Origin of the sequence: Brucella intermedia LMG 3301 (assembly GCF_000182645.1) — a bacterium.
In the GTDB taxonomy this organism is placed as follows: domain Bacteria; phylum Pseudomonadota; class Alphaproteobacteria; order Rhizobiales; family Rhizobiaceae; genus Brucella; species Brucella intermedia.
In genome coordinates, this window is record NZ_ACQA01000001.1 from 1,546,029 (window position 1) to 1,603,699 (window position 57,671).

The following is a 57,671-nucleotide window of genomic DNA, read 5'->3' on the forward strand; positions in this document are numbered from 1 at the left end:
AAGGAATCCATGACCTCTGTAAGATCAAAACGTTCGGTCAATTCCTTGATCCGGCGTTCGGTCAGGTCGTCCGCCATCTCGAACAGCTTGGCGTGAAGCTCCAGATTCTGGCGAACGGTCAATTCCGAGTAAAGTGAAAACGCCTGGGACATATATCCGACATGGCGGCGTATATCGATATCCTTCGGGTCGACCTCACGCCCGAACAGCAGCGCTGTGCCCTCACTGGCGGGCAACAGCCCCGTCAGGACTTTCATGGTCGTGGTCTTGCCACAACCGTTGGAGCCCAGAAAGCCGAAAATCTCGCCACGCGGGATTCGAAAACTCACGTCATTCACTGCCGTGAAATTGCCGAAGCGAACAGTGACGTTTTGCGCCTCGATTGCGATTTCGGCATCGTCGCCGAATTCACGCTTTGGGATTTCGATGTCGTGATGCCCTTTCCGCAATTCTTCCGGCAAAAGCGCGATAAAGGCAGCATCGAGATTGGGAGTATTGGTACGCTGCAGCAATTCCTGCGGCGTGCCCGTCGCCAGTATCTGCCCGTCATTCATCGCGACAAGCCAGTCGAAGCGTTCGGCTTCTTCCATATAGGCCGTGGCAACGATGACGCTCATTCCCGGACGATCCTTGCGGATATCGTCGATCAATTCCCAGAACTGACGCCGGGATAGTGGATCGACACCGGTCGTCGGCTCATCAAGTATGAGCAGGTCCGGATCATGGATCAGCGAGCAGCAGAGGCTTGTCTTCTGCTTCATGCCGCCGGAAAGTTTGCCCGCCGGACGGTCCGCGAAGGGCGACATGCCGGTTCGTGCCAGAAGATCGGCAATACGCCGCTCACGCTCTTTCCGGTTATGTCCAAACAACCGTCCGAAAAAATCGATATTTTCGAATACCGAAAGCGTCGGATAAAGGTTCTTTCCAAGCCCTTGCGGCATATAGGCGATGCGCGGATAGGCGGACTGAAGATGCCGCTTATCGGAAATATCACCGTTCAGGACCTCGATATGGCCCTGCTGCACCGTCCGGGCCCCGGCGATCAGCGATAACAGGCTCGACTTGCCCACCCCGTCAGGCCCGATCAGCCCGACCATGCAACCTGCCGGAACATCGAGGTTGATCTCCCGCAGCGCGCGGGTTTTTCCGTAGGACAATCCTACGTCTTGCGCCCGGACGACAAAGCTGTCGTCGCTAGCGCCAGCTTTGACCGGAACATCATTCATTTCACGGTTTCCGCAAGATGCTGCGGCCACTCGGCATTGGGATCAAGCTTGACATAGGCCATGCCCGGAAGTCCCGTTTTTACCTGCTGAATATATTTTTGAAGCAGTTCCTGCGAGATCTTCGCCTTAACGCGGAACATCAGTTTCTGGCGCTCCTCCTCCGTTTCCACGGTCTTGGGCGTGAACTGGGCAACATCGGCCACAAAGCTAATATTCGCAGGAATGACATATTGCGGCGCGGCGTCGAGAACGATCCGGGCCTCGGCACCAATGGCGACCCGCCCTGCTTGAGCAGTCGGCAGGAAAAAGGTCATATAAACATCGCTGACATCGACAAGGTTGAGCACCCGTCCGCCGGCGGAAAGCACCTCGCCCGGCTGGGCGACGCGATACTGGACGCGCCCCGGTTTCGGGGCCCTCAGGGTAGCGTCATTGATATCTGCCTGAATACTGGCGATTGCCGCCCTGGCGGCCTCTACCGATGCCTCGGCATCGATGACCTGCGCCTTTGCGGCGCCGATGGCGGCTTCCGTGGCGGCAAGCTGTGCTCTGGCTGCACCGACCGCTGCCTCTGCTCCCTGCGCAGTCGCGCGATCGTCGTCAAGAACCTGCTGAGAAATCGTGCGTGTTTGCGTCAATTGCTGGGAGCGGGCCAGACGTCGTTGCGCGGCATCGAGCTGCGCTTCCCGCTGCGCCACTGTCGCTTCCGCAGCCGTGTGTTCGGCTTCGCGCTGTGTGACCAGGCTCCGTGCCGTCTCGATACCGATCTCGGCTCGGCGCAGTTGCGCTTCGGCCTGTTTGAGCTGGCTTTCAAGCTGGTCCGTATCCATGCGTGCAAGGATGTCATTTGCCTGTACGAAATCGCCTTCGTCGACGAGGATTTCGCGGATGCGCCCCGGACTCTTCGTTGAAATATCGATTTCAACTGCCTCGATGCGGCCGTTACCCCGGGCGATGCCTTCCGGCAGCCCGTCTCCGTTCAGCGATTTCCAGGCGTAATAGGCGCCTGCGGCAAGGACGATAATCGCTCCAGCCAGTATCCATTGCTTGCGGTTGAAAGCCATAATGAACCACCCTCATTGCCATCGTCGTCACGATACCGTCTTCAAACGAAGCATCGGCAAGCGGTCGCTGTCTGCGAGGGTTTTCGTCATCCCCACCGCCCCGCCTCCGGCATGGACCGGAACCTTCTTTGGGGGATATGGAACTACCTTCTCATTTAGCAACCGGTGAATTGGGGGAAGCGATCCAGAATCGCAAACTCCCGGCTGGATCTGCTCTAGCCATCGCCGAAACCGTTCGCCTTGATTAGGATCAAGAACAGCTAAAACATCGATGTCGTTGGAGACGCGGGTGCTGATTTGATGAAACAGAGGGGAGCAACGCCGACAGCACCCGCTGGCTGCCGACAGGCGACGTTGCAGAAAGATCGCGCTCATGCGCTCGACAGATTGATTTAGCCGGGGTGCCTTTCGAGTAGGGCCTCGGCACCCCGGGTCACCGGCTCTGGTGGAACCCGGCAACGATGGCTAGTTAGCACCCGCTCAAACGAAGCTCTTTGATTTCAATCAAACAGGAGACAATTCCGCGAACTATGGTCGTTTTTCCCAGTCAGTTTTTCGTGGCCTGCATTTGCCCCATGTCTTCTTCAGATAGTTCGAGACAGCTCCGAGCTTCGGATCGGAGAGAAACCCCTGACGGAATAGAATGCTTCCCTTCACTTCCGGCAATGCATCATTGAGTTCGAGCTGGCGCTTGATTTCTGTCACGCCATCGCCAGCCTGCCATCCGGGCTCCAGTGTAGTCCCGGCGCCGGCTCGATAAAGCGCCAGACCGATATAAAGGTCAGTCTTCGTCCCCCGAACCGTCTCCGCCCACCATCTGGCAATCGTCCCGTAGGACGCTTCCTTCCTTCCGAAGGACCAGTAAATCTGCGGCGCAATATAATCGATCATCCCCTCCTTCACCCAGCGCCGGGTGTCGGCGAAATCTCCATCGTAATTGGTTTTCCCGGCGCGGGTTGCAGAACCGCGCGGATCGTCAGCGGCATTGCGCCAGACGCCGCTCGGACTGATGCCGAAACGAACATTCGGTTTGATTGATTTTATCTTGTCTGAAATCTGCCGCACCAGCGTATGGGTATTGTAGCGACGCCATTCATATTTGCTCGAAAAACGCGTCCCGAACTGTGCATAGGATTTATCGTCATCGAGTCTCGACGATGCAGTTTCATAGTAGAAATAATCATCGAACTGAATGCCATCGACATCATATTTCTGAACAACCTCAGCGGTAACATTCGTCACCCATTCGCGAACGGCCGGAATGCCGGGATCGAGAACATAACGATCCGCCGATACGCCAACCCAGGCCGGGTGGGTTTTATAAACGCTGGCTGGCGACTCCTTCGACGAATTTCGCAACTCCTTGCGGGTCGACGGCTTTGTATCCATCGAAACGCGATAGGGGTTCAACCACGCGTGCAGCTCGATGCCCCGCTTATGCGCTTCCTGAACCGCAAATTTCAGCGGATCGAAGCCCGGATCTTTGCCTAGCGTTCCCGTCAGATAGGACGACCACGGCAAATAGGCTGACTGGTAAAACGCATCGGCAGTGGGCGAAACCTGATAAATGACGGCGTTGATACCGTGCTCGGCCGCTTCGTCAAAAAGCCTGACAAGTTCTTCTTTCTGGCGCTTTACACGTTCGGCATCGTCCTCGATCCGAGAGGAACTGCGCGACGGCCAATCGAGATTGAGGACCGTCGCTATCCAGCTGGCATGAAATGCATCGCAATCGAGGGGCATGAATTCGTTCCATCTAAACAACTTGTCAGGCAAGGGGTTTGATATGGCTGTTTAAAACATTAGGTTAAAGATTGAAAACCGACAGCGAGGGCAACATGTACAAGAATATTCTCGTCACGACCGATGGGTCGGAGTTTGCAGAGCGCGGGCTTGTCCACGCATTTAAGCTGGCGCATAGCGTTGGTGCGAAGGTTACAGTGTTGACGGTGACCGCGCCCTATTCGGTTTCGGGGCTTCCCGGCGGCTGGACCGATAGCCCTGCTTTCATCGAGCGTTTCGAGCAGGAATGGAACGAATATGCCGATAAATCCCTCGCCCGTGCGCGCGAACTGGCGAAGGAAGCGGAAGTTGAAGTTCATACGCTGCATGAGGTTGCCCCGCATCCGGCGACATCCATCATTGAGACAGCCAAGGAACTGCGCAACGATCTCATCGTCATGGCTTCCCATGGTCGTCGCGGACTGAAGGGCATGCTTCTAGGCAGTCAGACCCATGAAGTCCTGACCCGCGGCAACACACCGGTTCTGGTCGTAAAGTAACACGAAGTCGAGCCCGGCCTGAAATGCCGGCCCTTATTTCAGCTGGCCTGATGACCTGTTGCGCTTTCGATATCAACGCGAAAAAAGACCGGTGCGAGTTTGCGTTCGTGACCGTCTTTGGCAACCGTTTTTGTGTAGGCGGGTTCCCACCAGGTTGGCTCCGAAGCCATGAGCGCGACGATCGAGTTTTTCTCGTCTTCGCGTTCGATCTCCCGATATCGGCCGTTCAGCACTACGGTGCGCCAGCTGGTCCGGGATTCAATCTGATCGAAAAGGATGCAAACCGCATCGTTCTTGCGCAAGGCGTCGGTTTTATGGCCCTCGGTCGTAAAACAATAGAGTGAACCGCCGCTAAACCGGAAACTCAGTGGTAGGATATACGGGCGATTGTCGAGAACGTAAGCCAGCCGCCCCAGCTGGGTGTGCTGTATCATGTTCCGGATATCGTAATCCGACATTTCCCTGATCATCATGGCTCAGCTCCGCCGTTCGCTTGTCTGCCGACAGGTTAACATAGGGCAGCGTTCCAGCTTTGACCGTAATCAAAGCGCAGGGGCGGTAATTTTATCAGATGAAGAGACGTCCTTCCGCGATCTTGACTGCGGTTCCGCCGATCCGGGCACCTGTAAGCTGCTGTTTGGCAACGTCCAGTTCAAGGCGAATCCGCGAAGGCCGCCCCATCTCCATACCTTGCTCGATCCACCACTGCGAACTACCATCAACAGGCTTGTCGTTTTTCTGGATCATGCCTGCAAAGGCCGCCGCTGCAGAACCGGTAGCCGGATCTTCATAGACATTGGCGCCCGTTACAAACATGCGTGCATGGAAATTGCTGTCGAACAGAATTGTTTCGCGGCAATAGACATAAATCGGCAAGGGACGGCCATCGACGTGCGGCAGGCTTTCATTGACATAGACCGGATCAATAGACACTTTCGCTGCCGCTATCAGATTATGGACCGGCACCAGCAAATAGGGTGTACCCGCACTCCAGACGGCGGGCACATGGTTCTCGAATCCGATCTCGTGTGTGCCGAGACCGATTGCAGCGGCGGCCTCTTCCTTTTCGATCTTGACCTCGAGCCGTTCCGGAAGGCGGGGCAGATCGAACTCGGCGAAAGCGCTGTTCTCGCCAAGTATCACGCCACAGCGAACAATGCCGACCTTCTCTTCCAGAGCGACGAGCCTGTCCGTCTCATCCCCCGTCTTGCGGCGTCGGGCGAGCGAAACCGCCGCGCCCACTGTAGGGTGGCCAGCGAAGGGCAGCTCATAATCTGGCGTGAAGATACGCACCGCCGCCTCGTGCGCCGGATTGCTCGGCGGGAAAATGAACACCGTTTCGGAAAGGTTGAACTCGCGTGCGATGGACTGCATGCGCGTATCGTTCAAACCTTCGCTGTCATGAACCACAGCCAGCGGATTTCCAGCCAGAGCCTTGTCGGCGAAAACGTCGAAAACCTCGTAAAATCTGCCGGAAACAGCGGCTTCACTCATCCCTCATTCTCCCCACGACATGCTCACAAGACAAATTGCAAAGGCGATTTCACTCCGATGCTTGATGCTGCGCGTTATCTGCGAGCATAGACAATTTCGTGGCGCTGTCATCTGCAAGTCTGACCAAGTTTTAGAGATTGTTAAAATGCCAGTCCGCGAAGGCTCGCACATAACTCGGCGTGGCCTCGCCCATCGCCCGTGCTGCCTTCACCGGAATGATCTCTGACAGCTCGGGCTCGGCCTCATCAGCCAAGTACTGCTCGATCCGCGACACCAGCTCCGTCGATGGCGCGTCAAAATAATAACGGCGGAAAAGCGCAACGCTGCGATTGCCAGTCACGAGATTGATTTGCTGCTCCGCTCTGGCGTCATGAAGATCGAGACCGGTTTCTTCCTGAACCTCTCGCCTGCGATTGGCATCATAGTCGACATATCCGTCGACAATATCGTTATCGTCGATCGAGCCAGCCGGAAAATAAACCCTTCCGGCTCCCGCATTCTGCACTCCCATGCGGCCTGCGATCAGATGACCCTCGCTGGAGACAATCACACCGACGCCGAAAATGTGCCATGGACGTTCCTGCGATACATCACGTCGCCAGTGCATCAACGTCGCAAAACTTGTACGCTTGAAACCGGCTTTAAATAGACCGCCCGTCAATTCCGCTTGCGGAGCGAGATAAAACTCACCATCGAACAAGGTCGGGTTCGCAGCCCGCTCTTTCGTCCAGTTCGAAGCAATCGCTTCGCTGTTCTCCACCGTATATGGCAAAGGACCGGGCAGGACCCGCACATCCGCACGGTCGATTATATGGACGGTGTTTTCGCGGACCTGTTCCATCATTCAAACCATATTCAGCGTCACTGCGACCGGGCAATGATCGCTTGCCTTCGGACGATCCCATCCGGTTCGGGGATAGCGGTCGATCTGCTGGCCAGGCGGAAAAATCGTGCGCCACGGCTGCCCGCGCCGAACGATGTTCGGAACCGCCCTTTCATTCTTCTTCGCAAATGAAGGCGACGCCATGATGTAGTCGAGCTGGCAGAGATGGCGCTCTTGCGGCCCGCGCGTGTGATAGAGCGTCCAGCGGTCCATCACGGGGCGGCGTTCGACCAGGTTGACCGCAAACCCGTCTCCCAGAAGCACGTCGAGCGCACTTTCTTCCTCGACCATTGGCGTGAATTCGTAACCGTTCCATTCATCGCCTCCGATGATGATCCGCTCGCGATAATCATTGAAGTCACCGCAAATCAGCCAGCGGCGATCAGCAACATTGGAGGGACCGAACTTGTCTTCGATGATACGGCGTATCGCTCGCGCTTCCGCGCGACGTACCGGCAAGGAGGAAGTTCGTCCATCAAAGCCGTTGCGCGCGCCCGTCATCGATTTGAGATGTGTCACGAAAAGCGACAGCGGCTTACCGGCAATACGGATATCCACATTAAGGCAATCACGCTTGAAAATGCGGTCATGGGCTTCAAGTCCGAGTTCGCCGAGCGCAGGCTCGTACAGGCCGAAATCATTATAGGTTACGTAGGCGTAGCTTGTGACCTCATCAACCTCAATGGGCTGGCCGTCCCGTGTGGTGTCGCGCATCATAACGGCGACATCGATGCCACGGCTGTCGTTTCCGTCAATCAGGTATTTATGCCGGAAGCCATGGCCTATCATCTTGAAAAGATAGCCATACTCGAATGCATTCAGCGCAGCGAGGTTGTCCACTTCCTGCAGGCAAAGAATGTCGGCGCGTGTTTCGGCGATAGCAAGGGCCGTCATCTGACGCGTATCGTCGGCATGCGCAATGGCCCGTGCCTGCTCGAGAAGGCGATATTGCGCCTCATCGCTGATTTCAAAGAGTTGCAAGGTGCGATCCTGATGCAATTCATTGCGAAAGCCGGAAAAATCGAACCGGCGCATCAGGTTTTCGACATTGAAGGTAGCTATTGTAAACATGCATGCGCAATCTCTCCGCTTGCCGGGCGATTGGCAAGAGGATGAATTCCGAAACCAATAAATTTCTGCTGAAACCGTGACTTGGGTTTCAAAAATACCCATATACCGGGAGAAACGTCATTGAAGCGAGCCGAGACGATGCGAAACCTACTGCACCTGACGATACTGACCGGACTTTTCGTTGCCGGTATTGCGAGTGCGGGGTCAACCGTCGAACTTCGCAACAGCCAGTATCTTCCCTCGTTGAAACCGAGCGGCCCTTTGATTATCGGCGGTCAGGCGGGAGCCAATCGCACCGACCCGAGCGCCCGTAACTGCTACGGTTCGACCCTTTGCCGGGAAAGCGGAACCTATATTACCGAACACGGCGTATTAAATTACAAGAACGGCGATGCCCTGCAATATCGGCGCACGATGCAGCCACCGACCGCCGGCGCGCGTCCAAGCAGCAACCATATCCAGTGGTGCTCGAACCGCTATCGCAGCTATCGAACATCCGACAACACCTACCAGCCGATAGCCGGTCCGAGAACGGGCTGCAATTCACCCTTCCAGTAAGAAAAAAAGCCGGGGCAGAACCCGGCTTTTACATCTGCGGCTTAGGCAGCGGCAGATTTTGTGTGAACGCGTATCAGGCGACCAAGCCGCTTGATGCCTTCATCGATCATCTCGTCATTGGCGCAGGAATAGCTGAGGCGCAGTGTATTGGCTCCGCTGCCGTCAGCAAAGAAGGCGCGGCCCGGAACGAACGCGACTTTTTCGCTATCGATGGACGCGGCAAGCAGTGCAGCTCCATCCATGCCTTCCGGCACCGTGACCCAGACGAACATGCCGCCCTCAGGCTTCGTCCAGCTCGTGGTCTCCGGCATATATTTCGCCAGCGCTTCGAGCATCTTGTCGCGACGGTGCTTATAAACCCTGTGCAGCTTCGCTACCTGAGCATCGAAGCCACTGCTGGCAACGCGCTGAATAGCGATCTGGTTGATCGTGGAAGAGTGAAGGTCCGCTGCCTGCTTCATCAGAACAAGCTTGCGAATAACCGGCTTCGACGCCACCACATAGCCGACGCGCAGGCCCGGAGCCAGCGTCTTGGAGAAGGAACCGCAATAGATGGTGCGGGTCTTCTCGATATCGCCGCCGTTACGGGCAATGTCGAGTGCCAGGATCGGCGAAATCGCATCGCCATTGTAGCGAAGATACTGATAAGCCGCGTCCTCGATCACCGGAATGTCGAGTTCATCCGCCTGTGCGAGCAGTTTCTCGCGGCCAGCAAGATCGACGGTTTCGCCGGTCGGATTGCTGAAATCGGCAGACAGATAAGCGAACTTCACCTGGCCGCCAGCTTTTTCCGCTGCCTGCGCATAGGATTCCGGCGTGCGATTGCCCTTGATCGCCAGTATATCGTAATTGGGCTCGTAAGCGTTGAAGGCCTGGAGCGCGCCGAGATAGGTCGGTGCGGTCACGAGCGCCGTGTCGGCAGGCGACAGGAACAGCTTGCCGAGATAGTCGAGAGCCTGCTGCGAACCCGATGTGATGAACACATTGTCTTCCGTGCAGGGAATGCCGATCTTGGCAAGCTCCCCCACGAGCCAGGTGCGCAGCGGCTTGTAGCCTTCCGAAATGGAATATTGCAGCGCTGCATTGGCTTCGGGGCCGGTAAGAATATCCTTATAGGCCGCCTGGAATTCGTCATGCGGGAAAAGCGCCGGATCAGGAATTCCGCCCGCAAACGAAATAATATCGGGACGTTCCAGAAGCTTCAGCAGTTCGCGGATTTCTGATGCGCGCATACGTTTCGAGCGCGTTGCAAATACATTTTCCCAGTCCAACACGGGAAATCTCCTCAATTAGACTATCCGTAGATTTTACGGAACTTGTAATAGCGAAGTCTCCTCAGAACTTGGCTATTGGATGTGAAGCTCTAGCGCACTTTTCGGCAGACGAGAACAGCTTTTCCCATGCTTCTATGGAATAAAGATATTCGGAATTGTTTTGGGCCTTTAAGTGCATGAAACGAAAAACTGGCGCAGAATTTGAGTTCTTTTCGTTCGCAACGAACGCATAAGCCTTCTGGGACGCCAACTATTAAGGGGGCGCATGAAACGCCCCCTTGATCGAACAATGGAAGCTGAAGTCTCTTAGTTGCGAGCCTTGTCCACGAGCTTGTTCTTTTCAATCCACGGCATCATTGCACGCAGCTTGCCGCCGACTTCTTCGATCTGGTGAGCATCGTTCATGCGGCGGATACCCTTGAAGCGGGCAGCGCCGGCCTTCCACTCCTGCATCCAATCCGACGTGAACTTGCCCGTCTGGATGTCTTTCAGGACGCGCTTCATTTCAGCCTTGGTTTCGGCAGTGATGATGCGCGGGCCGGTCACGTATTCGCCCCACTCGGCCGTATTCGAGATCGAGTAGTTCATGTTGGCGATGCCGCCTTCGTAGATCAGGTCCACGATCAGCTTCATTTCGTGCAGGCACTCGAAATACGCCATTTCCGGCGCATAGCCAGCTTCGACCAGAACTTCAAAGCCGGTACGGATCAGTTCGACCACGCCGCCGCAAAGAACAGCCTGTTCGCCGAACAGATCGGTTTCGCACTCTTCCTTGAAGGTGGTTTCGATGACGCCCGAACGACCGCCGCCGACGCCCGAAGCGTAGGAGAGCGCCAGATCGTGTGCGTTGCCCGAGGCATCCTGGTGAATGGCGATGAGGCAAGGAACACCACCGCCCTTCTGGTATTCGCCGCGAACCGTATGGCCTGGACCCTTTGGCGCGATCATCACGACGTCAACCGACTTCTTCGGCTCGATGAGGCCGAAATGGACGTTGAGGCCATGGGCGAAGGCGATAGCAGCGCCATCACGAAGATTGTCGTGAATGTGCTCCTTGTAGATGTCGGCCTGCAACTCATCAGGCGTTGCCATCATCATGAGGTCGGCCCACTTGGCGGCATCGGCAACATTCATCACTTCAAAGCCGTCAGCCTGTGCCTTCTTCGCAGTCGCAGAACCTTCACGAAGGGCCACGCGCACGTTAGCGGCACCGGAATCCTTGAGGTTCAGCGCATGGGCACGGCCCTGGCTGCCGTAACCGACGATAACCACCTTCTTCGACTTGATCAGGTTAACGTCTGCATCCCGATCGTAGTAAACGCGCATTTCCTTATTCCCTTCGTTCAGATTGTTCTTCGGCTTTCTCGCGTCCGCCGATGTGATTAGGCCCCGTAGAGGGCAAAAAACTGCTTGGTGGCGCGCCGGGCGTCCCGGATGACCACGTCGTCAGTCAGTTCCAGATGGTCGCCAAGCAGCAACCGTATTTGCATGTCCCGGACGACGAGCCCGAAAAACGTGCGAAATGCCTCATCAACATCGTCGAAGGCCAGTAAACCGGCCTCCTGCCCCATATGCAGAATGGGCTTGAGACGCTTGGCCATGGCCACAGGGCCGTTGGCCAGGACGATATCGCCCAATGCGGATTTAGCGGACGCTGCGTGGCTCACCGCAAGGCGGTTCAGAGCAATCGAGGTCTTCCCCGACAGCACCAGAAGCCAGTCGCGCGCGAAATGCTCCAGACTCGAAAACAGGGACTCCGCATCGAGCTTCTCACGCGTCAGCGGCACAACGCGAACCTTCGAGGCCTGCCAGCGAACCATCGCGGTCAATAGGCCATCGCGGTCACCAAACCATTTGTAGAGGCTTTCCTTCGAGCAGTTGGCAGCACGTGCAATACTTGCGGTCGTCAAAGCGCGGTCCCCGCCTTCCACTAGAAGGCGCAACGCCTGCTCCAGAACATCGTTCTGACGCGGCGAAAGAGCCTGCTGCTTTTGAGCCTGCAATTCGTCGGTGGTATCAGTCACGGGTCTTTCCTCCACCTTGTACCGTACGGTACGGTTCCCCAATTCATAATTATTGTTCCCGCCACGGTCAAGCGTGTTTTCGAAAATTACAGTTCGCTACTGCAGAATTCAGTTTGCCGCGCATAGAACGCAAAAAGCGCCCTCCCGAAGCCGGGAAAGCGCCCTGTAAAATTGTCGGTTCAAGCAGATTTAAAGGTTTACCTGCGTTCCAATTTCCACCACTCGACCTGTCGGGATCTGGAAATATTCGGTTGCGTCTGATGCCGTGCGCGCAAGCAGGATGAACAGCTTGTCCTGCCAGAGCGGCAGGCCGGAATGAGCGGATGCCTTGAGGGACCGGCGCGACAGGAAGAAAGACGTGGTCATGATGTCGAATTTCCAGCCGAGTTTGCGACAGATGCCGAGCGCCCGCGGGATGTTAGGCTGTTGCATATAGCCGAAAGTGAGCGTCACCTGCATGAAGCGCTCGTTATATTGGGACACCCGTGCCCGGTCGGCACTCGAAACCCATGGCTTCGAGGCGGTGACAACCGTCAATATGACATTGTTTTCGTGCAGGACCTTGTAGTGTTTCAGGCTATGCATGAGGGCGGTCGGAGCGCTTTTTGGGTCGCCCGTCAGAAAAACAGCCGTACCCGGCACGATGGTAGGCGGACGCTTGGTCATTTGCTGGACGATCAGGTCCAGCGGAACTTCAGCCTTGCGGGTCTTGTGAAAGAGGTGGCGCGTTCCACGCACCCAGGTCCACATGATGAGGACCAGCACCACTGCGATACCGATCGACGCCCATCCGCCTTCGTGAACCTTGATGATGTTCGCACTGAAAAACATAATGTCGATGATAAGGAAGCCAAGAATAAATGGCAGGGCGCGGCTTACACGCCAGTTCCAGATACGGGTCATGACGATATAAAGCAGAACCGTCGTAACCAGCATGTTGCCGGTAACGGCAATCCCATATGCCGCCGCAAGATTGCTGGATTTCTCGAAACCGAGCACCAGAATGACCACTGCCAGCCCCAGAAGCAGGTTGACGCGAGGGATATAAATCTGGCCGTGCAGCTTTTCCGAGGTGTGCTGGATTTCCAGGCGCGGAAGAATGTTGAGCTGAACGGCCTGACGCGCCACGGAGTAGGCGCCGGTAATAACCGCCTGGCTCGCTATCACGGTCGCAGCGGTGGCAAGCAACACCATGGGCAGGAGTGCGAAACTTGGCATCATTTGGAAGAACGGCAGCGCAGCCGCTTCACCGTGAGAAAGAATGAACGCAGCCTGCCCGAAATAGTTGAGCAGCAGGCATGGAAAAACGATCCAGAGCCATGCCCGGACAATTGGCCTGCGCCCAAAATGGCCGAGATCGGCGTAAAGGGCTTCAGCGCCCGTCATTGCGAGAAACACGGCGCCGACCGTAATGAATGCGATGCCGGGGCTGACCGCCAGAAAGCGCACCGCATAATAGGGATTGAGCGCCACCATCACGGTAGGATCATCGAAAATATGCCATAGACCCGACGCGCCCAGCGCCAGGAACCACAATGCCATGATCGGTCCGAAGACGATGGCAACCTTTCCCGTTCCCAATTTCTGTACGGAGAACAGCGTCACAAGAATAACGACGGTTATGGGAACCACGAAAGGCGTAAGATCGGGAGCGACAATCTCCAGCCCTTCCATTGCCGAAAGGACCGATATGGCAGGCGTGATGACTGCATCGCCGAAGAACAGCGCCGCGCCGCAGATGCCTACCCCCAGGATCAGGTCCGGCCTGCCTTTCAACGCACTTCTGACAAGGGCCATCAGCGAAAGAATGCCACCCTCGCCATTATTGTCTGCACGCAGAACAAACAGCACATATTTGATTGTGACAACCAGTGTCAGCGCCCAGAAGATCAGCGAAACGACGCCCAGAATATCGCTGCGGGCGAGAATGCCGTCACTTGCCGCCGCATGAAGCGCTTCACGAAAAGCGTAGATAGGGCTGGTGCCGATGTCGCCATAGACGACACCCAATGCTCCCAGCACCAGCGTCTTCATGCTCTCATTGTGCTGCCCGGCATCTTCAGCAAACGCAACGCTTTCAGGAACACCGACTGCAGGCACACCAGCCTGCATCGGCGTGTCATTGCCATTTAGCTCGCCGCTCATATGCAGGCACCTCGCAACTTCCTGAAAACGTTCTGGCTGGAGTTACTGGGATCGAATTGAGATAATGAGCGTATTCGCAAAAAGTTGCGAATTGCGGCATCGCTGCCAAGCCTTGCCGGAACCAGTTTCAATCATGGTCATGGCGTCGACTGAACGTAGCAATCTGCACGAATGCAACAGCATTGCAAATGCCGCAGCGCGCAAAGCAGACGTCGGAGAACTGCTTCAATGCTTCCCTCATACGATCCTGCGCGCCCCCAAACGCATCTGAATAGTGGCGGACGCCTATAGCTTGTCGCATCCGAATGCAAATGCGCTTTTTGCAAAGCTCCAATCCCAGCCATGCATCAAGCGCATTGAATAACATCTATCGCAAGGCCGCGATATAGCGGCTTACCGCCGTCGGCATCCCATACATGAGGGCATCGGCTGTCAATCCATGCCCGATGGAAACTTCGTTCAGTTGAGGAACACGTTTAACAAGCGCGGGTAGGTTGTCTACTGTCAGATCATGCCCGGCATTGATGGCCAATCCCAACGCCGTGGCAACATTTGCAGCCTTTTCCAGACGATCCAGTTCGTGCACCGCGGCAGCCGGATCATCATAGGTAGCGCCGTAGGGGCCGGTATAGAGTTCCACCCGGTCCGCCCCGATAGCCTTTGCGCGTTCGTATCCCAACGGATCGGGGTCGGCGAACAACGACACCCTCATTCCACCTGCTTTCAGGCGAGCGACTATCGGTGCGAGGAAATCAGACTTCGATACGAAATCCCAGCCGTGATCAGAGGTCGCCTGTGTCGGATCATCAGGCACAAGCGTCACCTGCTCAGGCTGATGCTTCTCCACGAGATCTAGAAATGCCTCGCTTGGAAAGCCCTCGATGTTGAACTCCGCCTGCGGAAACTCGTCATCGATCAAAGCGCGTATTTCGCCGAGGTCGGAAAACCGGATGTGACGCTGGTCTGGACGCGGATGCACTGTCAATCCGGCGGCCCCTGCAGCGAGTGCGGCGCGGCCCAGACCGGTAACGCTTGGCCATGGCAAATCGCGCCGGTTTCGCAGCATCGCAACAGCGTTGAGATTGACCGATAATTTCGCAGGCATTGGAGACTCCCGGATGAATATTCCGCTTTATAACGCCTGCCATGGAAAAATGTGAGTGTTTTGCCGTCGCACCACGTCTGCAATCCCCAACCGCGCAAATTGGTTGTAACAAACTGGGTTTGCAGAGCTTTTCCAGTTCGTATCAATTTGGCGCTCGACGCAACCTTTGACCCCGCTTCGGCGTTTGAATCTGATCAATGATGGAGGTCTATGATGCGAAATGAGGACATACCCGTCATTCGCCGTATTCCAACAAACCGGGATGACGTTTTTGCCTTTGCAATCGAGGGACATCTTGACGACGCATCGCTGGAGAACCTCTACGGACTTCTCGATGCCGCTTACGAAACCCACGACGAAATCGATCTACTGGTCCGTCTCACCGGCTATGAGGGGTTCGACTGGACCGCTGCGTTTTCGGAGAGTATGTTGTCCATGCGCGCCAAATCGCTCAAAAAGCTTCGCCGCTATGCTATCGTGGGCGGTCCACTGTGGATACAGGCCAGCATAACCCTCATGCAGCCGTTCCTCTCGATAGAACTCCGTGCCTTTGAGGCGGACGAAGAAAACGAGGCCTGGGAATGGCTCGGCGCAAGACCGACGGAAGAATGATTATTTTACGATAGTCAGGCGTTCGGCGGCGCGGGTAATGGCCGTATAAAGCCAGCGCTCACGCGTATCGCGGAACGCAAAACTTTCGTCAAAAAGCACCACTTCGTCCCATTGGGAGCCCTGCGCTTTATGAACCGTCAAGGCATAGCCATAATCGAAATCATCATAACGCTTTTTGGTCTGCCACGGAATTTCACTGTCCGGATCTTCGAACTGCGCCTTCAACAGCTTGATCTTCGCAACGCCGCGATCGTCGTCCTCGGGCGTAACAAGCAGGTTGATGCCCGGCTTCACGGTTTCCTTGGAAGAGGTCATCACCTTCCATAATGATCCGTTGAGAAGCCCCTTGGCAGGATCGTTGCGAAGGCAAACCAGCTTGTCGCCGGCCTGCGGATAATCCGCAGTGAAGCCCTTCAATTCCCGCAGGCGCTGATTGTAGCGGCGTCGCGTTCGGTTTGTCCCGACCAGCACCTGATCGGCAGCCAGAACCATTTCCTGATTGACATCGCCTTTACCGATAACCTTCGCAGCGCCGTGGTCGCCATAGGGAAGTTCCCTTCCCTCTCGCACGTCGAGCGCCATACGGATGATCGGATTGTCCTGTGCCTGACGATGAATTTCGGTCAGCAGGTAATCCGGCTCGTGCTCCGTGAAAAACCCACCACCGGAAATCGGAGGCAACTGTCCCGGATCGCCAAGGACAAGGATAGGCGTGCCGAAACTCATCAAATCCCGCCCCAGCGCTTCATCGACCATGGAACATTCGTCCACAACGATCATCGCTGCTTTGGCGACAGGGCTTTGCCGGTTGAGCGAGAAGGTCGGCGCAATGGAGGTCTTGCCGGTTGTTTCGTCCTCGATCGCTTCTTCACCGCGCGGGCGATAGATGAGCGAATGAAGCGTGCGGGCGTTGCTAGCACCTTTCGAACGCAGCACCTGAGCTGCCTTCCCCGTAAACGCAGCAAACTGCACATCGCCATCCACATGCTCGGCGAAATAACGGGCGAGTGTCGTCTTGCCCGTACCCGCATAGCCGAACAATCTGAAAATGGGGCTGCGACCGTCCTTGAGCCAATGCCCGACGGCTTTCAGCGCCTGATCCTGTTCCGGTGAAAACTGCATGATCCTTTCAGACAGGATTCGCCGCCTGAAAACAAGATCAAACCGTGATCAAACGTTTTTGCTCATCAAAGCTGCAAATCTGTCGAGATCAACGTTACCGCCGCTGACGATGACGCCGACGCGCTTGCCTTGCAGCTTCGACGCTATCTGTCGCGCTCCGGCAAAAGCAAGACAGCCGGTGGGCTCGACGATCATCTTCATCCGGCTGGCGAAGAATTTCATGTCTTGCACGAGTTCATCGTCGCCAACCGCCAGAATATCGCGAACGGTGTTGCGAATGATGGCAAAGGTCATGTCCCCCAGCGCCTGCGTCTGCGCACCGTCCGCCAACGTCTTTGGAACATCTATATGGACTATCTTGCCGGAGCGGAACGATTGCTGGCCGTCATTTCCAGCCTCCGGTTCCACCCCGTAGACATCGCAAGCGGGCGACAAGGCTTTCGCGGCCAGCGCCGAACCCGCAAGCAGGCCACCGCCGCCGAGACAGACGAACAATGCATCGAGCGAGCCGGTTTCCTCGATCAACTCCTTGGCAGCAGTCCCCTGCCCGGCGATGATATCGGGATGATTGAACGGCGGAATGAGGGTCAGCCCGCCCTCCTCCGCCAGCCGACTTGAAATCGCATCGCGATCTTCTTCGTAGCGGTTATAGGTTACAACCTTCGCACCATAGCCTCGCGTTGCTTCCAGCTTGGCGCGCGGCGCGTCTTCCGGCATGATGATGGTCGCCCCAATACCGAGTAATTTTGCTGCAAGCGCTATCGCCTGGGCATGATTGCCGGACGAAAAAGCCAGCACACCCCGCGCCTTTTGCTCATCCGTAAACCGTGACAAAGCGTTGAACGCACCTCGAAACTTGAATGCACCGATGCGCTGAAAATTCTCACACTTGAAAAAGAACTGCGAGCCGGTTTCACGGTCGATTGTGGACGATGTGAATACGGGCGTGTGGTGAGCGTGGCCTTCGATCTGCTTTGCGGCCGAGATCACGTCATCGTAAGTTGGAAGCTTGTTCATCATCTGCCTCTTCATCCTTATTTCAGCATTGGCCACAGGCTCAGCACGAGCAGCAAAGCCATGACAAGATTGAACCATTTCAACCGAACAGGATCGGAAAGCCAGTTGCGCAGCAAGGTTCCGAACCCCGCCCAGACCGACACGCTCGGCAAGTTCACGATCGCGAAGGCAGTGCTCACCAGAAGCACGGCAACATAATAATTGTCATGGGTGGCATAGGTGGCAATGCCGGTGACGGCCATCACCCACGCTTTCGGATTTACCCACTGGAACGCTGCCGCCTGAAGGAAAGTCATCGGCACGCTCTTATCGCGATGTCTGGCTTCTCCGATGGAGCGCGACATGGCGATTTTCCATGCGAGATAAAGCATATAGGCGCCACCGGCGAATTTCAGCGCCGTATAGAATGACGGCACCGTTTCGATCAAGGCGCCGAGGCCGAAGCCGACCGCCAGGAGCAATACGAAGAAGCCGACGCCAATCCCCAGCATATGCGGAATGGTGCGGCGGAAACCGAAATTTACACCCGATGCCAGCAGCATCAGATTGTTCGGCCCCGGTGTAACGGATGAGACGAAGGCGAAGACGAGAAGCGCCAGAAAAATTTCGATAGACATAGGATGGCCCCGATTTATAGGGACAAATTAGCTCAATAAAAAACCGGCACAATCGAAACATTGTGCCGGTTTTCAACGATATTGTATCGATCTTCTCGAAAGCTGTTACATGCCTTCCGGCCCCCGGTTCATGGCCGCAACGCCGGTACGGCAGGTCTCAACCAGACCGAGCGGCTTCATGATCGAGATGAACTGATCGATCTTGGCAGTTTTGCCGGTGATTTCCAGAATGAAATGATCTGTCGTCGCGTCAACCACCTTGGCCTTGAATGCGTCGGCCAGACGTAGCGTCTCGGCCCTTGCCTCGCCTTTGCCGGCGACCTTCACCAATGCCAATTCACGCTCCACCGGACGATCATGGCCGAGTTCCGAGGCGCGATGACTGAGATCGACAACGCGGTGAACCGGCACGATGCGGGCCAGCTGGTGGCGTATCTGGTCGAGCACATGCGGGGTGCCGCGCGTCACGATTGTGATGCGCGAGAGGTGCTTTTCGTGCTCGGTTTCCGAAACCGTCAGGCTTTCGATATTGTAGCCACGGCCGGAGAAAAGACCGATCACGCGGGCAAGGACGCCCGGTTCGTTGTCAACGAGGACGGCAAGCGTGTGCGTTTCCGGCATTTGCGTTTCGGCAGCGATGAAATAGGCCGATCCGGAAGCTAGGTTCTGTGCATTCATGATTTCTTTCCTCCGGGTCAGACGAGCGCGCGGCCCTTGGCATCGATTGCATTGGCAACGGCTTCATCTGTCGCTTCATCCGGCAACAGCATTTCGTTATGCGCCTTGCCCGACGGGATCATTGGGAAGCAGTTGGCGAGATTTGCCACGCGGCAATCGAAAATAACCGGCTTGTCGATATCGATCATTTCCTGAATGGCGGCATCGAGATCACCCGGCTTTTCACAGCGGATGCCGTGCGCGCCGTAGGCTTCGGCCAGCTTCACGAAATCCGGCATCGCCTCCGTATAGGAGTGCGACAGACGGTTACCATGCAGAAGCTGCTGCCACTGGCGCACCATGCCCATATACTGGTTGTTCAGGATGAAGATCTTGATCGGTGCATTGTGCTGGATCGCAGCCGACATTTCCTGAATGCACATCTGGATGGATGCATCGCCTGCAATATCGATAACCAGAGCATCAGGGTGCGCGATCTGCACGCCGAGCGCCGCCGGCAGACCATAGCCCATGGTGCCGAGACCGCCGGAGGTCAGCCAGCGGTTGGGCTCCTCGAAGCCATAGAACTGCGCAGCCCACATCTGGTGCTGTCCAACCTCAGTGGTGATGTAGGTCTTGCGATCCTTTGTCAGTTCATACAGCCGCTGAATTGCATATTGCGGCATGATGACGTCCCGGTTCGGCGCATAGGCGAGCGAATTGCGGGAGCGCCAGCGGTCGATCTGCTCCCACCATGCGCTGATTGCCTGCTTTTCCGGTTTCCTCTCAGAAGCGCGGAACTGACGAACGATGTCTTCCAGAACGTGGGCAACGTCGCCGATGATCGGCACGTCGACGCGAACGTTCTTGTTGATCGAAGATGGATCGATATCGATGTGAATCTTCTTCGAGTTGGGGGAAAATGCGTTCAGGCGCCCGGTGATACGGTCGTCGAAACGGGCGCCGACACACAGCATGACGTCGCAGTCATGCATGCTCATGTTGGCTTCATAAGTGCCGTGCATGCCGAGCATTCCGAGCCAATTCTTGCCGGAAGCCGGATAGGCGCCCAGTCCCATAAGCGTGGAGGTGATCGGGAAATTGCTGATCTCCACCAGCTCGCGCAGCAGACGGGAAGCTGCCGGGCCGGAATTGATCACGCCGCCGCCGGAATAGATGACGGGCTTCTTCGCATTGACGAGCAGACGAACGGCATCCGAAATTGCCTGCGCATTGCCGTCGAGAACCGGACGGTAGCTGGTGCGCGGCGCAGTTTCCGGCGGCGTATAAATGCCCTTGGCGAACTGGATATCCTTCGGAATGTCAACCACGACGGGACCGGGGCGACCGGTGGAAGCGACATGGAAGGCTTCGTGCAGGATGCGCGCCAGATCGTTGACGTCCTTCACGAGCCAATTGTGCTTCGTGCAGGGGCGCGTAATGCCAATCGTATCGCACTCCTGAAATGCATCGGAACCGATCAGGGTCGTCGGCACCTGGCCCGAAATGCAAACCAGCGGAATGGAGTCCATCAGGGCGTCCTGAAGCGGTGTGACCGCATTTGTCGCACCCGGACCGGATGTGACAAGCATCACCCCAACCTTGCCGGTCGAACGCGCGTAGCCCTCCGCCGCATGTCCGGCGCCCTGCTCGTGACGCACCAGAACGTGCTGAACCTTGTCCTGCTGGAAGAGCTCGTCATAGATCGGAAGCACAGCGCCACCGGGATAACCGAAGATGCTCTCGACGCCCTGATCGATCAAAGCCTGAATGACCATTTCCGCGCCGGTCATTTCGCGCGGATTGCTTGCTTCCTGCGTTTCTGCGGCGTTTGCGTCCGCCTCACGTTTATCTGCAGTCATTGTTCTCTTCCCGTCTGCATTTCATTTCTGATTTGGATAATAAAAAAGGCCCCCGAGGGAGCCTGTCTTTCGCGCATGGGAGCTTTCGCCGGATGGTTACACCATCCTGCCCATGCGCGCCCGTACCACAAGAATAATAATCGTGTTCATGGTGGCGGACACTAATAGCCGGATTTGGCGTCGTCAACGCATAAATACATCGCCTGCGATATTTTCTTAGGCTCGCTCGCCCTAAACGATAACTTTATTTCAACCGAAGACTCTTATCCTGATGCGAAACCTCCTGTTGAAAGTTGGGGCAAGCGGGCAGCATGAGCGAAATCGGCGACAATTCCGGCGCACGAGAACACGGCGCATACGTGCAGCGCAATCGCACGGAAGGGTACGTCATCCAGTGTGATGGCGAAGGCGCCATCGTCTCGGCGTTGTCAGGCCCTTCCTCCGCCGCATCCGACGATTACTGGGCAGTGGGACAGCTGATATCCATTCGGTCAGGCGACAATCGCGTCGTCGGTCTTATTCGCAATGTGCTTGTGCCGGGTGATGTCTGGATACGCGGCGGTGACAACACGCTCCATGTCCATGTCGAGTTTCTTGGCGAGGTTCGCGTGCAGTCCAATGGGCAAACCACATTCAACGGCGGCATTTCTCAATTTCCCCATCCGGGCGCTATCGCCCACCGCATCCGCGCGAGCGACCTGGCGGCCATTTATGCCCAGACCGGGCACAGCAGCGTTTCGATCGGCACGTTGACACAGGACGCAACAGTTCCGGCTCATATTTCGGTCGACGATCTTATTTCCCGGCATTTCGCCATCGTTGGCACAACGGGCGTCGGTAAATCGAGCGCAGTCATGCTGCTTCTGCGCCGCATCGTCGCCGAAAAGCCCAATCTTCGTGTACTCATCCTTGATCCACACAACGAGTTCGCGAGCGCATTTCCTGACCTCGCAGTAGCCGTCGATCAGACGAATATCGAGCTGCCATTCTGGATGCTGCGGCTTGAAGAATTCGCAGACGTGATCTTTCGCGGGCGTGCGCCCGACCCGACGGAACTCGATATACTGCGCGATCTTGTCCAGCTTGCGCGGGAAAAAATGCAAGGCACCGAGCCGTTGTCCGCAAAAACCTTGCGGCGACAGCTGGCGGACCGGCAGAGCGTCAGCGCCGACACGCCCGTTGCCTATCGCCTCCCAGATCTGATCGCCCTCATCGACGAGCGCATGGGGCTTCTCGACAGCAAAGCGGAACGTCCCTATCTGCGAAGCCTCAAGGCTCGTCTGGAATCGATTTCTGCCGATCCTCGCTTCCGCTTCATGTTTGCCGTGACTGGCGGACCCGAGACGATGCGGCACGCCATTGGCCGCATTTTCCGCATCCCGCAAAACGGAAAGCCCATCTGCACATTCCAGCTTGCGGGATTGCCTTCCGAGGTGGTCAACGCCGTCGCGTCGGTTTTGTGCCGACTGGCATTCGATATCGCTCTTTCAAGCGAGGGCAGCCTGCAGACGCTGGTGATCTGCGAAGAAGCTCACCGCTATATTCCGGCCGACCGCGACGCCGGCTTCTGGCCGACGCGGCAGGCTATAGCCCGAATTGCCAAGGAAGGCCGAAAATACGGTTCCTATCTTGGCGTCATCAGCCAGCGCCCTGGTGAGCTTGACGCGACAATCCTGTCGCAATGCAATTCCATTTTCGCAATGCGGCTCGGCAATGAACGCGACCAGGAAATCATCAAAGGTGCCATTCGCGGCGGCGCACAAAGTATGGCGGGTTTCCTTTCATCGATCGCCAATCGCGAGGCCATCGCCTTCGGCGAAGCCTTCTCGACGCCCATGCGACTTACATTTGAGACTATTCCATCCCATCAACTTCCGGGACGCAGCAAAAGCGAAAGCGCCCTTTCCGGCTGGCGGAACGACGGCAAGATATCGCTCGACCGTATCGTCGAAAAGCTGCGCGCCTTCGAAAGCAGCTCCCAGGCGGAACCAGTGGACCGGCTCGCAGACGACGACAATCTTTGGGGCAACCCGGTTTCCACCTCTCATCGCGACCATGCATCGATCGGAGAGCAATTTCATCGGGCACCGTCATTGAAGCCGCAAACTCGACTCAGCCTGGACACGAAGCAGGGCATCGAGAAGATGGGCGAATTGGTGCGCAGTTTTCGCAAGGACCGCGAGCGCTAGACACGCTCAGGCGCAGACGCGGTTGCGTCCCATGTTCTTTGCTGCATAGAGCATCTTGTCTGCGCGGCGATAGAGATCCTTCGAGGTCTCGCGCCGGTCCCATATCGCAAGACCGATACTGACGGTAACACCAAGCTTTTCGTCACCGAGATCGATTTCAAGCGCCGATATTGCCTTGCGAATGCGATTGGCAAGCTTGATCATCAATTCCGCATCCATGTTCGGTGCGAGGACTGCGAACTCCTCCCCACCCAGCCGGGCGACAACGTCATGATAGCGTGTGTAATCCCTCAGGCACCGCGCCGCCTCCTGCAGTACGATGTCGCCAACGTCATGCCCGTAAGTATCATTCACGGTCTTGAAGTGATCGAGGTCGATAATCATCAGCCCGACGGGCCGGTGAATACGGTCGAACTGGACCAGATATTCCTTCAGCGCCTCGTCGAAATAACGCCGGTTCTGCATGCCCGTCAGGCTGTCCGTCAGCGCAGCATGTTCGAGGGTCTGTGACCGCTCGGAAAGATCCTGCGTGATGACCTGCAACTTGCCGCGATCCAGCGCATCGATTCTTATTTGGGGATAGATCAGGAACAGCCCGCAAGCGAGCGTCGCCGCCAGCAACCAGATCGTGACGTAGCTCAACTGGTCCAGCCGCGAAACCAGTTCCAAGGTGCTGCCCTCAAGCGGTAAGGTCAGCAATTGTCCAATGTCGACCCGAGCCTGGTAGAGCAGCAGCCCGATACCGACCATCAAAACGATCAGAATAAAAAATGCCCGCTCCGATCTGTTGAACCGCATAATCCACGTCCGCCTCCTGTTTCAGAGAGTGCCAGCGAGTTATTTCGTTGTCGTTAATTGAGCGAAAGCATCATTAGAATTTGCATGGACGGACCAGCTGGCATCGAGCTGATTTCGAAACCATGTCGATTGACGCTTCGCATATTGCCGCGTGGCGATAACCGAACGTTCAACAGCTTCTTCTCGCGACATCGTGCCTTCAAGGTACGCAGTGATTTCACGCACACCGATGGCTTTCATCGCAGGCAGTCCGGGGTCCAGATCAAGGGCCAGCAATGCCTTGACCTCGTCAATCGCGCCATTGTCCCACATCAACGCAAATCGCTGCGCGATGCGCTCTGAAAGCCATGCCCGATCAGGCGCCAATACGATTTTATGTGCGCTGTTTTCATCTACAATGGCCCTACCTTTTGTCTGCTGCCAGTAGAGAAGAGACTTTCCGGTGCCCTCCAGCACTTCCAGTGCTCGAACGATGCGCTGACTGTCGGCTGGCTGAAGTGTTGCAGCCATATCTGGATCGCGTTCACCGAGGATCCGGTGAAGCAACTCCGGTCCATCTGTCTCCATTCGCCCTCGCCAATAGGCCCGAACATCACCCGGCACCTCCGGCATTTGCGACAGTCCGCCCAGCAATGCCCTGAAATAAAGCCCCGTGCCGCCGACAAAGATCGGAGTGCGGTCCTTCATCCGGGGGTGCGATAACAGACGAGCTACGTCCTCCAGCCATCGTCCGGTTGAATAGCTTATCGACGGCGCGACATGGCCGTAGAGATAATGGGGCGCGGCAGCAAGATCGGCTTTGTCCGGCCGGGCAGTCAGAAGATCGAGTACGTCGTAAACCTGCATGGAGTCGGTGTTCACGATGAAGCCGTCTGTGTCTCGAGCCATGCGAACCGCAAGTGCCGACTTGCCGCTGGCCGTCGGGCCAGCTATCAGGATTGCATTCGTGATCGCATCCTCATTCATCGCCGGAATTGCTCTCCATGTCCCAACAGGTTTCTCTCGTCGCCACCTTGATCGCCAATCCGGCCAGGGCTTCGCTTGCATCAGCGCTTGGGATTAAAGCGTCATCGGCGGTGAATGCAACCGGGCTTTACTGGCTGGCCGACAACATCGCCTGCGACATTCCGCTACCATCGGGGATCAGCAGCGAAGAAGCAGAAGCCCTGCTTCGTGATACGCTTGATGGCGCGCCAGTCGATGTCGTGGTGCAGGAACAGGAGCGTCGGCGCAAGAAGATTCTGATTGCCGATATGGATTCCACCATGATCCAGCAGGAATGCATTGACGAATTGGCGGAAGAAGCCGGCCTGCGCGAGCACGTGGCAGCGATCACCGCGCGCGCCATGAACGGTGAGATTGCATTCGAACCGGCCTTGCGCGAGCGGGTGGCCCTGTTGAAAGGCCTGCCGCTCTCCGTCATCGATAAGGTGATTTCAACCCGCATCACACTGATGCCCGGCGGACCCGAACTTGTGCGCACCATGCGCAAGCATGGCGCTTACACCGCGCTTGTGTCCGGCGGCTTTACATCATTCACCCATCGCATTGCTGAAATGATCGGCTTCAACGAAGAGCGCGCGAACAGGCTGATCGATGATGGCGTGCACCTGACCGGCCTGGTCATGGAACCCATTCTCGGCCGTGAGGCCAAGGTGGAGAAGCTCATGGAAATCGCTGATCGTCTTGGTCTTACACCGGATGATGCGATTGCGGTGGGGGATGGCGCGAACGATCTCGGCATGATCCAGCTTGCGGGAACCGGCGTTGCACTTCATGCAAAACCAGCCGTGGCAGCGCAAGCCCGGATGCGCGTTGACCATGGCGACTTGACTGCCCTGCTCTATATTCAAGGCTACCGGAAAACGGACTTCGTTCAATGATCATTCTGGAAACCCCACGCCTCGTCGTCCGAAATTGGGAAGATCGCGACCGCGATCTGTTCCATATCATCAATTCCGACGAAGAGGTCATGCGTTTCTTTCCCTTTCGCAGAAACCGCTCGCAATCAGATGAATTGTTCGACCGCCTTCAGAAGACGATTTCTGCAACGGGTCTCGGTTTCTATGCGCTGGAAGAAAAAGCGGGCGGTCAATGCATCGGCTTCGCCGGTCTCGCCCGCACCGATCTCGAACCTCATCTACCGGACGGCACTGTTGAAATCGGCTGGCGGCTGGCCACTCCCTTTTGGGGCAAGGGTTACGTAACCGAGGCCGGCAAAGCGCTGATCGACTATGCGTTTGACACTCTTGGCCTCTCGGAAGTCGTTTCCTTCGCCGTTCACAATAACGAGCGGTCTACAGCTGTCATGCAGCGCATCGGCATGATCCGTGATCCAGGGCGTGATTTTGATCACCCGCGCGTGCCGGATGAAACTCCGCATTTGAAGCGTCATGCGGTCTATCGCATTTTACAATCAGATCGATCACCTGACGTTGCATAAGCATTCAGGCAGCCTGACCGGCAACCCAGCCGGACGACCAGGCCCACTGGAAGTTATAGCCGCCGAGCCAGCCGGTAACATCCACTACCTCGCCGATGAAAAAGAGGCCGGGGACGGATTTGGCTTCCATGGTCTTGGAATCGAGCTCACGCGTATCGACCCCTCCAAGCGTAACTTCTGCGGTACGGTAACCTTCCGAGCCTGCAGGCTTGATACGCCAGTCGTTTATCGCTGCCTCGACGCGACGGAACATCTTGTCGGACATATCCGCCAGATGACCCGTTGCGCCAATATCCTCGGCTAAGGTCTGCGCCAGCTTTCTTGGAAGATAAACAGCCAGTGCGGTCTGCAATGCCTGCTTGCCGTTCTGCTTGCGCTGCTCGCGCAGTGCTTCGAAAATATCTGTGCCAGGCAGCATGGCTATGCGGATTTCGTCGCCTTCCCGCCAGTAGGAAGAAATCTGCAAAATCGAAGGGCCGCTAATGCCGCGATGCGTAAAAAGCATCGCCTCGGCGAATTTGGTTTTACCGCAGGAGACAACAGCGTCGACGGCAACACCGGCCAGCGGCTTCAGCCTTTCCAGCGTGTTGGGTTCAAACGTCAGCGGAACCAGCGCCGGTCGTGTTTCTACAATCCGCAATCCGAATTGTGTCGCGATATCGTAGCCGAAGCCTGTAGCGCCCATCTTCGGAATCGATTTCCCACCACAGGCCACGACCAGTGATCGACAGCTAACAGGTCCGTCCGACAGTTGAAGAGAAAAGCCTTCTACAGATTTTTCAACCGAACTGACGCTGCAACCAAGCTTCAGTCGCGCCCCATGGAGCTTCATTTCTGCCAGCAGCATTTCGATTATCTGCAATGCCGAACCATCGCAGAAAAGTTGTCCCAGCGTCTTCTCGTGATAGGCGATGCGATAGCGCTCAACCAGTGCAATAAAATCGCGCTGTGTATAGCGGCTGAGGGCCGAGATACTAAAGTGCGGATTCTGCGAGAGATAATTCTTCGGGCTCGCATGGAGATTGGTGAAATTGCAGCGGCCACCGCCCGATATGCGGATTTTCTCACCGGCTGTTTTGGCGTGATCCACGACCAGCACGGAACGTCCGCGTCTGGCCGCTTCGATGGCGCACATCATGCCTGCCGCGCCGGCGCCTATGACCACAATATCGACTGTTTCCAACTCATCTTACTCCGAATGGCGCCGGTCCATAGCACAGCCGAAGCTTATGAAACAGAAAACTTTGCCATTGCGGATAACCATGGAAGGATCAATTGATCCGGACAGTCACAAAACGCAATTCGCCCGAGCGGGATGCCAGCATCAGGAGTGCATTCTTGCGTCCCTCGCGGCGCAGCGCATCGATGCGCTTCTTCACATCGTCGGGCGTTTTTACGGTCACCTGGCCAATATCGACGATAACATCACCGGTTTCGATACGCTTTTCGCCGGCAGCGGAGCCGGGAGAGACGTAAAGAACCGCAACGCCTTCTACATCTTCGGCAATGCCAAACTCACCGCGGACCTCGTCGCTCAGCTCGCTGAGCTTCATCCCAAGCACGCTTGGAGCAGCGTCGCTCTTCTGGTCCTTTTTCGGCGTATCCGGCATTTGCTTGCCTTCATCTCCGCCTTCGCCTTCAGGAAGCGGAGCCTGGTCTTCCGTCGCAGCCTCGGTGCTCTTGTCGTCCTCTACGAGACGACCGAGCTTTACCTTCACGGTCTTTTCCTCACCCTGACGGACCACGACAATTTCTACTTCCTTGCCGACAGGCGTTTCGGCAACCAATCGAGGCAGATCGCGGGCAGTGTTAACCGGCTTGCCTTCATAACGGATCACGACATCGCCTGCTTCAATGGCCTTGTTGTCGACGCCGGAGTTTTCGATCAATCCGGCGACCAGCGCGCCCTTGGCTTCCTTCAACCCGAGGCTCTGGGCAATATCGTCCGTAACCGGCTGGATGCGCACACCGAGCCAGCCGCGGCGAACCTCACCAAACTCCTTGAGTTGGTCGATTACACCGACGGCCATTTCTGCCGGGATGGCGAAGCCGATACCGATGGAACCTCCCGACGGCGAGATGATCGCCGTGTTGATGCCAATCACCTTTCCTTCCATATCGAACAGAGGACCACCCGAATTGCCCCGGTTGATAGCCGCGTCGGTCTGGATGAAATCATCATAGGGACCGGAATTGATATCCCGCTTGCGGGCCGAAATAATGCCGGCGGTAACCGTTCCGCCAAGACCGAACGGATTGCCGATTGCAAGAACCCAGTCGCCGATACGCGCCTTTTCCGAATTGCCGAATTGTACGGCCTTCAGCTTATGCTTGGACGGGTCCACTTTAAGGATCGCCAGATCGGTCTTGATGTCCTTTCCGACGAGTTCCGCTTTCAGCTTGGAACCATCATTGAAATTGACTTCGATTTCGTCGGCATCGGCGATCACGTGATTGTTTGTGACGATGAACCCCTTCTCGGCATCGATGACGAAACCGGAACCCAGCGACTGGACCTTGCGCGATTCGTCACCCTGCGCGCCGCCATTGTCGCCGAAGAAGTCCTTGAAATATTCCTGGAACGGGGAGCCTTCCGGCACCTGCGGCATGGGAACAGCACCGTCACCTTCCCCGTCTCCCTTGACGGTCTGGGATGTGGAGATGTTCACGACCGCATCGAGCAGGCCCTCGGCCAGATCAGCAACGGAAGCTGGCCCCTGAGCCGCGATTGCGGGAGGCGTCCCCATCGAAAGAGTGCCACCGACCGTCATCGCCCCCAGTGCCACGGTTGCGAAAAGGGTGCGAGCAAATCCCGCCTTTGGTGCAATTGCCATGAAGCCCTGCTCCGTTCCTGTCTGCTTGCAGTCGTTTGATTAGCGATAGATGTACTACGGCTTGATCGCTGCAAAATACGGCCTGTTTACGGCCTCGCATAGACCGCAGACAATAAATAACGGAAGGAAAGCGGCTTATCCCCTGACCAGCCAGACAATGCCGACGCCAATTGCAAGCGCTGCAATCCCGGCGATGCGCAACATATTCTCCGGCGTCTCGCTCGCCTCACGGGCCAGCTTCTTGGCCAAAGAAGGAAAGCCGCCGTAGAGCAGCCCTTCGAGAACGAAGAGAAGACCTACGGCGGCTAGAAAATCGCTCATGAGCGTTTGCCCCGGTTGTTACTGGGCAGGTGTTGCAAGTCTGCCGCCAGCGTCCCGGAAGAACTTGAAGAACTCCGAGTCCGGTGAGAGAACCAGCGTTGTATCCGGTGTCTCAAGTGCTTCACGATAAGCGGACATCGACCGGTAGAAGGCGAAGAAGCCGGGGTCCTTGCCTGCGGAACGGGCGAAGATCTCACTGCGCTGGGCATCGCCCTCACCGCGAAGGATTTCCGATTCCTTGCGTGCTTCCGCGATCGTTTCGACGACCTGACGGTCGGCCACCGCGCGGATGCGCTGGGCGGCCTCACGGCCCCGGGCACGCAGGCGCTCCGCCTCGGCCAGACGTTCGGCCTTCATGCGGTCATAGGTCTGCTGCGAGACCTCGGCGGTCAGATCCGTACGGCGAATGCGAACATCGGCAATGGTAAGGCCAAGCGACGTCGCGTCGGGACGAAGCTGGTCACGCACTTCGCGCATCATGTCGCCACGCTCTTCCGAAAGCGCCGCTTCAAAACCGCGCTGGCCGTAAACGCTGCGCAGTGCAGCATCAAGACGGGTGCGCAGCCGCTGCTCGGCAAGAAGCGTGCTGCCTGAAACGGTTTCACGGAACTTGCGCGCATCGGTGATACGGTAGACGAGGAAGGCATCGACGTCATAGAACTTGCCGCCGGAAACCTGAACGCGGATATCGTCCAGATCGAAGCGCAGCAGACGGTCATCGATCAACTGCACGGTGTCAGCATCCAGGAAGCCGAAAGGCAGCTTGAAATAGATGCCCGGGTCCGTCTTCACATCGACGATCTGGCCGAAGCGAAGCACGATAGCCTGTTGACGCTCGGATACGATGAACGTGGCGGAGTAGATCAGGAAAGCGATGACGGCAACGATACCGCCAATGATTGGAAGCCTGTTCTGGGCCATTACTGGTTACCTCCGCTCGGGGTCGTCGTCGTCGCATTCACACCGGGGCGTGGCTGGCGCATGAGCTCGTTCAGCGGCAGATAAGGCACGACATCCTTTCCAGGTTCGACAATAACTTTCTTGGTGCTCTTCAGCACCTGTTCCATGGTTTCGAGGAACAGACGATTGCGCGTGACTTCAGGCGCCTTCTGGTATTCACCCAGCACGGAGCTGAAACGTTGCGCCTCACCTTCCGCATCCTGAACGACGCGGTTCTTGTAGGCGGCTGCTTCTTCACGAAGCTGCGCTGCTTCACCGCGGGCCTGACCGAGCTTCTGGTTCGAATACTGGTTCGATTCTTCCACGAAACGATCTTCGTCCTGTTCGGCACGCTGCACTTCATCGAAAGCATCGGCCACTTCACGCGGCGGCGCTGCGTCTTCGATGGAAACGGCATTGATCTGAATACCCGCCTTGTAGGCGTCTAGCGTCTGCTGGACGATATCGCGGACGCTCGTTGCGATAGCCGCACGGTTGTCACGGAAAACATCCTGAGCCGGGCGACGGCCAACGATTTCGCGGATCGCGCTTTCAGAAACCTGCTGCACCATCGCATCGGGATTATCGACGTTGAACAGATATGCCTGAGGGTCCGAGACACGGTAAAGAACCGAGAACTGAACATTGACGATGTTCTGGTCGCCCGTCAGCATCAGGCCCTGGGTCGCGCTCCGGTTGCCCTGGCCGCCAATGTTGATCTGCTTTTCGACGATCTGCGCCTTCTCATAGGTTTCGATCGGCCACCAATGGAAATGGAGGCCCGGTTCGGACACTTCTTCCTTCGGCTTTCCAAAGCGCAGTTCGACGGCAAGTTCATCCGGCTGCACGGTATAGATCGACTGGAAAAGCCAGAAGCCGAGAACGGCTGCGCCGATCAGGAACAGAACGCCCCGATTGCTGCCGCCCTTGCCCCCACCGCCGGGGAATACCTGCTTCAGACGGTCTTGGCCCTTGCGCAAAATATCTTCGAGATCAGGTGGCGTGTTCTGGCCGCCACCACGAGGACCTTTCGGTCCTTGTCCCCATGGGCCACCATTATTGTTGTTATTATCGCCGCCGCCACCCCACGGGCCGCCGCCACCATTCTGGTTACTCCAGGGCATCCTCACCTCTCGTCCAGGCGACGGGAAAGCGAGTTGCCCACTCCCGTCATCAACTAATGTTTCCGTTTTATAGGCATCGGGAGGTCCGCTTTCAACGCGAAGACGACAAAATTCGTGAACTATGCTTTACACAGCACGTTTTTCGTACACGAAATAGCGCGTTGGGTGGCTGTCCTTGTCCCCGGCGGGCACATCTTCCTGCGAAACCGCTTGCCATAGGTTCGGATCGATTTCCGGAAAACGCGTATCGCCGTCGATCTCCGCCAGAACGCGCGTCAGGTGAACGCGGTCCGCGAGAGGCAGAGCCTGCGCATAGATTTTTCCCCCGCCGATGACACAGACCTCTTCGGCCCCCACCTCGGCGGCGAGTTTACACCCAAGCGCAATCGCTTCATCAAGAGAACCGACCGTAGTCGCGCCCTCAGCCCGAAATCCCTTGTCTCTTGTCACCACGATGTTGGGCCTCCCCGGCAAGGGGCGCCCGATGGATTCCCAGGTCCGTCGCCCCATGATGACAGGCTTTCCGAGCGTCAGCGCCTTGAAGCGCTTGAGATCGGTCGAAAGCCGCCACGGCATGTCATTATCGCGCCCGATAACCCCGTTTTCAGCGGCGGCGACAATGATCGAAACAATGGGCCTCCTTGCGGACATGATGCACCTCAGACCGCAATCGGAGCTTTGATCGTGGGATCGGCCTCATAGCCCTCAAGCCGGAAATCCTCGAAACGGAAGGCAAAAAGGTCTTTCACATCCGGATTGATCCACATCTGGGGCAATTTCTTTGGAGTACGCGCGAGTTGCTCGCGCGCCTGATCGAAATGGTTGGCGTAAATATGCGCGTCACCCAGCGTGTGCACGAACTCTCCCGGCTTCAATCCCGTGACCTGCGCGATCATCATCGTCAGCAATGCGTAGGACGCAATATTAAACGGTACGCCCAGGAATATATCAGCCGAGCGCTGATAGAGCTGGCACGAAAGCTTGCCGTCGGCGACATAAAACTGGAAAAGACAATGGCATGGCGGCAGCGCCATTTCATCGACGAGCGCCGGATTCCAGGCCGATACGATGAGGCGGCGCGAATTGGGATTCCCATGCAGCATCTTCAGAAGATTCGCGATCTGATCGATGTGACGGCCGTCCGGCGCGGGCCATGAGCGCCACTGATAACCGTAAACCGGCCCCAGATCGCCGTTTTCGTCTGCCCATTCATCCCAGATCGAAACGCCGTTTTCCTTCAGATAAGCGATGTTCGTGTCGCCTTTCAGAAACCAGAGAAGTTCATGGATGATCGACCGGAGATGCAGCTTCTTGGTGGTGAGAACGGGAAAGCCCTCTTCCAGATTGAAGCGCATCTGATATCCGAAAACCGACCGCGTACCCGTGCCCGTGCGGTCGCCACGGTCAACACCGTTATCGAGCACATGTTGAAGAAGATCGAGATAGGTGCGCATGGGGGATATCCAGAATCCGATTCGGTTGAGCCCACTATAAAGAAAAACCCCGGCGTCGGGCACCGGGGCTTCGATTTCACCAGATCGCTGTGGATCAAAGGCTGGCGAGTTTTCCGAGCTGCTTGGCAACCAGATAATAGAAGGTAACGCGATGCTTGTTGCGGTCGCCCTTCATGACTTCAGCAACATGGGCAACGACCTCATCGCCCTTGGCTTCGTCGTCAACGCCAAGCTTCTTGGCGACCCAATTCGTGCGGACGCGCTTCAATTCTTCCGGGTCCGTTGCCGAAACGAGGGAGGAATCGCGATTGCGCAGCGCAATACCCAGATGCTTGACGATCTTGTCGACGACAGCTTCATCGGCAGCGGCATCGTAACGACGGACATCCGCGAGATATTCACTCATATATCCACTCTCCTTCGATTGGGGTTTCAATACCCGTTTCAGCTCACGGAATCCGGCTTCATCGAAATTTCGCTCGCCGCCCCCGATATATTGGTAGGATTGACCAGCGAAAGCAGACTGTCAATGAAAAATGAACGGGAACCGCAGGCCCCGGAATATCAGCAAAACCCGTTAAAAACTGCGCCCCCTCTTCCAATCGCGGTCAACCGCGCCTATATACGGCGTGTCAGCGCAAGCTGACTATGGTGATAAACGGACGGTGTAATAAACCCATTGGACCCGGGGGCGGTACCCGGCGCCTCCACCAGAATACAGATCGGCTAATGGTTTGTATTGTGGCGGGGGCGAAACAGGATCGACAAGGGTGTAAAGATCGCTCTTTTACTCGGCATGATACCACCGTTATCGGGTCAATTGAGTAGTTGCAAATGACAACAAAGCTCAGGGTTATGCTCTCGCTGCCTAATGGCGGTGCGGGAAACCCACTCTAAAGCCCTTGGGGTTAGCACCTTAAGGCGGGGTTCGGAGGCACCTGGCAACAGAAGCCTCCACTTTCCCTTTCCATGGATTACGCCGCAGCAGCCTCAGTATCGAGTTCGTTCGCCTTGCGCGACAGAACGACTTGCGTCAGCACGAAGGCGGTCAGCGCACAACCGGCAATCCCGCCGACCATCGGCAGTGCCGTTCCATCGAAGAATGAACCGGTCACGCCGATTGCCACGCCGCCTATCACGAAATGCAGCGTGCCCATGAGCGCCGAAGCCGTGCCGGCAATTTCACCGTGATCCTCAAGAGCCAGAACTGCTGTTGTGGGGATGACGAGGCCGAGAAAGCCATATCCCACGAACAGGAAACCGGCGATCAGCCAGAGCGACTGGTGCCCCATCAGGGCGGCGGCGAACATGGCGAGCATTGCCGCAGCAAATCCGGAGACCGCGAATCGCATGACCCGCCGAAGGCCGAAGCGCGATCCCAGCCAACCGTTCAACTGCGAAACACCAAAGAACGATACTGCATTGGCCGAAAAGGCGATCGCATATTGCGTGGGCGTCAGGCCGTAATGGTCGATAAGCACGAAGGACGAATTGGCGAGATAGACGAAGAAGGAAGCAATCCCGAAGCCGCCGACAAAAACCAGCCCGAGAAAGTAACGGTCTTTCAACAGGCGGCCATAGCCGCGCAAGGCGCTGCCCAGATTGCTTTCTAGCCGGGCTTCCGCCGTTCTCGTCTCCTTTTGCGCAGTCGCCACGAGAACGATACCGATAGCAGCCGCAACCAGAACGGCCCAGAAGACACCGCGCCAGCCGAAGAAGCTGATAATGACGGAGCCCGTCAAGGGAGCAAGAATCGGCGATATGGAGAAAACCAGCATCAGAAGTGACATGAGGCGCGCAGCCTCGATGCCCGTATGAAGATCACGCACGACAGCACGTGGAATAACCATCCCCGCAGCAGCACCCAGCCCCTGCACAAAACGGAAAAGCACGAGCACATCTATGTCGGTGGCGACAGCCGAACCGATGCTGCCTATGCCAAACAGGACCAGCCCGCCATAGAGCGGCAGTTTGCGCCCGATCATGTCGGACAGCGGTCCGCAGAAGAGCTGCGCTATCGCGAGCGCAATGAAAAAGGCCAGAAGGCTCATCTGCACGGCACCGGTTTCCGCATGCAGATCGGCGGCAATGGTGGGCAGAGCGGGCAGATACATATCGATCGCAAATGGGCCAATGGCGGAAAGAAGGCCAAGAACAATGGCATTGCGCACAAGACTGGAAGCCATGGGGGACGCGCTTTCATCAATGTTTCGTGAGATTCCCGCACCGATTTCGGATCTCCGGTTTTGCTTGGGAGGATGGCGCCATCGGGCTCGCAAAATCGGTACAGGACAGATAAATCTTTGTATTCGCTTCGAGTTTTCGTTCTCACTCAATGAAGTCAGCCCATTTTGGGTTGTGGCTGACATTTGAAAACTCTGAAGCGAAAGGCATTCTATACGGATGGTCAAAACAGATTTGACACTGATGTCAAATTAGACACCATTGTCCAAAACGTCAAGCTATCTTATGTTGGAGTTATGAAACCTACTGACATAATCGACATGGCCGTCCTGCCCGAGAAGCGCGCCGTATCCGAAAAGGGCCTGAATTCCGCGGCGATAAAGCCCGGACAGTGCATGAAGCGCGACTTCATCTTGTGTTCCGCAGCGCGGGTTTTCAACCGCGACGGGTTTCAGGGGGCGAGTATCGATCTCATCGCCAGCGAAGCGGGCGTATCACGCCAGACCATCTACAATCATTACCGCGACAAGGAAGCGCTGCTCGCTGCCGTCGTCGAGGATGCACTGGCGCGTATGAGTGCGAGCATGTTCGCGGTTCTGGCCACATTTCCCCAGACCGGCGACAATCTGGAGCATGATCTGGTGGCGTTCTCCATCCGCATGAGCCGGAACTGCATCTACGATTCGTCCGGGGCGTTTCTGCGCAAGATATTGCAGGCCAATGAGACCAACCTGCCGCTTGCCGCCAGCATTTGCAATACGAAGGGCCCTGCACAGGCTATACCTGCGATCGCGGCGCGCCTGGTCCGCCTTGCGATGGATGGCCATCTGCACGTCGATGATCCCGATCTGGCGGCGCGCCATTTCATGGCGCTGATCAACGCCGACACCCATTATCATATACTGACCGGCCAGTGTCTGGATGATGCGATCATCGAGAAGAGCGCCGTCAACGGAGTGCGCACCTTCCTGAGGGCATTCGGGCGTCGATAGACCCGGCGCCTCCTGTGGCGTTCAAAAATTGCACATCTTCAGGCCACAAGCATCGCGCTGTTGCATTTTCAGGTCATATATCATCGTATCTGATGAGAACGAACTTGACATCGACCTCCGAATCCGTGGGATAAGCAAACCATGGTACAGGACCTAATCCGTTACGATATTCTCGCTCAGGAAGCCCTCCGCGGCGTCATTCGCAAGGTTCTTGCGGAAGTGGCCAAGGCTGGCTTGCCAGGTAACCACCACTTCTTCATCACGTTCCTGACCGGAGCGCCTGGTGTGCGAATTTCCTCGCGCCTGAAGGAGAAATATCCCGAGCAGATGACGATCGTTTTACAGCATCAGTTCTGGGACATGCATGTGACCGACCAACTTTTTGAAGTTGGCCTTTCCTTCGGGGACATTCCGGAAAAGTTGACCGTTCCATTTTCGGCAGTCCGCGGTTTTTATGACCCTTCGGTCAATTTCGAACTCGAATTTGACGTAGCGGTCAGCCAGCCCGAAAGCGACAATGACGAAGGCGGCAATGTTGCCCCTATCGAGATCGCTTCAACGGAAGCCCCAGTCGAGAAGGCGGAAAAGCCTAAATCGAAGTCGCGCAAGACTGCGGCCGAAAAAGAAGCCGCTGCTTCCAAAGACAGCAATACAGATGAGGCCGACAAGGAAGCCAAGCCTTCGGCTGATGTGGTTTCGCTGGATGCATTCCGGAAGAAATAATACCGCGATTGCCATCCCGATCTGAAAATCTGCTGGCTCTATCCGTTTGTTTGATTGAATGGGTCCCTTTTCACAGTTGATTGCAATCAATGGTGAAAAGCAAACGGTCGCTTTATAGTCGGTTTCGACGGCAACCGGTTCAGGATTGAGTTCGATGATTCGTGCAATTGCTCAGGCAGTATTGTGGATAAGCGGCCTTGTCGCAGCCTTCTTTGTGGCCAAGGACGAACCGAATTTCCCTCTTCTGCAAATGACAGTCGGGCTCATACTCCTAATTCTGGTTTCCCTGGCTATCTGGTGGTTCACCAATCCGAAGAACCCGCAGAAATAGTGCCAGCCTATTACGCACTTGCGGGTGGAGACCGATACGCGGTAATTTTTCGGAAAATCTTCAACGTTTCCGCGTGGTTCCATGAGCGATATTGTCAACCTACGGCAGTTCAAAAAACAGAAAGCTCGCGCTGAGAAAGAGAAGCACGCGGACCAGAACCGCGTTCTTTTCGGGCGAACGAAATCCGAAAAGGTTCTTACGCAGGCGGAAATGACAAAAGCGCAGCGTTTTCTGGATCACAACCGCCTGGAGAAAAGCGACAAGCCGGACGCGGAAAAGTGAACGCGCCGGGGCGGTTACGCAAACATTCCGTCAGTATTCGCGGACATGCGACGAGCTATACGCTCGAAGACCCGTTCTTTGAGTTGATTGAGGAAATTGCGGACACGCGTGAGATGTCCGTTGCAAGCTTGATCGCAGAAATCGATAGCAGGCGTGACAGGTCAATCAACCTGTCTTCCGCGCTGAGGCTCCACGTCCTGGATTGGCTTAAATCCAGATTGCCTCAAGGCTGAGGTGCCGGGGCAGCAGGCACTTGCTCCAGGCTTTTCAGAAATTCGTTGAGGGATTGCCCGCCGTCCGGCGATGCGAGGGGGGCATTCGTCCCTCCCGCCGGAGCGGCCTGCGGCTTTTGCGCCTCAAGCTGTTGCGCTTCCTCTGCGGCTTGCCGGGCCGCTTCACGCGCCTTTGCTTCAGAACGGCGCCTTGCCTCTTCCTCACGCTGCAAGCGGTTGCGTTCCTCTTCATCCGCCTCGAAAAGTCCAAGCTGGCGGCGAAGACGCTGCTTCTCCATGAGGCTTGCCTGCATCGATTCAACACGCTCCTGCTCGCGCTCGAGTGCACGCTGGGTGAGGAACTGAATCAAGGGCTGCTTATCGAAAGTCACTTCCGGTACGCTATAGGTGCCCCCCAGAGAAAAGGCTACCTGCGGTGAGATGCCGGTATCGGAACCGCCATCGTTCTGGAACGTCAGACTGCCGTTTCCGCCAATACCGAGCGTGGACAGATCGAATTGCAGATCACCGAGAAGGACTGCATTGCCGTCATTCAGGTTCGCCGCAGCCATACGCGCGACACCGCCGCTAATGGTAAAGTCAAACCGCGCATTACCCGGCGTGAACGTACCTTGCCCCGTAGCCTTGTCGGCAATACCGACAAATTGCTTCGAAGCGAGTTTGTCAGGGCCAGAAGACTGATCGCCCGTCGCGTCAGCTGCCGCGATCATCGCGGGCAACGCCGCCCCGTCCAGACCATTGACGGTAAAATTCTCCACGTCGAAACTTGCAGTTCCAGCCAGCGATCCGACGAGCGCCGCCACGCTCTCGCCACTTCCGTTCAGATTGACAGCGGCTTTCACTACGCCGCCAAGCGGCGCAGCACCGGTCTCCAGCTGGTAGAAATCCTTGAGGTTTGCGCCACTCCACTTGAGTTCCGTCGAGAGAAGAGCATTCTTGTCGCTGTTGCTCAAGGAAACATTGCCGACCAGGTATCCGCCTGCCCAGTTACCGGTCAATTCGTTCAGCTGAAGGCCGTCCATGGTCTTCAGCAGCCGTGTCGAAAACTCCGTGGCGGTCCCGAAGCCGCCCATATGCGCCTGCGCTACATTGAGTTTCACATCCAGCAGGAGCGGCAGCGATGATCGCACAGCGAATGCGCCGCGCGGCCAGATCGTCTTCGCAACAGGCTTTGCCGGCTCGAACGCATCCTGCCCGAGCATGATCGCTGCGAGACTGTCGACCTCAAGCGTGGCAAGCTTTGCTTCACCCTTCAGCTGCGGGAGTCCGCTGTCGGCAAAATTGGCCTCGAGCCGCGCCGACACCTCTTCCCCGTCCAACTTTCCCGTCAGATTGGGGAACCGCAAGATACCTTTTGCAAACTGGAAGTCGCTGGCAAGGTCTGCTGAAAGTCCCTCCCCAAATCCAGGCAGGGCGAAACCTGCCGTCGCGATGAAGGGTTGCAGATCGGCGGACTTCAGCTGAGCCTTGCCACTGGCGGCAATATCACCGCCAACCAGCGAAATCACACCGTCGGCAGTCGCTGCCCCGTCAGGTGCCGTGAGCTTGAGGAGCGTCCGCATTCCCGCGCTCGGTGCACCTTGCATGCTCAGATCGGCCGTAAGTTCACCCGCAAGCCCCAGCGGCAGGGTGGGCAATCCGATCAATGCAAGCACCGCTTCGCCTTGTTCCGATGCCGCGGTACCGTTCAATTGCATCTGCAACGGCTCGCTCTCCCCTTCGCCGCCGCTCGCGGTCCCCGACAGGTCAAGCTTCATTCCGCCCGCCTTGCCGGTAACGCTGAATGAAAACTCGCCAACACCGGGAGGATTCTTGGCTTTCGCCTCGGCGGGTCGGTCGCTCTTGTCTTTGGATGCCGCAGTTTTTGCAGGCACCGGGGCCACCGCTGGTACCGAAGGCGAAACTGCGTTGGCGATGACATTGATTTCGCTATCCTCGAACAGGCCAGGGAAATTGGCTGCACGTATCGAAAGCGCGTGGAACAGCGGCAACTGGGGATAGCGATTGGCCATCAGCGACAGGAACCGCGAAAGGTCGGCAGACAAGATTGTCGCGTCGAGCGAACCGGAGGGCGTATTGGCAAAAGGTTCGTAAGTGCCGGTCGCAGTCAGTGTCGTGCCCGCCACGTCGCCGATCATCAGCCGGTCGAAATCGAAGCGTCCGTCATGCAGCCGGAGCGCCATATCGACATTGCCAGCCTCCATGTCCTGATACCGGACCGGTCCCGCCTTGAAAGCCAGATTCAGCGACTGACCATCAAGCAGACCAAGGCCGTCACCGCTGGAGAAAAATCCTGTAAAGGCTTGTAGTGCTTCGCTTTCCACCACACCGCCATTGAGCGCGAGCGTTATTGCAGGCTGCGCCAGCCCCTTTACTTCGCGAACAAATGAGCCTTTGAGCGTTGTTTTTCCCAAGGCGATTTCGAGATTATCGATCCGCTGCATACCGTCGCGAAGCTCGACTTGACCGGAGAAGCCTGCACCGTCCAGCTTGCGGACGGAATCATCGACTGTCTCGTTGAGCCATGTTGCCAGTCCCGAAGGCTGGCGCGAGGCAACCAGCAATTCGCCCTTGAAGCCGAAATCCTTGCCGACCGAAAGCGTGCCCTTGGCTTCCACCTTGGTTCGTCCAGGAAGATCGGCAGCGAACTGACGAATATTCCAGTTGTTTCCATCAGGTTCCGCACTCACCGTGACCGAGCGTATCGTCGTACCACCCGCGATCACCGCAGGTAGGCGCAAATCCACATTGCCGGGTATGGTCGGAATGGGCAATTGCTCAAGAACACGGCGCACAATCGCAATCCGGTCTGCAATTGGCATGTCTGAGCCAGTCTGTTCTTCGCTGGCGGCCTCGTTCGGCCCCCAGTAGAGCTGCTGGCCATCGGCACTGACCTCGAAACGTGGCTCTTCGCCGTAATCGATGAAGGCCTTGCCATTCACCACATAAGGATTGTCGGCTGGCCCCTGCTCCATCCGGAATTCGCTCGCGTCGAAACGACTGCGATCCGCCTTGAACTTTCCGGTTACACGCACGCCACTGAAAAAGGGCGTTTCCGCCGGCGCCTTCTGGTCTTTGCCCGTCTTTGCAACCATATCCGACGAACGGAGAGAAAAGTCGCCGGCATAGTCCAGCCGACCCTCGGTTACGGTCACATCGCCATCGGTCTCGAAAGTAGCCGGTATTGCATCCGGTGAAATTCGAGCCCGCACGCGCAGCGATCCATCAGGCTTCGCTTCGCCGCTTGTCAGGTCGATCGCAAGCCTTTCTCCCCGCAAGACGAGGCTTCCATTGGCCTGCCACGGACCTGCCAGACTGTTTGCAGAGATCACCGCATTGAGTTCGGTCGCCGTATGGCTGCGACCGCTCGCTTCTTCGCGAAGCGTGATGGTGCCATCTTTGACGGAAAGTCGTTCCAGCTTGATTTTCGCCGGATCGAGCGGCGTCGACGGACGGATTGCCCAATCGACCTTGCCATCCCTGTCGAGCGAAATCGTCGCCCGCGGACGGTCGACACGCATATCGAAGATCAGAAGCTGGCCGCGCAGGAACGGCATCAGTTCGGCATCCATCGAGAACGTGTCGACGGTCATCACCGGTTGGGCCGCGTCGGCCCCGACACGCACATCGGAGAACGCCACCGAGGGAAATGGCAAAAGTCGGGCGCTGACGTCACCGGCGACTTTGACGGGACGCCCCAGAATACGGCTCGCCTCCCGCTCGAAATCGGCGCGATAGCCGCTCCAGTCAACAAAAGGTGGCACGACAAGTGCTGCCGTCAACAGCAGCACGAGTAGCCCGCCGACGATGACGAATATGCGGCCCAAAAAAGCAGCTCCGGTCAAACAGATTGCAAGTTAGCGTGAAACAAACGGTGAATCACGCTGTCTTTATCTGCGCAACATAACGGCATCGATCCGGCGACAACAAGGCAAATTGCATCCCGGCCACCCCGATATGCACGCCTGCATGAATCAAACTCTTGGCAAAATCGTTCAAAGGCCTGATTTGAATCACGAAATCAGTATTTTACCCGGATTCATGATGTTGTCGGGATCAAGTGCTTGCTTGATGGCCCGCATGTAATCCGTGGCCTCACCCAATTCCATGGTAAGATACTTCATCTTGCCCTGCCCGATACCGTGCTCACCGGTGCAGGTGCCCTCCATGGCGATGGCACGTTTGGCGAGCCGGTCCATGAAAGCTTCGGCACGTTCCATTTCGCTCGCATCATCCGTGTCCAGAAGCAGGAGCAGGTGGAAATTTCCATCGCCCACATGCCCGACGATCGGAGCGATCAGGCCGGTTTCGGCGAGGTCCTTTTCCGTCTCGCCAATGCAATCCGCCAGACGCGAAATCGGCACGCAAACATCCGTCGAAACACCTTTGCAACCCGGTCTCAGCAGGAACGATGCCAGATAGGCATCGTGCCGGGCACGCCAGAGCCTGTCGCGCTCCTCTGCATCGTGTGTCCACCGGAAATCGCCGCCGCCATTGCCCGCAGCAATCTCTCCAAACAATTCCGCCTGCTCGGCAACGCCGCTTTCCGTCCCGTGGAACTCGACAAACAGATAGGGCTGCGCCTCATAAGGCAGTTTGGAGTGGAGGATCAGCGCCTGCATCTGAAGCGTGTTCACAAGCTCGATGCGCGCAACGGGAATGCCCATCTGGATGGTTTCGATCACCGTGCGGCAAGCCGAATCCACATCCGGGAAAGGACAGATGCCACCGGAAATCGCCTGTGGAATTCCCTGTAGTTTCAATGTCAGTTCGGTGATGATGCCAAGAGTTCCTTCCGCTCCGACAAGCAGCCTCGTGAGGTCGTAGCCCGCAGCCGTTTTCTTCACGCGCTTGGAGGTCTCGATCAGGCGGCCATCGGGCATCACGGCTTTAAGCGCCAGCACATTTTCACGCATGGTCCCATAGCGCACCGCATTCGTGCCGGAAGCGCGGGTTGAAGCCATGCCGCCCAGCGTGGCATTGGCACCCGGATCGATCGGGAAGAACAGTCCCGTGTCGCGCAGATATTCATTCAGTTCCCGACGCGTAACGCCCGGCTCCACCACGCAATCGAGATCCTCCGCGTGAACGGCAACCACCTTGTTCATGCGGGTGAGGTCAAGCGACACGCCGCCAGCTGGCGCGTTCACCTGCCCTTCGAGCGACGAGCCGGCACCGAAAGCGATAACCGGCACACGGTGCTCGGCACATATACGCACGACATCCTGCACTTCCTGCGCGTTCTCGGCAAAGATGACGATGTCGGGTGCCTGCGTCGGCACATAGGTTGTCGTGTGGCCGTGCTGTTCGCGGATAGCCTGACCGGTCTGCGCACGCTCACCGAAACGCTGCTTGAGGACACCGACTGCTGCGGCGATACCGTCCTCGTTGCGGGCAAGCGCGACAACATTTTCAAGCGACATCGTTCATTCTCCGAAACTCGATATTCAAACGGCAGGCAGCGCCAGAGCAACCGGGTCTTGCCCAAGATGTTTCGCCACCGCCCGGATCACCAGATTATGGTCCTCGCGCTGCGGCAGCCCAGATACGATCACCGCACCGATCACGCCCGCCCCGGCAACGCGGATCGGAAACCCGCCCCCTGCCAGTGCGTAATCCTCCACATTCAGCGCCTTGTGGGGAGCGAACATTCGGTCCTCGCGGTTCTGTTCCAGAACAAGACGATAGGTCGAAGCGTGAAAACGGCGCACCACATTGAACTTGCGGCGCAACCATTCCTGATTGTCCACTGTGCTTCCGGCTGTCGTCGCATAAAACAATTGCCGGTCCCACTGGGATATTTCGATGGCGATTCCAAGCTTTTCCTTCACGGCGATATCGCGGATGCTCGCACCCAGCGCAAATGCTGCATTTTCGTCAAACGAGGGAAAAATAAGCGCCTGTTCCTGTCGGATGATCTGCGCAATCGCCTGCTTGCTGTCGTCGCCTTGTGCCATTTTCTGCATTTTCCCGATGAGCTGCACGAAATCTGTGCGTTCCTTGTGCGCCTTCGATCACGTGATTGCAATAAGGCTTGTCGGCCATCAAACTTGATTGATCGGATGCAATCCACTAGTGGAGCCTTATGGTTCAGAACCCCAATATAGATGTGCCTCTGAAAGGCGATCAAATACCGGAATTTGTGGAAACCGCCGTATTCAAGCGCGACGTGTTTTCGGAAACCCATGCCGGCTATTTCGTGAACGATCCCGAAACCCGCATCATCCGTCGCGTGGTGAGCGCCGCTCCCTGGTGGTCGAAGCCGCTGGCCTGGATATTGGCCCGGCGCGAAATTCGCGGTCTCAAGACAGTGCGCGGTATCGAAGGCGTCCCACAACTGCTTGCCACTGACAAGGACGGGCTTTATCGATCCTGGACAGAGGGAACGCCACTGCATCTGGCCCGCCCTTCAGATCCGAAATGGTATCGCACCGCGCATCGCATCCTGCGCGACATGCGCCGACTCGGCGTCACCCATAACGATCTCGCCAAGCCCCAGAACTGGCTGATGACGCCTGAAGGCGAAGCAGCGGTCATTGACTTCCAGCTGGCAAGCGTTCATCGCCGTCGCGGTGCCCTCTATCGGCTGATGGCGTATGAGGATTTCCGCCATCTGCTCAAGCAGAAGCGTGCCTTCGCCAAGGACCGGATGACACCAACGGAAAAACGCATTCTGGCGCGCCGGTCCCTGCCCTCCCGCATCTGGCTCGCGACAGGCAAGAAGGTCTACAACTTCATCACCCGTGGCATTTTCAGCTGGTCGGACGGTGAAGGTACGGGCGACCGGATCGACAACGAAGGTCCTGCAATCCGTGCGGCACTGAAATCCGATCCGCGCGTAACCGATGTGGCGCTTGCGCTCTATTCACTTCCAGCCAAGGGCGTCGGCATCTACGCTTTCGTGGAAACGCTCAACGCAGACGAGAAAAGTCTGCGCGCAAGACTTAAAGGACAGAAGGTCGAACTGATCCAGCCGGTTGCCCATCTGCCACGGCGCGCCGATGGGACCGTCCGCGACGACATTCTGCGGCTGATCGCCATGAACCAGATGACGGAACTGGACGATCTGTTGCAGCGTGAACCCGAACTGCGCGGGCTCGTCGAAGCGCTGGCTTCTCATCGCCTGAACTTTACGGATCGTCGCGTTACTCAATTAGAGTAGTCGAATATTTTAACCCTTTCGCTGGTCTTTCAGCCACGAATCATTACATTCGGGTCAAATGTCTGACTTTCCCGACGATATGCCGTTTTTCGGCGATGACGACGCTCCGGCAAGCCGCACGCCTGCTCCCGGCAGCATTGCCGCACGTGCCATGGCAGCACGCAACCAGCAGCGCGGCGAACCCGATTACCTGAAAGGGCTGAACCCCGAACAGCGTCAGGCTGTGCTGACGACAGAGGGTCCGGTGCTGGTGCTTGCCGGTGCGGGCACCGGCAAGACACGCGTTTTGACGACCCGTATCGCGCACATTCTGACCACCGGCCTCGCCTATCCAAGCCAGATTCTCGCCGTGACCTTCACCAACAAGGCTGCGCGTGAAATGAAGGAGCGTATTGGCCATCTGGTCGGCGGCGCAGTGGAAGGCATGCCGTGGCTTGGCACATTCCACTCCATCGGCGTCAAGCTTTTGCGCCGCCATGCGGAACTTGCCAATCTGACATCGGATTTCACGATCCTCGACACTGATGATGTGATCCGGCTGATCAAGCAGCTCATTCAGGCTGAAGGCCTTGATGACAAGCGCTGGCCGGCGCGCACCTTCGCCAACATGATCGACGGATGGAAGAACAAGGGATTCGGCCCATCCGATATTCCTGAAGGCGATGCACGCTCATTCGGCAATGGTCGCGGGCGCGAGCTTTATCAAGCCTATCAGGAACGCCTGCGCACATTGAACGCCTGCGATTTCGGCGATCTTCTGCTGCATCCGATCCGCATCTTCCGCAATCATCCGGATATCCTGCGCGAATATCACGCAAAGTTCCGCTACATTCTGGTGGACGAGTATCAGGATACAAATACGGCGCAATATCTCTGGCTGCGCTTGCTTGCACAACGCCCTCAATCGAGAAATACCTCTGCCACAACACAAAACACAAATGCGCCCATACAGCCCGCTAGGGCGTCCGAAGGCCCCCGCGGAGCCGGTGAGCGCAGTGAACTCGGCGTGAGCGAAAACAAAGTCAATCTCTGCTGTGTCGGCGATGACGACCAGTCGATCTATGGCTGGCGCGGGGCAGAAGTGGACAATATTCTTCGTTTCGAGAAGGATTTCCCGGGCGCAGTCGTCATCAAGCTCGAGCGCAACTACCGCTCCACGGCGCACATTCTCGGCGCCGCCGCACACCTGATCGCACATAATGAGGGCCGCCTCGGCAAAACGCTGTTTACGGAAGCGCCCAATCCGGACGATCCACGGGTGAAAGTCCATGCCGCCTGGGACTCCGAAGAGGAAGCGCGCGCAGTCGGTGAAGCGATCGAACAGGCACAGCGTCAGGGGCACCTCCTCAACAACATGGCGATCCTCGTTCGCGCCTCTTTCCAGATGCGTGAATTCGAAGACCGCTTTGTCACGCTTGGCCTCAATTACCGCGTCATTGGCGGTCCGCGCTTCTATGAGCGCCTCGAAATCCGCGATGCGATGGCCTATCTGCGCGTGGTCGCGCAACCTGCCGACGATCTAGCGTTGGAGCGCATCATCAACACGCCGAAGCGGGGGTTGGGCGAAGCCGCCATCCGGCAGGTGCATGATTATGCCCGCGCACGCGACATTTCCATGTTCGCTGCGGCTTGCGACCTCATCGAAACCGAAGAGTTGAAGCCGAAGCCACGCTCCGCGCTGCGCGAAGTGGTCGAGAATTTCCTGCGCTGGCAGTCGATGATCGACAATACACCGCACACGGAACTGGCGGAAACCATCCTCGATGAGTCCGGCTACACGGCTATGTGGCAGAATGACAAGTCTGCCGAAGCACCGGGTCGGCTTGAAAACCTCAAGGAACTCATCCGTTCCATGGAGGAATACGAAAGCCTGCGTGGTTTCCTTGAACACGTCGCCCTTGTCATGGATGCCGAGCAGAACGAGGATCTGGATGCCGTCAACATCATGACGCTGCATTCAGCCAAGGGCTTGGAGTTTGAAACGGTCTTCCTGCCCGGCTGGGAAGAAGGCCTGTTTCCGCACCAGCGCGCGCTTGACGAAGGTGGGCGTTCGGGCCTTGAGGAAGAACGGCGCCTCGCCTATGTCGGCGTGACCCGCGCCAAGAAAAATCTGCATATCTGGTTCGTGTCCAACCGGCGCATCCATGGAATGTGGCAATCCACCATTCCGTCCCGCTTTCTGGAAGAATTGCCGGAAGCGCATGTGGAAGTGGCTGAACTGGAAGGCAATTACGGCGGTTATGGCGGTGGCTATGGGCAGTCCCGTTTCGACAAGGCCGATCCGTTCCAGAACACCTATTCGACGCCCGGCTGGCAGCGTGCGCAACAGAACCGTTCCGATGCGACACGCAATAACTGGGGCTCGCGCTCCGGCAGTCGCGTCGAGCGTATCGGCTATGGCGAGACCGATTCCGGCTTCGGCGCCGGACGTGGTTCTGTGAAGGGCCGCACGATAGACGGCGAACTGGTAGCCAAGTCAGTGGCCGACAAGCCATCGGCCTTCAAGCTTGGCGACCGCGTGTTTCATATCAAGTTCGGCAATGGCACGATCTCGCTTATCGACGGCAACAAACTCACCATCGATTTCGACAAGGCTGGGCAAAAGCGCGTTCTCGACAGCTTCGTCCAGCCGATCTGAATTACACCTGCTGAAGAAGCCGGATTAGCAAAAGCTTTGCTATTCCGGCTTACCTTTAGCCCACGCAACATCGCCCTTATAGAGCGGCACGGTCGAAAGCGAGGTCTTCGCGGAACCGTCCTGAACCTGCGTCGCATGGGCGAGATAAAGCAGCGTATTGTTCGTCTTGTCGTAAATGCGCGTGATGACGAGCTTCTTCCAGATCAGACTGGTGCGTTCGGAGAAAACCCGTTCTCCACCCTTGCCAAGATCGATGTCGCCGATGGTGATCGGCCCTGTCTGCTCACACGAAATCGAAGCATTGGATGGGTCTTCAAACCAGTTACCCTTTTGCAGCCGGTCGATCATGCCACGTGAGAACGACGCCAGATGGCAGGTTACGCCCTGCACCTTCGGGTCCTGTACCGCGTCGATGATGATATCGTTTCCAAGCCAGTCGACGCCGACCTTGCCGACTTCCTCGGCGGGAGCCGCCGAAGCTGCAACAACCATCATTGGAGCAAGCAACAAACCGGCAAAACGCTTCAGTCCGACCATATTTTCCAGTCTCCAGAACTATCGTGACGTGAAAGTGGGAAAATAATTACGGCTTTGCAAGAGCCGGATTCAGCCGCTCCACTTTTCAAGAAACGCCTCGATCTCGAGCATCTGAATGTCCGGCACCGCTTCGTAGAGTTTTTCCACTGGCCAGTTCCACCATTCAAGTTCAAGCAGCCGTTCTATGACGGCATTGTCGAACCTTTTGCGAATAAAATGGGCCGGAACACCACCGACCACATGATAAGGCGGCACATCCTTCGTTACGACGGTGTTCGCGCCAATCACAGCGCCATGGCCGATCTGGATGCCCGGTGTGATGACCGCACCGTGGCCGATCCACACATCATTACCGATGATCACGCGCTGCGCCTGACGCCTTGCACGGAACTCTCCATCAACGCCCAGATAACGAAAATATTCATTTGGCCGGTAGCTGACCTTATGCGTCGTCAGCCGCTCCATAGGGTGTTCGAGCGCATTGATGCGGACATTCGCAGCAATGGAGCAGAACTTGCCAATCTCGGCATAGATCCCCTCACCGTTCCGCTCGAAATAGGTGAAATCGCCGACCGTGACTTCACGCAGAATCACACGCTCACCGATATCCGCATACCGCCCCAGCTTGACTGATTTCAGCTGAGCAGTGGAATGAATGCGAGGTTCACTGTTTTGGAAACGAAGGTCATCTGACGACGTCATGAATATTCACCCGAAGCATCGCTACAAACAGCGAAATCCGCGAAGATCGGCCTATGCCGCTGCCATTTCAGGCATATATCAGTTCGCCCCCTTGCGAAAGACAAAGCAAGTGTCCCCTAAACTCGTTCATCTCCCACGCGACAAATAGTCAAAAATTTCAGAAATTATTGAAAATTGAACAAATGACCCTACACTGCCGCCAGCTCTTCATGATGCAGGATGCGGCTTTAACGACGGTTCTGCAATGCATAAAGAAAAGATAGGTTGTTGAGCAGCGCAACGAGGCGCGTTCGGAAATTCAAGGCTGACTGGACATGAAAAAATTCCTGCCCATCTTCATCATCGCCTTTATCGTCGTCATTGTCGGCGCTGCGGGGCTTAACCTTTTCCGCGACAAGCAGGCGGCTAAAGAACCGTTTGGCGGCCCACTCAACCTCGTCACCATGGACGGAAAGCCGTTCACCGAGAACGACCTGCGCGCCGCGCCGGCGGCCATCTTCTTCGGCTTCACCCACTGCCCCGATGTCTGCCCCACCACTCTCTATGAGATGGATGGCTGGCTGAAGCAGCTCGGACCGGAAGGCAGTGACATCAAGGCTTATTTTATCACCGTCGACCCGGAACGTGACACGCAGGAAGTCATGAAAACCTATGTCGGCAACGTTTCCGACCGCATCATCGGCGTCACCGGCACGCCGCAGAATATTGCGGATGTGGTGAAGTCCTACCACGTCTACGCAAAGAAGGTTCCCGGTGAAGACGGCGAATATACCATGGATCATACGGCATCGGTATTTCTGCTCGACAAGGGCGGCCGCTTCCGCAGCACCATCGCCTATCAGGAAAACCCGGATACGGCTCTGGAAAAGTTGAAGAATCTGGCCAAAGGCGCTGCAAAGAGCTAAGGAGAAGCTCTAGAACATTTCCAGCAGAGAGCTTTTTACTTCATGGCCCAGTCACGACTTTTCTTTTCGGCAGATAAGGCGGAATCCGAGCGCATCTACAACATTCTCGAACAGGCTTTCGAGGACGATGGCTTTCCCATAGCAATCACCGAGATCGATGAAGACCGACGGGTTTTCGAGGTTTCGGTCTATGTCGAGGACGATGCCGAAGAAGTTGCCGGGCGGATCGATGAACTGGTAGGTACTGGCCTTTTTGCCGTCGAGGAACTGCCGGACATCGATTGGGTCACGCATTCGCTGGAAGGTCTGAAGCCGGTGAGAGCCGGACGTTTCTTCGTCCATGGCTCGCACGACCGCGACAAGATCGAAGCAGGCGATATTCCCATCGAAATCGACGCGGGCCTTGCCTTCGGCACCGGCCATCACGGAACAACGGCGGGATGCCTCGAACTGATCGAGGAGACCGTCACCAGCGAACATCCGACCAATGCGCTTGATCTCGGTACCGGCAGCGCCGTTCTCGCCATCGCTATCGCCAAGCTCGCTCCCATTCCGGTATTGGCTACCGATATCGACCCCGTCGCCGTTACGGTCGCTGCTGAAAATGCCGCCAAGAATGGCGTTGCCGAGCACATCGTCACGGCAACAGCCGAGGGCTTCGGCCACGCGATATTCCGTTCCTATTCACCGTTCGACCTGATCGTCGCCAATATTCTGGCCAATCCGCTTATCGAGCTTGCGCCTTCCCTAAAAGAACACCTCGCGTCCGGCGGTTCCATCATTCTTTCCGGAATACTTGACAGCCAGCACGATGCGGTGCTCGCTGCCTATCAGGCACAGGGTCTCACCCATCAAAAGACGCTGCATCGCGAAGGCTGGGTGGCGATCCATTTGAAATAAAGCATTTCCAGCAAAAGTGCGAAGTGGTTTTGCTTCGGATAATGCGTAACATCCAAGAGACAGAGCAGTTTAACCACACTGCTCTAACGGGCCGCATGCACCAAGGCGTATTCCTGTTTTGAGCGAGTTACAAAATGGCTTTTCAGAATTTCGACGTCACCACAAATCCGGCCAATGGAGCCCCGCGCGTTGCAAAGCTGCGCACGAAGATGGCCGAGCTTGGCCTCGACGGTTTTCTGGTTCCTCGCGCCGATGAGCATCAGGGAGAATATGTCCCGCCCCATGCGCAGCGTCTTGCATGGCTGACCGGCTTCACCGGATCGGCAGGTGCTGCGCTCATCCTCAAGAACAGCGCCTATGTTTTCGTGGATGGACGCTACGAATTGCAGGTTCGCGCCCAGACCGACCCAAAGGTCTTTTCCTATGAAAGCCTCGTGACCAATTCACCGGCTTCCTGGCTGGAGGAGAACAGCAAGGGTCTGAATATCGGCTTCGACCCGTGGCTTCACACCATTTCGGAAGCCCGCGCTTTGCGCGAGGCGCTCGAAAACCAGGGGGGTCAACTGGTTCCAGTCGAGATCAACCTTGTCGACGCCATTTGGGACGACCAGCCCGGCGTGCCTTCGGCGGAAGTCACGATCCAGCCAGCCCGTTTCGCAGGCCATGAGGCGGAGGACAAAATCAGGGAAATGCAGACGGCCGTTGCCGCAAGCGGGGCCAGCGCGACTGTCCTCACCGATCCGTCCTCGGTCGCGTGGGTGTTCAATATTCGCGGCAAGGACGTTTCCAACACGCCGCTTCCGCTCAGCTTTGCAATCATTCCCACGCAAGGCGAGCCAGAGCTTTTTATTGATGAACGCAAGCTCGCCATCGAACCGCGTGCCTATCTGACGCAGCTTGCCAGGCTCGCAGCACCTGCCGATCTGGAGGGGCATCTCAGTGCCCGCGCGGTCAAAGGCGAAGCTATCCTTCTCGATCCCGCTCTTGCTGCCGAAAAACTCCGCCTCATCGTCGACAGTTCAGGCGGTAGCGTGATCGAAGGCAAGGATCCGGCCCGTATTCCTCGCGCCATCAAGAACAAGGCCGAGCTTGATGGCTCGCGCGCAGCGCATGAGCGCGACGGCGTGGCGATGGTCAATTTCCTTTCCTGGATCGACGCCCAGAAGCCCGGTACGGTCGATGAAATCAGCGCCGCCCGAAAGCTGGAAGAATCGCGTGCCGATGCCGGGCGAGATTTCCAGATGCCGCTGGAAGACATATCCTTCGACACGATCTCCGGTGCGGGGCCAAATGGCGCGATCATCCATTACCGCGTCAACACCGATACCAACAGGACGCTCGAAAACGGCGAACTCTATCTGGTCGATTCCGGCGCGCAATATCGCGATGGCACTACCGACATCACCCGCACCGTGCCCATCGGCAGCGTGTCGCCGGAGACGATCAAGGCCTTCACGCTCGTGCTGAAAGGGGTGATCGCGATCACCACCGCCCGTTTCCCGAAAGGCACGCGCGGCCAGGATATCGACGCTCTGGCCCGCATTGCACTGTGGAAGCATGGTTTCGACTACGCGCACGGAACCGGCCATGGCGTCGGCTCCTACCTGTCGGTCCATGAAGGCCCGCAGAGCATTTCGAAGAAGGGCGCGCAGGAGTTGCTGCCGGGCATGATCCTTTCCAACGAGCCGGGTTATTACAAGCCGGGTTCATTCGGCATCCGCATCGAAAACCTCATCATCGTCACCGAACCGGAAGTGCCCGAAGGTGGCGATATTCCGATGATGGGCTTCGAGACACTGACTTTCTGCCCCATCGACCGGCGCTTGATCGACAAGTCGCTGTTCACGCAGGAGGAAATAGACTGGCTGAACAGCTATCACGCCCGCGTGCGCGAGAAGCTCTCCGGCCATCTCAAGGACGCTGAACGCAAATGGCTTGAAGCGGCCACCGCGCCGCTTTGATAGCACTTTTACGCAGCAAAATGGCGTAGCGCCATCAGGAGCGCTACGCCCGCAAAAAACATTGTCATCATGCTGAGTCGCAGCGAGAGCACGATACACACCGCCAACACGAGCAGTTCCCGCCAGCCGTGATCTGAAGCGGGTGCGGCCACAATGGCCGTCAGAACAGCCGCAGGCACTGCGTTGAGCGCCGCTTCCACCCGATAATGCACATGGCTGAAGCGTGACAGGACCAGATGCCCGCCGATGCGGGTAAGATAGGTGCAGAGCGCGCCTGCAAGAATGATCCAGATCGTGGTGGACATTTACGCCTCCCCTTCCCGTGGCTTTGCGATAATCGCCGCCAGCGCAATCCCGCCAAGCGCGCCCAGCGAAACATGCCACGGAGACCCCACGAACTTGTAGGCTGCGACCGCAGAAATCGCACTGACGATAACGACAGGCAGCCAGTTCTGGCGATGGCGAAAACTCATGACCATGCCGAGAAAATAGATTGGCAAAAGAAAGTCGATGCCGAAGGCATAGGGGTTGGTTATCAGATTGCCGAACAAACCACCGATAAGCGCTTCCAGAACCCAGGTCAGATAGAAGGTGAGCCCGAGGGCCATATACCAGGCGAAGGTGACTGGCTTGCCGGCTTCCGCACGCTGTTCGACCTCCGCATACTGGATGTCCACCAGAACGAAAAAAGCCAGCGCCTTTTGCCATAGCTTGAAGTGACGGATGCGGCGACCTGTCGTCGCCGAATAGAGCACGTGCCGGAAATTGACCGCGAAGATCGACATGACGATCATCCACGGCGCAATATTCTGGCTGAAGAGATCGAGCCCCACCATCTGGCTGGCACCGGCATAGATGATCGCGCTCATGAATACCGCTTCGGAAAGCGACAAGCCGTTATCGACAGCCAGAGCCCCGAACAGCAAGCCAAATGGCGCTCCTGCGACGACAAGCGGAAGTCCACGCCGGACACCGTCAACAATATCGGCGCGCGCTGAAGCCCTTCCGGGCCGAAAAGTCTGATTCACGAATACTCACTCCTCCGAATGAAGAGTAGTTATGAAATTCTTCTGCCGGTTGGAATATGATTTCCCAAAAAATCATACTATTAAACGACGATGCCGCATTTGGGCATCACTCATAAATCCCGCTGATGCATTCATGAATGATCATGATTGTTGCAGAACGGTCTTTTCGATTTTGTGCATCCAGTCCACCAGCGGACGAGCCCGTTCGGTGAAATCGACAAGACGATCCGCCAGATCGGCGCGGGTAATCGTTTCAGGGTCGATTTCCATCCGCACCGAGAAATGCCGATTGCGAATGGCTTCCAGCAGATCGTCGTCAGTGACGGCCTCAAAACCCCGCGGCGTTCGTTTCAGCCGGTCGTAGTCGCTGATTTTCAAGCCGTTTTTCTTGAGTTTCGCGACCATGGCGCGGAATTCTTCCGGCTTCTCGACGATAGAGTTGCGTATGGCTTGGAGTAGTTCTTTCTTCGGTCCCCACCACGCGACACAGGCGTAGCTGTCGCGCACACCCGGCAAGCCGATGCAGACATAGAAGCATCCGCTCTCGTCCCATTTCGTGCCCGATTGCGACAGCAGTGCAGACAGATGACGATTATAGGGAGCCTTGTCCTTCGAAAACCGCGTGTCACGCTTGATGCGGAACTGCGATTTCGCTCGGTCGCCCTTGAACGGCAGACCAGCCTTTTCAAACCGGCTCGTCAGTTCCTCGACAAGATCGCCAAGCGGCTCCTTCAATTGCTGCTCGAAAAGTTCCTTGTTCTCCACGAACCATTCGCGGTTCTGGTGAAAATCCAGAGCTTTCAGAAACGGGATCGCTTTCTCGCCAAAACCGTTGAACGGGGCCATTATTCTTCTCCGACCAGCTTGAACCAGGCATCTTCGTCAATGACTTCGATGCCAAGCTCCGATGCCTTGGCAAGCTTGGAGCCCGCACCCGGTCCAGCCACCACAAGATCGGTCTTCCTCGATACCGATCCGGCGGTCTTTGCCCCATAGCGTTCTGCCATGGCCTTGGCCTCATCGCGCGACATACGCTCCAGGCTGCCGGTAAACACCACCGTCTTGCCTTCCACCGGCGAACCGGTGGCAACGCGCGCCGCCTCATCAAGCGGCGTCACTTCCGCCAGAAGAGCCGCCAGCACTTCGCGGTTATGCGGCTCGGCATAAAAATCCACGACCGCCTCGGCAACAATGGAACCAATGCCCTCTACCGCGATCAAGTCCTGCCAGGCTTCATTGCCCTTGTCGGTACGGTCGCCTTCTTTCGGCGGGACGGCTTCCAGTGCAGCTTTTTCAAACGCGGCATAAGACAGATAGGACCGGGCAAAGCGCTTGGCATTGACCTCGCCAACATGACGGATGCCAAGACCGAACAGAAAGCGATTGAGGGCAATCTCACGCCGGTCGTTGATTGCGTCGTAAAGCTTCTTCACGGAAGTCGCGCCGAAGCCTTCGATGTTCTCAAGCTTCTTGAGAGAACCCGCCTGCCGCTTTTGCAGCGTAAAGATATCCGCAGGCGATTTGATCTTCAGGCTGTCATCTTCGGCGTGGAAGAAGAACTCAACCTGCTTTTCCCCAAGACCTTCGATATCGAAGGCATTGCGCGATACGAAATGGCGAATGCGCTCGACCGCCTGCGCCGCACAGGTCAGGCCACCGGTACAGCGGTAGACCGCCTCGCCTTCCTCACGCACCGCGTGGCTCCCACAGACCGGGCATTCATGCGGGAAATGGAACGGCACGGCATCGACCGGACGCTTCTCCAGTATAACATCGACAATCTGCGGGATAACGTCGCCTGCGCGCTGCACAATGACCGTATCGCCAAGGCGAATGTCATGCTCGTCCGCGCGGATACGCTCCCCCTTGAGACCGATGCCCTTAATATAATCTTCGTTGTGCAGCGTCGCATTGGTGACGACCACCCCGCCGACCGTGATCGGCTCCAGTCGCGCCACCGGCGTCAGCGCGCCGGTTCGCCCGACCTGAATGTCGATACCGCGCAGGATCGTCGTCGCCTGTTCTGCCGGAAACTTATGCGCAATGGCCCATCGCGGGCTGCGCGAGCGGAAACCAAGCCGCGTCTGCAGATCGAGCCGGTCGACCTTGTAGACCACGCCGTCGATATCATAGTCCAGCGTCGGTCGTTCGAGCCCGATGGCACGGTAATGCGCAAGCAATTCGTCCGCACCGTGGAGCCGCTTTGTCAACGGATTGACCGGGAAGCCCCACTCGCGAAACATCTCGACCATACCCATCTGTGTGTCGGCGGGCATGTCCGACATTTCACCCCAGGCATAAGCGAAGAACTTCAGCTTGCGGCTTGCCGTCACCTTGGCGTCAAGCTGGCGTAGCGAACCTGCTGCCGTGTTGCGCGGGTTCACATAGGTCTGCTTGCCTTCAGCGGCCATCTGCTCATTGAGCGCGAGGAAATCGCTCTTGGCCATATAGACCTCGCCGCGCACTTCCACGACGGACGGCGCTCCAGCTGGGAGCCTGTTCGGGATTTCGGCAATGGTGCGGATATTCGCGGTCACATTCTCACCGGTCGTGCCGTCGCCGCGCGTCGCACCGCTGACCAGAACTCCGTTCTCATAACGGATCGACATGGAAAGGCCGTCGATCTTCGGCTCGGCGGTAAAAGCGATGGAATTGTCCGGCAACTGCCCCAGAAATCGGTAGACGCTGCCGACAAAATCACGCACGTCCTCATCCGAAAATGCATTGCCCAACGAAAGCATCGGGCGCGCATGGACAACCGGGGCGAATTTGGAAACCGGCGCAGTGCCGACCCGCAAGGACGGGCTATCTGTCCGCACCAGATGCGGAAAGCGCGCTTCGATTGCATCGTTGCGCCGCTTCAGCGCGTCATATTCCGCATCTGAAATTTCCGGTCGGTCATTGGCATGATAAAGCTCATCATGATGCGCAATCTCACGCGCCAGCCGCCCCAGTTCGGAAACGGCTTCTGGCTCGGTCAGTTTTTCGACGGGAATATCGGTCATAAGCGAAGCAAAACCTGCTGATTCAGTTTCGCCCAACATAACCAAGAAATATGATTACGCCTACGAAAACAGCGGACTGCACAGTGACTGCTGACAGGCTTTTAAATTGCCAGCGCGCTATTTTCGGCAAGGAGGCGCTCCGCTGCTGCGCGCGCTTCATCAGTGATGCTGGCACCGGCGAGCATACGGGCAATCTCTTCCTGCCGCTCGTCCACCCCGATGGATCGAATCGAGGTCGCCATCCGGTCTTCGTTGGTCGCCGACTTAGCAATCAGGAAATGGGTGGAGGCACGCGCCGCCACCTGCGGCGCATGCGTAACCGAAAGCACCTGCACACGGCCCGAAAGCCGTGCAAGGCGCTGGCCGATCGCATCCGCCACAGCGCCGCCCACGCCGGTATCGATTTCATCGAATACGAGCGTCGGAGCAGAACCGCGATCGGCAAGCGCCACTTTCAGCGCCAGCAGGAAGCGCGAAAGCTCGCCACCCGAAGCGACCTTCATCATGGGCCCTGCCCGCGTGCCCGGATTGGTGCGCACCCAATATTCCACCGTATCGATGCCTTCCGCCGCGCGGGCTTCCGGATCGGTCGTCATTTCGACGATGAACTCGGCGCGCTCGAGCTTGAGCGCAGGCAATTCGGCCATCACAGCGGCCTTCAGATGTTCTGCGGTTTCCTTGCGCGAAGCGGAGAGCTTGGCGGCAGCCATATCATAGGCCGCACGCATTTCGCTCGCCTGGCCTTCAAGCTGGACGAGCTTTTCCGCGCCGGCATCGAGGTCGGCAAGATCGGAATCCATCTTGTCACGCAGCGCGGGCAGGCCTTCCACGGCAACGGAATATTTGCGCGCGGCAGCGCGCAGCGCAAAAAGCCGTTCCTCGACCTGTTCCAGTATGCGAGGATCGAAATCGATTTCGCGCATGGCATGATCGATGCCGTCCTGCGCAAGAGCCAGGCTGTTGAGCGCTTCGT

General features: G+C 57.0%; 54 protein-coding genes and 1 other RNA gene (2 of these 55 cut by a window edge). 17 read left to right on the forward strand and 38 right to left on the reverse strand.

The window, feature by feature from the left end:
* The 3 genes from rbbA to OINT_RS07390 form a co-directional block, all read right to left on the reverse strand.
* Positions 1-1,226: the start of a ribosome-associated ATPase/putative transporter RbbA gene (gene rbbA, locus OINT_RS07380; protein ID WP_006471706.1), read on the reverse strand. 1,555 nt of this gene lie to the left of the window's left edge; the window shows 1,226 of its 2,781 coding nt (coding positions 1-1,226); its start codon is at positions 1,224-1,226; its stop codon lies beyond the left edge, outside the window.
* A complete protein-coding gene (locus OINT_RS07385; protein WP_006467159.1) occupies positions 1,223-2,290 on the reverse strand; it encodes an HlyD family secretion protein in 1,068 nt (355 codons plus the stop codon). The genes rbbA and OINT_RS07385 overlap by 4 nt, the downstream gene beginning before the upstream one ends.
* A gap of 528 nt (positions 2,291-2,818) precedes the next feature.
* Positions 2,819-4,033: a glycoside hydrolase family 10 protein gene (locus OINT_RS07390; protein ID WP_006471705.1), complete on the reverse strand. Its 1,215-nt coding sequence runs from the start codon at positions 4,031-4,033 to the stop codon at positions 2,819-2,821.
* Between the two features lie 95 nt (positions 4,034-4,128).
* Between OINT_RS07390 and OINT_RS07395 the strand changes: the two genes are divergently transcribed.
* Complete coding sequence (locus OINT_RS07395) at positions 4,129-4,572, forward strand: universal stress protein (RefSeq protein WP_006471704.1); 444 nt, start codon at positions 4,129-4,131, stop codon at positions 4,570-4,572.
* Between the two features lie 38 nt (positions 4,573-4,610).
* Here the strand turns inward: OINT_RS07395 and OINT_RS07400 are convergent, their stop codons facing one another.
* The 4 genes from OINT_RS07400 to OINT_RS07415 all read right to left on the reverse strand — a co-directional run bounded on the left by OINT_RS07400 (position 4,611) and on the right by OINT_RS07415 (position 8,020).
* Positions 4,611-5,045 carry a pyridoxamine 5'-phosphate oxidase family protein gene (locus OINT_RS07400; protein ID WP_006467162.1) on the reverse strand — a complete coding sequence of 145 codons (435 nt, stop codon included), beginning with the start codon at positions 5,043-5,045 and terminating at the stop codon, positions 4,611-4,613.
* A gap of 94 nt (positions 5,046-5,139) precedes the next feature.
* Complete coding sequence (locus OINT_RS07405) at positions 5,140-6,066, reverse strand: PhzF family phenazine biosynthesis protein (RefSeq protein ID WP_006467163.1); 927 nt, start codon at positions 6,064-6,066, stop codon at positions 5,140-5,142.
* Between the two features lie 130 nt (positions 6,067-6,196).
* Complete coding sequence (locus tag OINT_RS07410; protein WP_031352393.1) at positions 6,197-6,907, reverse strand: NUDIX hydrolase; 711 nt, start codon at positions 6,905-6,907, stop codon at positions 6,197-6,199.
* Positions 6,908-6,910: 3 nt separating this feature from the next.
* The gene (locus OINT_RS07415; RefSeq protein ID WP_006471703.1) at positions 6,911-8,020 is read right to left on the reverse strand and encodes an endonuclease/exonuclease/phosphatase family protein; all 1,110 of its coding nucleotides are present in this window, start codon (positions 8,018-8,020) and stop codon (positions 6,911-6,913) included.
* A gap of 138 nt (positions 8,021-8,158) precedes the next feature.
* Between OINT_RS07415 and OINT_RS07420 the strand changes: the two genes are divergently transcribed.
* Positions 8,159-8,578, forward strand: coding sequence for a BA14K family protein (locus tag OINT_RS07420; RefSeq protein ID WP_022567682.1), 420 nt, complete (start codon positions 8,159-8,161; stop codon positions 8,576-8,578).
* Positions 8,579-8,619: 41 nt separating this feature from the next.
* Here the strand turns inward: OINT_RS07420 and OINT_RS07425 are convergent, their stop codons facing one another.
* The 5 genes from OINT_RS07425 to OINT_RS07450 form a co-directional block, all read right to left on the reverse strand.
* Entirely contained in the window at positions 8,620-9,852 is a 1,233-nt protein-coding gene (locus OINT_RS07425; protein WP_006471701.1) for an aminotransferase-like domain-containing protein, read from the reverse strand.
* Between the two features lie 306 nt (positions 9,853-10,158).
* Entirely contained in the window at positions 10,159-11,178 is a 1,020-nt protein-coding gene (gene ilvC / locus OINT_RS07430) for a ketol-acid reductoisomerase (RefSeq protein ID WP_006467168.1), read from the reverse strand.
* 56 nt (positions 11,179-11,234) lie between these two features.
* On the reverse strand, positions 11,235-11,876 hold the full coding sequence (locus tag OINT_RS07435; protein ID WP_006471700.1) for a TetR/AcrR family transcriptional regulator: 642 nt from the start codon (positions 11,874-11,876) through the stop codon (positions 11,235-11,237).
* 189 nt (positions 11,877-12,065) lie between these two features.
* Positions 12,066-14,021, reverse strand: coding sequence for a potassium transporter Kup (locus tag OINT_RS07440; RefSeq protein WP_006467170.1), 1,956 nt, complete (start codon positions 14,019-14,021; stop codon positions 12,066-12,068).
* A 367-nt stretch (positions 14,022-14,388) separates the two neighbouring features.
* Positions 14,389-15,126, reverse strand: a complete 738-nt coding sequence (locus OINT_RS07450; protein ID WP_006467172.1) for a pyridoxine 5'-phosphate synthase — start codon at positions 15,124-15,126, stop codon at positions 14,389-14,391.
* 213 nt (positions 15,127-15,339) lie between these two features.
* Here OINT_RS07450 and OINT_RS07455 point away from each other — a divergent pair, with 213 nt between their 5' ends.
* Positions 15,340-15,738: a SpoIIAA family protein gene (locus tag OINT_RS07455; RefSeq protein WP_031352391.1), complete on the forward strand. Its 399-nt coding sequence runs from the start codon at positions 15,340-15,342 to the stop codon at positions 15,736-15,738.
* Here OINT_RS07455 and OINT_RS23375 read toward each other — a convergent pair whose 3' ends face one another.
* From OINT_RS23375 to OINT_RS07480, 5 genes are all read right to left on the reverse strand, one after another.
* Positions 15,739-16,860: an ATP-dependent DNA helicase gene (locus OINT_RS23375; protein WP_006467174.1), complete on the reverse strand. Its 1,122-nt coding sequence runs from the start codon at positions 16,858-16,860 to the stop codon at positions 15,739-15,741.
* A gap of 48 nt (positions 16,861-16,908) precedes the next feature.
* On the reverse strand, positions 16,909-17,877 hold the full coding sequence (locus tag OINT_RS23380; RefSeq protein WP_006471698.1) for a threo-3-hydroxy-L-aspartate ammonia-lyase: 969 nt from the start codon (positions 17,875-17,877) through the stop codon (positions 16,909-16,911).
* A 17-nt stretch (positions 17,878-17,894) separates the two neighbouring features.
* A complete protein-coding gene (locus OINT_RS07470) occupies positions 17,895-18,494 on the reverse strand; it encodes a LysE family translocator (RefSeq protein WP_006471697.1) in 600 nt (199 codons plus the stop codon).
* A gap of 105 nt (positions 18,495-18,599) precedes the next feature.
* Entirely contained in the window at positions 18,600-19,172 is a 573-nt protein-coding gene (gene ilvN / locus OINT_RS07475) for an acetolactate synthase small subunit (protein ID WP_006467176.1), read from the reverse strand.
* A gap of 17 nt (positions 19,173-19,189) precedes the next feature.
* Positions 19,190-21,013: an acetolactate synthase 3 large subunit gene (locus OINT_RS07480; protein ID WP_006467177.1), complete on the reverse strand. Its 1,824-nt coding sequence runs from the start codon at positions 21,011-21,013 to the stop codon at positions 19,190-19,192.
* A gap of 311 nt (positions 21,014-21,324) precedes the next feature.
* Here OINT_RS07480 and OINT_RS07485 point away from each other — a divergent pair, with 311 nt between their 5' ends.
* A complete protein-coding gene (locus OINT_RS07485) occupies positions 21,325-23,202 on the forward strand; it encodes an ATP-binding protein (RefSeq protein WP_006471695.1) in 1,878 nt (625 codons plus the stop codon).
* A 6-nt stretch (positions 23,203-23,208) separates the two neighbouring features.
* Here the strand turns inward: OINT_RS07485 and OINT_RS07490 are convergent, their stop codons facing one another.
* Both OINT_RS07490 and miaA read right to left on the reverse strand, forming a co-directional pair.
* Positions 23,209-24,000 carry a GGDEF domain-containing protein gene (locus tag OINT_RS07490; protein ID WP_006467179.1) on the reverse strand — a complete coding sequence of 264 codons (792 nt, stop codon included), beginning with the start codon at positions 23,998-24,000 and terminating at the stop codon, positions 23,209-23,211.
* A gap of 39 nt (positions 24,001-24,039) precedes the next feature.
* Positions 24,040-24,966, reverse strand: coding sequence for a tRNA (adenosine(37)-N6)-dimethylallyltransferase MiaA (miaA, locus tag OINT_RS07495; RefSeq protein ID WP_039852678.1), 927 nt, complete (start codon positions 24,964-24,966; stop codon positions 24,040-24,042).
* A gap of 17 nt (positions 24,967-24,983) precedes the next feature.
* Here miaA and serB point away from each other — a divergent pair, with 17 nt between their 5' ends.
* Both serB and OINT_RS07505 read left to right on the forward strand, forming a co-directional pair.
* A complete protein-coding gene (gene serB, locus OINT_RS07500; RefSeq protein ID WP_006471692.1) occupies positions 24,984-25,883 on the forward strand; it encodes a phosphoserine phosphatase SerB in 900 nt (299 codons plus the stop codon).
* A complete protein-coding gene (locus OINT_RS07505; protein WP_006467182.1) occupies positions 25,880-26,443 on the forward strand; it encodes a GNAT family N-acetyltransferase in 564 nt (187 codons plus the stop codon). The genes serB and OINT_RS07505 overlap by 4 nt, the downstream gene beginning before the upstream one ends.
* 4 nt (positions 26,444-26,447) lie before the next feature.
* Here the strand turns inward: OINT_RS07505 and OINT_RS07510 are convergent, their stop codons facing one another.
* From OINT_RS07510 to OINT_RS07545, 8 genes are all read right to left on the reverse strand, one after another.
* On the reverse strand, positions 26,448-27,626 hold the full coding sequence (locus tag OINT_RS07510) for a BaiN/RdsA family NAD(P)/FAD-dependent oxidoreductase (RefSeq protein WP_006467183.1): 1,179 nt from the start codon (positions 27,624-27,626) through the stop codon (positions 26,448-26,450).
* 88 nt (positions 27,627-27,714) lie between these two features.
* Positions 27,715-29,277: a Do family serine endopeptidase gene (locus OINT_RS07515; protein WP_006467184.1), complete on the reverse strand. Its 1,563-nt coding sequence runs from the start codon at positions 29,275-29,277 to the stop codon at positions 27,715-27,717.
* A gap of 135 nt (positions 29,278-29,412) precedes the next feature.
* A complete protein-coding gene (locus OINT_RS07520; protein WP_006467185.1) occupies positions 29,413-29,598 on the reverse strand; it encodes a DUF2065 domain-containing protein in 186 nt (61 codons plus the stop codon).
* An 18-nt stretch (positions 29,599-29,616) separates the two neighbouring features.
* Positions 29,617-30,519 carry a protease modulator HflC gene (gene hflC / locus OINT_RS07525; protein ID WP_006467186.1) on the reverse strand — a complete coding sequence of 301 codons (903 nt, stop codon included), beginning with the start codon at positions 30,517-30,519 and terminating at the stop codon, positions 29,617-29,619.
* Entirely contained in the window at positions 30,519-31,661 is a 1,143-nt protein-coding gene (gene hflK, locus OINT_RS07530) for an FtsH protease activity modulator HflK (RefSeq protein WP_036565177.1), read from the reverse strand. The genes hflC and hflK overlap by 1 nt, the downstream gene beginning before the upstream one ends.
* 126 nt (positions 31,662-31,787) lie before the next feature.
* On the reverse strand, positions 31,788-32,312 hold the full coding sequence (locus tag OINT_RS07535; protein WP_006467188.1) for a dihydrofolate reductase: 525 nt from the start codon (positions 32,310-32,312) through the stop codon (positions 31,788-31,790).
* Between the two features lie 8 nt (positions 32,313-32,320).
* Positions 32,321-33,115 carry a thymidylate synthase gene (locus OINT_RS07540; RefSeq protein WP_006471690.1) on the reverse strand — a complete coding sequence of 265 codons (795 nt, stop codon included), beginning with the start codon at positions 33,113-33,115 and terminating at the stop codon, positions 32,321-32,323.
* 94 nt (positions 33,116-33,209) lie between these two features.
* Positions 33,210-33,521 carry a DUF2853 family protein gene (locus tag OINT_RS07545; RefSeq protein WP_006471689.1) on the reverse strand — a complete coding sequence of 104 codons (312 nt, stop codon included), beginning with the start codon at positions 33,519-33,521 and terminating at the stop codon, positions 33,210-33,212.
* A gap of 186 nt (positions 33,522-33,707) precedes the next feature.
* Here OINT_RS07545 and ssrA point away from each other — a divergent pair.
* Positions 33,708-34,074: a transfer-messenger RNA gene (ssrA, locus tag OINT_RS22515) on the forward strand.
* A gap of 15 nt (positions 34,075-34,089) precedes the next feature.
* Here ssrA and OINT_RS07550 read toward each other — a convergent pair.
* The gene (locus tag OINT_RS07550) at positions 34,090-35,301 is read right to left on the reverse strand and encodes a multidrug effflux MFS transporter (protein WP_039852680.1); all 1,212 of its coding nucleotides are present in this window, start codon (positions 35,299-35,301) and stop codon (positions 34,090-34,092) included.
* 294 nt (positions 35,302-35,595) lie between these two features.
* Between OINT_RS07550 and OINT_RS07555 the strand changes: the two genes are divergently transcribed.
* From OINT_RS07555 to OINT_RS07570, 5 genes are all read left to right on the forward strand, one after another.
* Positions 35,596-36,291: a TetR/AcrR family transcriptional regulator gene (locus OINT_RS07555; RefSeq protein ID WP_036565176.1), complete on the forward strand. Its 696-nt coding sequence runs from the start codon at positions 35,596-35,598 to the stop codon at positions 36,289-36,291.
* Positions 36,292-36,432: 141 nt separating this feature from the next.
* Positions 36,433-37,014 (forward strand): SspB family protein, encoded by a 582-nt coding sequence (locus tag OINT_RS07560; RefSeq protein WP_006467193.1) that lies wholly within the window; start codon positions 36,433-36,435, stop codon positions 37,012-37,014.
* Positions 37,015-37,168: 154 nt separating this feature from the next.
* The gene (locus OINT_RS23800; RefSeq protein WP_006471686.1) at positions 37,169-37,345 is read left to right on the forward strand and encodes a hypothetical protein; all 177 of its coding nucleotides are present in this window, start codon (positions 37,169-37,171) and stop codon (positions 37,343-37,345) included.
* An 81-nt stretch (positions 37,346-37,426) separates the two neighbouring features.
* Complete coding sequence (locus OINT_RS07565) at positions 37,427-37,627, forward strand: DUF4169 family protein (RefSeq protein WP_006467195.1); 201 nt, start codon at positions 37,427-37,429, stop codon at positions 37,625-37,627.
* Positions 37,624-37,860, forward strand: a complete 237-nt coding sequence (locus OINT_RS07570; RefSeq protein WP_006467196.1) for a ribbon-helix-helix domain-containing protein — start codon at positions 37,624-37,626, stop codon at positions 37,858-37,860. Before OINT_RS07565 ends, OINT_RS07570 begins: the two co-directional genes overlap by 4 nt.
* Here OINT_RS07570 and OINT_RS07575 read toward each other — a convergent pair.
* The 3 genes from OINT_RS07575 to OINT_RS07585 all read right to left on the reverse strand — a co-directional run bounded on the left by OINT_RS07575 (position 37,851) and on the right by OINT_RS07585 (position 43,817).
* Positions 37,851-41,687 carry an AsmA family protein gene (locus OINT_RS07575; protein ID WP_006471685.1) on the reverse strand — a complete coding sequence of 1,279 codons (3,837 nt, stop codon included), beginning with the start codon at positions 41,685-41,687 and terminating at the stop codon, positions 37,851-37,853. The genes OINT_RS07570 and OINT_RS07575 overlap by 10 nt on opposite strands.
* Before the next feature lie 186 nt (positions 41,688-41,873).
* Positions 41,874-43,283: an FAD-binding oxidoreductase gene (locus tag OINT_RS07580; RefSeq protein WP_006467199.1), complete on the reverse strand. Its 1,410-nt coding sequence runs from the start codon at positions 43,281-43,283 to the stop codon at positions 41,874-41,876.
* 24 nt (positions 43,284-43,307) lie between these two features.
* On the reverse strand, positions 43,308-43,817 hold the full coding sequence (locus tag OINT_RS07585) for a heme-degrading domain-containing protein (RefSeq protein ID WP_006471684.1): 510 nt from the start codon (positions 43,815-43,817) through the stop codon (positions 43,308-43,310).
* Positions 43,818-43,945: 128 nt separating this feature from the next.
* Between OINT_RS07585 and OINT_RS07590 the strand changes: the two genes are divergently transcribed.
* On the forward strand, positions 43,946-45,022 hold the full coding sequence (locus OINT_RS07590; protein ID WP_006467201.1) for a serine/threonine protein kinase: 1,077 nt from the start codon (positions 43,946-43,948) through the stop codon (positions 45,020-45,022).
* Between the two features lie 58 nt (positions 45,023-45,080).
* On the forward strand, positions 45,081-47,660 hold the full coding sequence (locus tag OINT_RS07595; protein ID WP_006467202.1) for an ATP-dependent helicase: 2,580 nt from the start codon (positions 45,081-45,083) through the stop codon (positions 47,658-47,660).
* A 39-nt stretch (positions 47,661-47,699) separates the two neighbouring features.
* On the opposite strand, the gene OINT_RS07600 is transcribed toward OINT_RS07595, so the two are convergent.
* Both OINT_RS07600 and OINT_RS07605 read right to left on the reverse strand, forming a co-directional pair.
* Complete coding sequence (locus OINT_RS07600; RefSeq protein ID WP_006467203.1) at positions 47,700-48,197, reverse strand: CreA family protein; 498 nt, start codon at positions 48,195-48,197, stop codon at positions 47,700-47,702.
* A 69-nt stretch (positions 48,198-48,266) separates the two neighbouring features.
* Positions 48,267-48,899 carry a DapH/DapD/GlmU-related protein gene (locus OINT_RS07605; RefSeq protein WP_006467204.1) on the reverse strand — a complete coding sequence of 211 codons (633 nt, stop codon included), beginning with the start codon at positions 48,897-48,899 and terminating at the stop codon, positions 48,267-48,269.
* Positions 48,900-49,213: 314 nt separating this feature from the next.
* Between OINT_RS07605 and OINT_RS07610 the strand changes: the two genes are divergently transcribed.
* From OINT_RS07610 to OINT_RS07620, 3 genes are all read left to right on the forward strand, one after another.
* Positions 49,214-49,804 carry an SCO family protein gene (locus tag OINT_RS07610; protein WP_006467205.1) on the forward strand — a complete coding sequence of 197 codons (591 nt, stop codon included), beginning with the start codon at positions 49,214-49,216 and terminating at the stop codon, positions 49,802-49,804.
* Positions 49,805-49,846: 42 nt separating this feature from the next.
* The gene (locus tag OINT_RS07615; protein WP_006467206.1) at positions 49,847-50,704 is read left to right on the forward strand and encodes a 50S ribosomal protein L11 methyltransferase; all 858 of its coding nucleotides are present in this window, start codon (positions 49,847-49,849) and stop codon (positions 50,702-50,704) included.
* Between the two features lie 134 nt (positions 50,705-50,838).
* A complete protein-coding gene (locus OINT_RS07620; RefSeq protein ID WP_006467207.1) occupies positions 50,839-52,665 on the forward strand; it encodes an aminopeptidase P family protein in 1,827 nt (608 codons plus the stop codon).
* An 8-nt stretch (positions 52,666-52,673) separates the two neighbouring features.
* Here OINT_RS07620 and OINT_RS07625 read toward each other — a convergent pair whose 3' ends face one another.
* The 5 genes from OINT_RS07625 to recN form a co-directional block, all read right to left on the reverse strand.
* A complete protein-coding gene (locus tag OINT_RS07625; RefSeq protein ID WP_006467208.1) occupies positions 52,674-52,970 on the reverse strand; it encodes an AzlD family protein in 297 nt (98 codons plus the stop codon).
* Positions 52,971-53,693 (reverse strand): AzlC family ABC transporter permease, encoded by a 723-nt coding sequence (locus OINT_RS07630; protein ID WP_006467209.1) that lies wholly within the window; start codon positions 53,691-53,693, stop codon positions 52,971-52,973. It abuts the gene before it with no gap.
* A 141-nt stretch (positions 53,694-53,834) separates the two neighbouring features.
* Positions 53,835-54,539, reverse strand: coding sequence for a DUF2461 domain-containing protein (locus OINT_RS07635; RefSeq protein ID WP_006467210.1), 705 nt, complete (start codon positions 54,537-54,539; stop codon positions 53,835-53,837).
* On the reverse strand, positions 54,539-56,698 hold the full coding sequence (ligA, locus tag OINT_RS07640; RefSeq protein ID WP_006471683.1) for an NAD-dependent DNA ligase LigA: 2,160 nt from the start codon (positions 56,696-56,698) through the stop codon (positions 54,539-54,541). The genes OINT_RS07635 and ligA overlap by 1 nt, the downstream gene beginning before the upstream one ends.
* A gap of 101 nt (positions 56,699-56,799) precedes the next feature.
* Positions 56,800-57,671: the 3' portion of a DNA repair protein RecN gene (gene recN / locus OINT_RS07645; protein ID WP_006467212.1), read on the reverse strand. Its footprint extends 808 nt past the window's final position; 872 of the gene's 1,680 nt are visible here — the last part of the coding sequence; its start codon lies off the right edge, out of view; its stop codon occupies positions 56,800-56,802.

Bases quoted from the DNA above. Each gene is read 5' to 3' on its own strand.
- ilvC (WP_006467168.1), bottom strand. From the start codon at position 11,178: ATGCGCGTTTACTACGATCGGGATGCAGACGTTAACCTGATCAAGTCG.
- OINT_RS07410 (WP_031352393.1), bottom strand. From the start codon at position 6,907: ATGGAACAGGTCCGCGAAAACACCGTCCATATAATCGACCGTGCGGAT.
- OINT_RS07490 (WP_006467179.1), bottom strand. From the start codon at position 24,000: ATGCGGTTCAACAGATCGGAGCGGGCATTTTTTATTCTGATCGTTTTG.
- OINT_RS07615 (WP_006467206.1), top strand. From the start codon at position 49,847: ATGGCCCAGTCACGACTTTTCTTTTCGGCAGATAAGGCGGAATCCGAG.
- OINT_RS07600 (WP_006467203.1), bottom strand. From the start codon at position 48,197: ATGGTCGGACTGAAGCGTTTTGCCGGTTTGTTGCTTGCTCCAATGATG.
- OINT_RS07550 (WP_039852680.1), bottom strand. From the start codon at position 35,301: ATGGCTTCCAGTCTTGTGCGCAATGCCATTGTTCTTGGCCTTCTTTCC.
- OINT_RS07635 (WP_006467210.1), bottom strand. From the start codon at position 54,539: ATGGCCCCGTTCAACGGTTTTGGCGAGAAAGCGATCCCGTTTCTGAAA.
- OINT_RS07560 (WP_006467193.1), top strand. From the start codon at position 36,433: ATGGTACAGGACCTAATCCGTTACGATATTCTCGCTCAGGAAGCCCTC.
- OINT_RS07450 (WP_006467172.1), bottom strand. From the start codon at position 15,126: ATGCCTGCGAAATTATCGGTCAATCTCAACGCTGTTGCGATGCTGCGA.
- OINT_RS07390 (WP_006471705.1), bottom strand. From the start codon at position 4,033: ATGCCCCTCGATTGCGATGCATTTCATGCCAGCTGGATAGCGACGGTC.
- OINT_RS07470 (WP_006471697.1), bottom strand. From the start codon at position 18,494: ATGTCTATCGAAATTTTTCTGGCGCTTCTCGTCTTCGCCTTCGTCTCA.
- OINT_RS07385 (WP_006467159.1), bottom strand. From the start codon at position 2,290: ATGGCTTTCAACCGCAAGCAATGGATACTGGCTGGAGCGATTATCGTC.
- OINT_RS07395 (WP_006471704.1), top strand. From the start codon at position 4,129: ATGTACAAGAATATTCTCGTCACGACCGATGGGTCGGAGTTTGCAGAG.
- OINT_RS07415 (WP_006471703.1), bottom strand. From the start codon at position 8,020: ATGTTTACAATAGCTACCTTCAATGTCGAAAACCTGATGCGCCGGTTC.
- miaA (WP_039852678.1), bottom strand. From the start codon at position 24,966: ATGAATGAGGATGCGATCACGAATGCAATCCTGATAGCTGGCCCGACG.
- OINT_RS23375 (WP_006467174.1), bottom strand. From the start codon at position 16,860: ATGCAGTTTTCACCGGAACAGGATCAGGCGCTGAAAGCCGTCGGGCAT.
- OINT_RS07505 (WP_006467182.1), top strand. From the start codon at position 25,880: ATGATCATTCTGGAAACCCCACGCCTCGTCGTCCGAAATTGGGAAGAT.
- OINT_RS07535 (WP_006467188.1), bottom strand. From the start codon at position 32,312: ATGTCCGCAAGGAGGCCCATTGTTTCGATCATTGTCGCCGCCGCTGAA.
- OINT_RS07565 (WP_006467195.1), top strand. From the start codon at position 37,427: ATGAGCGATATTGTCAACCTACGGCAGTTCAAAAAACAGAAAGCTCGC.
- OINT_RS07540 (WP_006471690.1), bottom strand. From the start codon at position 33,115: ATGCGCACCTATCTCGATCTTCTTCAACATGTGCTCGATAACGGTGTT.
- OINT_RS23380 (WP_006471698.1), bottom strand. From the start codon at position 17,877: ATGAACAAGCTTCCAACTTACGATGACGTGATCTCGGCCGCAAAGCAG.
- OINT_RS07620 (WP_006467207.1), top strand. From the start codon at position 50,839: ATGGCTTTTCAGAATTTCGACGTCACCACAAATCCGGCCAATGGAGCC.
- OINT_RS07480 (WP_006467177.1), bottom strand. From the start codon at position 21,013: ATGACTGCAGATAAACGTGAGGCGGACGCAAACGCCGCAGAAACGCAG.
- OINT_RS07605 (WP_006467204.1), bottom strand. From the start codon at position 48,899: ATGACGTCGTCAGATGACCTTCGTTTCCAAAACAGTGAACCTCGCATT.
- OINT_RS07455 (WP_031352391.1), top strand. From the start codon at position 15,340: ATGCGAAATGAGGACATACCCGTCATTCGCCGTATTCCAACAAACCGG.
- OINT_RS07440 (WP_006467170.1), bottom strand. From the start codon at position 14,021: ATGAGCGGCGAGCTAAATGGCAATGACACGCCGATGCAGGCTGGTGTG.
- OINT_RS07520 (WP_006467185.1), bottom strand. From the start codon at position 29,598: ATGAGCGATTTTCTAGCCGCCGTAGGTCTTCTCTTCGTTCTCGAAGGG.
- ligA (WP_006471683.1), bottom strand. From the start codon at position 56,698: ATGACCGATATTCCCGTCGAAAAACTGACCGAGCCAGAAGCCGTTTCC.
- OINT_RS07485 (WP_006471695.1), top strand. From the start codon at position 21,325: ATGAGCGAAATCGGCGACAATTCCGGCGCACGAGAACACGGCGCATAC.
- OINT_RS07580 (WP_006467199.1), bottom strand. From the start codon at position 43,283: ATGTCGCTTGAAAATGTTGTCGCGCTTGCCCGCAACGAGGACGGTATC.
- hflC (WP_006467186.1), bottom strand. From the start codon at position 30,519: ATGGCCCAGAACAGGCTTCCAATCATTGGCGGTATCGTTGCCGTCATC.
- OINT_RS23800 (WP_006471686.1), top strand. From the start codon at position 37,169: ATGATTCGTGCAATTGCTCAGGCAGTATTGTGGATAAGCGGCCTTGTC.
- serB (WP_006471692.1), top strand. From the start codon at position 24,984: ATGTCCCAACAGGTTTCTCTCGTCGCCACCTTGATCGCCAATCCGGCC.
- OINT_RS07515 (WP_006467184.1), bottom strand. From the start codon at position 29,277: ATGGCAATTGCACCAAAGGCGGGATTTGCTCGCACCCTTTTCGCAACC.
- ilvN (WP_006467176.1), bottom strand. From the start codon at position 19,172: ATGAATGCACAGAACCTAGCTTCCGGATCGGCCTATTTCATCGCTGCC.
- OINT_RS07590 (WP_006467201.1), top strand. From the start codon at position 43,946: ATGGTTCAGAACCCCAATATAGATGTGCCTCTGAAAGGCGATCAAATA.
- OINT_RS07405 (WP_006467163.1), bottom strand. From the start codon at position 6,066: ATGAGTGAAGCCGCTGTTTCCGGCAGATTTTACGAGGTTTTCGACGTT.
- OINT_RS07585 (WP_006471684.1), bottom strand. From the start codon at position 43,817: ATGGCACAAGGCGACGACAGCAAGCAGGCGATTGCGCAGATCATCCGA.
- hflK (WP_036565177.1), bottom strand. From the start codon at position 31,661: ATGCCCTGGAGTAACCAGAATGGTGGCGGCGGCCCGTGGGGTGGCGGC.
- OINT_RS07400 (WP_006467162.1), bottom strand. From the start codon at position 5,045: ATGATGATCAGGGAAATGTCGGATTACGATATCCGGAACATGATACAG.
- OINT_RS07625 (WP_006467208.1), bottom strand. From the start codon at position 52,970: ATGTCCACCACGATCTGGATCATTCTTGCAGGCGCGCTCTGCACCTAT.
- OINT_RS07420 (WP_022567682.1), top strand. From the start codon at position 8,159: ATGCGAAACCTACTGCACCTGACGATACTGACCGGACTTTTCGTTGCC.
- OINT_RS07610 (WP_006467205.1), top strand. From the start codon at position 49,214: ATGAAAAAATTCCTGCCCATCTTCATCATCGCCTTTATCGTCGTCATT.
- OINT_RS07545 (WP_006471689.1), bottom strand. From the start codon at position 33,521: ATGAGTGAATATCTCGCGGATGTCCGTCGTTACGATGCCGCTGCCGAT.
- OINT_RS07555 (WP_036565176.1), top strand. From the start codon at position 35,596: ATGAAACCTACTGACATAATCGACATGGCCGTCCTGCCCGAGAAGCGC.
- OINT_RS07595 (WP_006467202.1), top strand. From the start codon at position 45,081: ATGTCTGACTTTCCCGACGATATGCCGTTTTTCGGCGATGACGACGCT.